The sequence below is a fragment of the Flavonifractor porci genome (assembly GCF_037572415.1).
Taxonomy (GTDB): Bacteria; Bacillota; Clostridia; order Oscillospirales; family Oscillospiraceae; genus Flavonifractor; species Flavonifractor porci.
This window is the reverse complement of sequence record NZ_JBBHLB010000007.1, coordinates 57,672-115,342: the sequence shown is the minus strand read 5'-3', so window position 1 is coordinate 115,342 and position 57,671 is coordinate 57,672. Positions and strand designations below refer to the sequence as shown.

The window sequence follows — 57,671 nt, the reverse complement described above, 5'->3', positions numbered from 1 at the left end:
TTGTGAGATAGAGAGAGCCATCCGCCCGCTGATAGACCAGGCAGGCAGTCCAGATGCAGTCCTGATCGCTTATGGAGGAAGAGGAGGCGGGACCGAAATACAGCGTGCCTGAGAGGCTTTCGGTGGTTTCGCTGTCCGTAATGTGGGAGCGGATATCGGTGTTTGCCGCGTCGGATTGATGGGCAATGATGACAGAGGAGGGGTCCTCCGGATCAGTGGAGGGGAGAAAGTCAAAGAAGAGTGCCTGCCCATCCAGATCGGTGAAGGCATACCTGCCATCGTTCTGGCGTTGGGCGTTCAGTATTTTGGTGTCCCCATAAGTTTCCCAGTCCCGGTCAAAGTCGTGATCATCAATAGGCCGATAGACCATGTAGTAGCCCACCCAGCGGTCCTGAACAGGACTCTGGGCCTCCGGCTGGGCCAGGCTGACCGGCCGGAGCAGTACCAGCAGCAGAACAAGGGCGATCCCTACAGCCGGAATCAGGAACCGGCGGTCAAGGCGTTTCTTCGCTGTCATTATCCTCATCCTCCAATCGTCCGTCGAAGCGCAGGATATCCCCTACGTCGCAGTTGAGGTAGTAACAAATTTTGTTGATGGTGTGAAAGCGTACGCCGTTCGCCTTGCCGGATCGCAGGATAGACAGATTGGCCTCGGTGATGCCAACCTTGGTACACAGCTCCTTGGCAGTCATATGGCGGTCTTTCAGAATTTCACTCAGATGTACGGTAATGGCCATGGAAGTACCTCAGATAATGGACTGGTTGTCCTCCTGGAGCTCCTTGCCCTGCTGGAGGCAGCGGCACAGCAGGTAGAGGGCGGCGGCCAGCACCAGGGAGGACAGAGGGATATACACCTGAAAATGGGACTGGAGCGGTAACGCCAGGAAGGTAAGCTGAAACAGGTTTTTCAGAACGGTGAGCAGAGCGGACCATACCACCAGCTGCCGGCACCAGCGGGCTGTGAGGGCACACTGTTCCACGGCCTCCTGGCTGAACAAGCCCGCTTTCAGAACGGCGGTAAGGGAGGCTGCCTGAGCCAGCAAAAAGGCGGTGAACAGGTCGGCCACCAGAGGAAGGAGCGTCAAAATAAACTGGAGGATCAGTCCGCTGGTGATGGTATCGTTGATGCTGTTGGATTCAAAGAGCAGCTCATAGCCAGAAGGGTCGTTCAACGGCGCCTGGATGGCTTGGTTGGCAAAGCCGCCGATCCGGTTGTACGCCGTTCCAAAGGCCGCCAGCAGGGCGCAGGCCCACAGCAGGATACGAAGCACACCGGCCAGCCGGTCAGTCGCCTCTTCCTCCAGCCGACGCAGCACCCGCAGGACCAGCCAGGCTGCCAGCACGGAGAGATAGACGCACAGGGAGACAAAGGGCCATATCTCCGGAATCTGCATGGGGAGCAGGGTGGGGTTGACAGAGAAAAACACCATGCAGAATCCAACCCCGCAGGCGGGCAGCAACAGCCAGTCCTCCCATACCAGGGGCCCCCGGTCTTTGGGCAGCACCAGAAGCAGCAGGGGCAGCAGGGTAACAGCCAGGGTGATTGCCCAGGCTCCCAGATTGCCCCAGGGACCGGACAGGGAGAGTTCCCGCAGCCCCTGGCCTGGGGCGGAGAGCAGGCCTGGCAGCCCCTGCGGATCATAGCACGACAGAGCAAGGGCCGTCAGCCCTCCGACCAGAGCGGCGCATAGCAGGATCAGAATATGCTTGCGTGTCATGATGCTCACCTCAAATTATTGTTTTATTATAATTTCATCTTGAGCATAACAGAAGGATTATTGTTTGTCAATAATTTTTGCTTATTTTAAAATATGAGCGGAAGGTATAAAAGAAAGCGGAGCGGCAAGAAGATCTTGCCGCTCCGCTGCGCGTTGGGTACAAAGCTGTTTTCCGGCTAGAGATGGGAGAATAGCAGGACCTTACTTTTCCCAGGTTTCCCGACTGCCGGACTTGACATATTCGTGGGAGTTGGTGGCCTCAGCGATGTCGTGATAGGCCCAGTTGTCCTTGTCCACATCGCAGAACTTCCGCAGCTGGTCGGCGTGCTTATCCACATAGGACTCATCAGCGCTGCGGCCCAGCAACCGGTTGGTGATGACGGTGACCTCGGCCCGGGTGATGGTCTGATAGGGGCGGAAGGTGCCGTCGGTAAAGCCGTTGATCCAGCCGTACTGGATGGAGCCGACCACCACATCATAGAACCAGTCATCCTCATCCACATCAGAGAAGATATTTTTGCCCTCGGTGCTCAGGTCGCCGAAACGCATACCCATGGCGGTAAATTCGGCCCGGGTGATGACGCGGGTAGGCTCAAAGCGGCCGCCGCCCACGCCCTCCAGAATGCCGATGGAGGCCAGGGTGTTGACTGCGTCGGCGTACCAGGCGCCGGCGGGCACGTCGGAGAAGGAGACGGTCTGGGTCACGTCCTTGTTCAGCAGCAGGTTGTAGAACATCTGGGCCGCCTCGGCGCGGGTCATGTTCTGGCTGGGACCAAAGCAGCTATTGGGGAAGCCCTGGAGGTAGGCGAAGTGATCCTTGGTGTTGAGCCAGTCGGATACGCCGGTGTCATCGGGGGTGGGAGGCAGCTGCCGGAAGGAGACGGAGATGGTGTGAGCTTCCTTCACATTTTTGAAGGTGTAGCTGTCCACAGCACCTGCGCTCTCGCCATCCACCAGCACGTCGTCGATCTCATAGCCCTCATCGGCCTTCATGGTAAAGGTCTTGCTGCCGCCGCGGGAGACCCGCACGGAGCCGCTGGGGGAGATGGAGCCGCCTTCACCGGCGCTGGCGCTGATGGTGTAGCGGGTAACGCTGGGGATATCAGATTCCTCCCAAACCAGAGCGAACGGAGAGAAGCCGCCGGAACCGACCTTAAAGACAATGTGAGTATCTGTTTTCTCCAGGATGCTCACTTCAGATACCGTACATCCGGCAATGTCTCCGGCAACTTCATTGGAGGCCATATCGCGGTGAAGATCCTCAAAGTGAAGCAGCGTAAACTCTGTATCTTTGTTTGTGCCGGCGGGATAAGGCCAGGAAACGGTAACATCGGCAGAGGCCTTGACCCATGTGTTGCCGTTATATCTGTCCACCAGATCAAGATATTTCAGATCATAGTTGCGGACCATTCCTTCCGGAACAGGTTTGGCCAAGGCCTGATCAGCTTTATCCTCAAGCAGCTGAGTGCGATTGGACTCGCTGGAGGTGCTCTCAATGATGTCGTCAAACAGCAGGGCAATGCCGGTGGAATCAGTCACCGATACATTGCTGTCATTGATGGTAAATGTGACGCCATCAGCGGTGGTGACTCCGACTTTGCCGCTGGTGGCAGGCTGGTTCAGGTCTGCATACTCTACCTTACTGGTCGTGCCTCGGACATTCAGAATGCCGGTATTAGAGATCACGCCGTAAGTCTCCCCGGAGGTGCTGCCCTGATCAACGGCATAGATCTTGCCTTGGTCCACAGCGCCGGAATAGATGCCCATGTTGAAGTGCTTATTGACTTCAAGGCCAACTGCAAATTGGTCGCTGACAATGGCTTTTCCTGTGTCATCGGTGAATAGCAGGCGAACAGGGTCCTGTCCATCCGTGTCCGGAACGATTTTGTAAATGTCTGTGGCTGTTTCGTTATACGGGATGACCTTCCAAACCTTTCCGCTGCCTTCCTCTTTAAACCGGATATCGGTGGGAGCCAAGCCTGCCTTGGCCTCAATGCGGAAACCAAATTCCGGCAGGGAGGTGCTGCTGGTGATGGTGCCGTTGTCTTCTGTGACATGGTTGGAGCCCTGCTCGCCGCCCATATATACGGTGATGTCGGCAGGATCGATGGTGACATAGTATTTGTCCTCGGCCACAAAAGCCAGCGCATAGGAAGTGCCCGGCGTCAGACCGGTCAATGTCACATCAAGGACCTCACTGTTGACCAGAGGAAGCAGGGTCAGCGTTGCGCCGTCTGCGGGGATACCATCGTCCTTCAGCGGGATGTAGCCAATGTGCAGACCGACGCCCTTCTCAACCGAAGAAGGTCTGGACATGGAGAAGTGCAGAGTGTCTGAGTCGGCTTTAAACCAGAGGGCGCTTCCCTTAACAGCCCAGTTAGCCTGGCCCTCGCCGGCCTTGACCAGGGCGTCAACTTGGTTTTTGGAGTCACTGGAGGCGGCGCCCAGCCACAGGGAGGGGTAGGGTTCATCCAGAGTCAGTGTACCGAAAGAGGTGTTTATAGTCGTGTTGCCCTGGAGTACGCCGGATGCGATATAAATGTTTTCGTTGGCATCCTTGGCGGAGCCGCCGGTGGCGGAAATCTGATAGGTCGTTCCGTTGTCAGACAGTGTGCCGCCATTGAGCCGCACTTTGGATTCACCTGCGACCGTATATTTGATACCATAAGAATTGCCGGAGATGGTGCCGCCGTTCATCACGAATTCGACGCCTTTGAAGTTAGGTTTGCCGCTTACCTCAACGCCAGTGCCGTTTCCGGAGATAGTACCGCCGTTCATGGTAAAGAGAGAACCGTTGTTGACACGGACCGCAACGCCGGTGCCAAACAGGCCAGCGCCCTTGGTGCCGGAGATCTCTGCGCCTTCTTCCATGATGACTTCAGGACGGCCGCCGGACTGATTGGCAATATAGATCGCGGTGCCCTTATTGTTTAAAATCTTGCCGCGAATGGTGTACCTGGAGCCATTGTTGGTGTACAGCACCTGGCCGTCCGATAAACCCGCACTGGAAACGCAATTCTGTACGACGCCGGTAGGGCCGATCTCAATATGGCCGTACCAGGAACGCATGACGGGATTGTTTTCCACCTTTTCCACGGTGCCGTTGACCAGGGCGGTATGCTGATAATCTTTTCCCATATCGTCCATGTAAAGGGCGGAGATTCCAGTGATATTGGTCATTTTTGCGCCCTGTTTCATATCCAGGTCGCTGGCATACATACCGATCACGGAACCCTGACTGGCATTGGCATTAAAATCCCGGATTTCACAAGAAGCGGCCAGGGTGATACCCGAATCTCCACGCCCATGAACTGCCACGCCTGTGGTTCCCTGCCACATATCATTGTCTGCTTTGATATTGACAATTTCACCGCCGATGGTGGCAGAACCGCCGTCCACACAGACGGCGCGGCCCACAACATCCCGGATGACGGCGCCATCGTCAATGGTAATGTTGGTGCCCTGCGCCCATACGGCACCCACGGGGCCAATACTTCCGGAGGCACCCTTGATTCGGTCATTTGCGGTGTCGTCGCAGATGATGCTGCCCGTTTCCATGGTCAGGGAGGCACCGGCGATGACCCGGACTGCGGACATGCCGCCGAAGTTCTTCAGGGTTGCGCCGCTGCCCAGAATGATCTCAGCCTGAGCGGCATCTGTGCCATAGGCTGCGATCATGGCATCCTGCACGCAGAGACTGTTTTTACTGGTGTCACCGCCACTGCTGGCCTGGGTAAAAATGGTTCCTTCATGCCGGCCGGCATCATCCAGAGTGACATTTTTCAGTGTGACCGAGGCTCCTTTTCCTGCGGGAACTGTGACCTCGATCATAGCGGGGTTATAGGTAGAGCGGGCGGTATCTTGTATCTGTTTAAAATCCTCCGCGCGGGTAATGGTGTAAATCTCCTGTATTTGCCCCTCTTCCGCGGGCAGGCTGGAAATGATTACATAGTGGTCTGTGATGCGGGCACAGGCGGCTGCCTCTACGTCCGACATCAGATAGACGGTATAATATTGGTTGTCTGCATCCTGATTGATGGCGTCTACAGCAGCCTTTAAAGAGGTATACGGATTTTCCTTTGAGCCCAACTCGCCTTCTCCGCCTGTTGCTGCAACATAGATCGTCTTACCTGTCGGTGTAGCATTCTCTTCCGGCTCTTCAGCCAAAGCTACAGCTGGTAGAAGACTCAGCAGCATGGCGCAGGTAAGCAGCAGGCTTAAGATATGCTGTGTGATTCGTTTCATCTGCGTTCCCTCCTGTATAAAATGTGTGCGTCTCCACGCACCTGAAATAGGGATGGTGTTGCTTGGCGGCGGTGCTGTTTGCATATGCTGCCCGCGCACACTGGGTAGCCGCACCCCTGAGAATATAAACCTGGGACAGGACAATTCTTATGGTTGGGCAGGAGTAGAAATTTACAAGAAATCCAGACCTATTCACCGTGTAGTATTTTGTCGAAATGGTACTTGTGCATTTTCGATAGTCTCAGCGGAGCGGCAAGAAGATCTTGCCGCTCCGCTGCGCGTTGGGTACAAAGCTGTTTTCCGGCTAGAGATGGGAGAATAGCAGGACCTTATTTTTCCCAGGTTTCCCGACTGCCGGACTTGACATATTCGTGGGAGTTGGTGGCCTCAGCGATGTCGTAATAGGCCCAGTTGTCCTTGTCCACATCGCAGAACTTCCGCAGCTGGTCGGCGTGCTTATCCACATAGGACTCATCAGCGCTGCGGCCCAGCAACCGGTTGGTGATGACGGTGACCTCGGCCCGGGTGATGGTCTGATAGGGGCGGAAGGTGCCGTCGGTAAAGCCGTTGATCCAGCCGTACTGGATGGAGCCGACCACCACATCATAGAACCAGTCATCCTCATCCACATCAGAGAAGATATTTTTGCCCTCGGTGCTCAGGTCGCCGAAACGCATACCCATGGCGGTAAATTCGGCCCGGGTGATGACGCGGGTAGGCTCAAAGCGGCCGCCGCCTACGCCCTCCAGAATGCCGATGGAGGCCAGGGTGTTGACTGCGTCGGCGTACCAGGCGCCGGCGGGCACGTCGGAGAAGGAGACGGTCTGGGTCACGTCCTTGTTCAGCAGCAGGTTGTAGAACATCTGGGCCGCCTCGGCGCGGGTCATGTTCTGGCTGGGACCAAAGCAGCTATTGGGGAAGCCCTGGAGGTAGGCGAAGTGATCCTTGGTGTTGAGCCAGTCGGATACGCCGGTGTCATCGGGGGCGGGAGGCAGCTGCCGGAAGGAGACGGAGATGGTGTGAGCTTCCTTCACATTTTTGAAGGTGTAGCTGTCCACAGCACCTGCGCTCTCGCCATCCACCAGCACGTCGTCGATCTCATAGCCCTCATCGGCCTTCATGGTAAAGGTCTTGCTGCCGCCGCGGGAGACCCGCACGGAGCCGCTGGGGGAGATGGAGCCGCCTTCACCGGCGCTGGCGCTGATGGTGTAGCGGGTGGTAGTACCGTTTTCTGCGAAGGAAGCTTCAATGGTGTGATCAGTGGTCACACTTTCAAATTTGTAGGAGGTTGTCACCGCCACGCTCTGGCCATCCACCTTTATGTCGGAGATGTGGTAGCCGTCGTTTGCGGTGATGGTAAAGGTTGCGCTGCCGCCATAGTCCACCTCGGCGCTGTCAGGGGTAATGGTGCCGTTGGGACCGGCAATAGCGGTGATAAGAGCCTTGCTCTTCAGCAGGGTGACCGCGGGGTCAGAAGGAACAAATATCTTGCTCTGGTCCTTGGCGATTTGTGCATTGAAGTCGCCGGAGACAGCCAGGGTGGTACCTTCAGAAAACTTTGCACCGGGCAGGGCGGCGGAGAACTCAGCTATGGCATTCCAATTGGCGGCGTTCTCCCAGCCATCCTTCATGGTGCAGGGGATGGTGAGAAGCCCGTTTTCGTAGGTAATTGTTCCAGGCGCAAAGATATCGCTGGTAAATGTAATCTTGCCGGGGTCCACAGTCAGATCCTCATTTAGATGGATCTGGATGGAAATGTCCCGCAATGCCTCACCTGCCTTCAGACGGTTTTTCAGGTTATCGCTGACAGTATAGGTGAAGCAGTAGGGGATCTGATAGGTCTTATCCACGTCAGTCTTGCCAACCAGGGTGGCGGGAGCGCTGGCCGTCATGAAGCCGTAGTCTGCGGTGGGCTGCACCAGGGCAAGAGCGGAGCCGTTGATGGAGTTGGGGAAACGGATGGTCAGCTTGCCGTTCTGCTCCGCAACGGGATAGAAACAGACAGGAGCGCCGGCAACGGGTTCGCCATTCTCACCCACCGCTACAACGCCAGCATAGATGGGCAAGGCTGCCGCACCGGCAGGCTTACTGATCTCCAGTGCAGTGACAGGCTCGCTGCCGACAGCCCACAGAGCGGCCAGAACTGTGTCGCTCCACCCTGTTTGAACAGCGGCAGAGGTAACCGAGGTGATGCCCGCATCGGACGCATTGCCAAACTTCACGCCAGAGCCGGGAGGTGTAAGGGTGACGTTATACTTTTCAAGATAGACAGTTGGATTTCCCAGGTCCATCGTGCCAGAGATCGTCATGTAGCGGCTGATATGGCCAAATTGGGAAGTAGAAACAGAAATATCATTAGAGACGCCATCGGTGAAGTCATACTTTCCGGTTTCCCCGTTCAGTGTTGCGGTGACATTCATGATATTGTCGGAAATGGTGCCGCCATTCAGAATGACGCACTCATTGCCCCAGGAGTCATCATTGTATTGTACGCCGCCGCCATAACCGGTGGTGATGTTGCTGGTGATCTCACCGGCATTCATTGTAAAGGACCCGCTGCGGCGGACAGAGACGCCGCCAGCCAGAGAAGGATTTCCTACCGAGCAGTTATTCGAGATACTGCCGCCATCCATGATAAAGCTTCCGCGGGACACAATGACTGCGGCGCCGTCATTAACAGAGGTATTGCCCGTGATTTTGGCACCGTCATACATTGTCAGCCTGGCGCCGGTAAAGTTGTTTGCCAGCCAGATACCGGCAGAATACTGGGTGCTGGTGTTATCTCGGATGGTGCCATAAAGGTCGATCACAATACCAGGGCCCTGAGCGTAGAGTGTAGCCGCCCAGACAGTGTTATGATGAATGTCTGCATTAGGACCGATCTTACAGTACAGACCGCCAGACTCATTCAGATTAATGGCATTTCCACCGTTTATGATTCCACAGATCTCACCATCGATCATGATGTTGATGGAATCCGCAGGCTGGGTGGTGGAGCCGTATCCCATTATGGCGGTACCAGCAAGGTTACAGATTTTCGCGCCGTCCGCCATTTCAAAGCTGCCCTGGTTCACATATACTGCGCTGTCGATTTTGGCGCTTACGTTGGTATTGTCAAACAGAGCGGTGCTGCCAAAGGTGACATCCGCATTGTTGCGAACATGGACGGCAACACCGCCCTTACCCTGCCACATATCAGCGTCACTGGAGATATCGGAAATGGTTCCGTTGATAACAGCGCTGCCGCCGTCAGCATACACCGCGCGGCCCGTAATATTGCGGATCTCCGAACCCTCCTCCATGACGAGGCAGCTTCCCTGAAGCCAGACCGCACCGGCAGGTCCCACCTCTTCGGGCGGGCAATTCTTGATGGTATCGCTTCTCACACGGTCGGTAACACCAATGTCCTTAATGACCGAGCCGCTCTGCATGGTGATCTGGACATTGCCGGTGGCATACACTGCCGACATACCGCCAAAATCCTGCAGCACAGCGCCTTCGCCCAGGGTAATGTTCACCCTGCGGTCACTGAGGCCGTGGGCCGTAACGACAGCGTCCTGAACAAAAGCTAGATTGCCGTTCTCAGGCTGTGCGCCGTTGATCGTGCTGTTGGTTTGGGCGAAGTAGGTGCCGTCATGCTTGCCGTCATCTGTAAGGACAATGTTTTTGAGCGTGACGGAAGCAGCGTTGTCGCTTGTGCCAGAGGCTGCGTCGCTGGTCGTGACCTCAATAAGTGCGCCGTTATACCAACTTTGATGATTGTCGGCAGCGGTTACATTTTTGCCCCGCGTCAGCGTGACCGGATTTTCCGGATCTGCTGAGGTAATGGTGAGATGCTTGTCCGTGACTCGGGCGGTCCTGGTGTCGGCAATAGTCAGATCAGTCAGGACATGGATGGTACTTCCATCTTCTGCTTTCTCTACCGCCTTGAACAAAGTAGCATAGGGGTTATCCTGTGTTCCATCGCCGGTCTCATCGCTGCCAGCCGATGATACATACACGATCTTGTCCGATTCGGGCTCCGGCTCGTTGACCGGTGCGGGCTCTGCCAGGGTATCTGCTGCCGTGTTGGGTGCGGTTTCCGGCTCTTCCGCGAAAGCTACAGCCGGGAGAAGACTCAACAGCATGGCGCAGGTAAGCAGCAGACTTAAGATATGCTGTGTGGTTCGTTTCATCTGCTTTCCCTCCTGTATAAAATTTGTGCGTCTCCACGCACCTGAGATCGGGACGGTGTTGCTTGGCGGCGCCGCTGTTTGCGTATGCTGCCCGCACACACTGGACAGCCGCACCGCTTTGGACCGGAACGGGAATAAACGACGGCTTTCCACACATGGCCCAAGGAGCACGCCCACCATACCATCCGGTGGGAGCTGGCGGTTACCATCTCAGGGGTCAGGCGGCCATTTAGGGTCGGGTGCCACTGGGATGCCAGCTCAGGCTCCACAGTGGCCAGATCATTAAAGCCGGCCAGAACCTTTTTCCCGGCACAATAGGGGCAGCCGCTGCCCCGAATGGTTCTCGCTCCAACGACAGCCTGATAGGAATGCCCCAGCTTGCATTGCCACCAGACCTTTCGGTTTGAGTAAGGAGAAACCTGGTCGGGTGTCCGTGTCCCGTTCTTTGTGGGATGCCACTGGGCCGCAATCTCCGGGAACAGACTGGCCAAATCGTTTTCGCCGGAGAGAACTTGCTTTCCGGCGCATATGGGACAGCCGTTTCCGGAAACACGAGCAGCTATCTCAGCCTGCCAGACGTGCCCTCTGGAACACAGCCACCAGACCTTGCGGCGGCTGCCTGGAAGAACCTGGGTAGGTCTCAGAGGCCCGTTTTGTGTGGGATGCCATTGCTGCGCCAGTTCAGGATAAACAGTGGCCAGGTCGTTTTCGCCCGACAGCAGTGTCCGATTGGCACAGACAGGGCAGTTGCACCCGCCGACTCTGGATTTGATCTGCGCCTGCCACTCATGTCCCTTGGGACAGAGCCACCATACTTTCCGATGGCTGCCGGGAAGTACCTCCGTTGGCAGCAGAGGCTGATTTTTTACTGGGTGCCACTGACTGGCCAAGGCGGGATACCGGGAAGCCAGGTCTGTTTGTCCGGGAATAGGGCGGGTGCCGGCACAGTATGGACAGCCAGACCCGCCGCTGGTGCGGGCGGTTGGAGCCGCAGACCAGATATGCCCGTGTTCGCAGCGCCACCAAACCTTCCGTTTGCTTCCATAGCTGATTTGTTCAGGCGTAACTGTTTTATTGAGGGCATAGTCCCACTCTTTGAGCAGGGCGTATTCCCCTGTGCGAACACAATACGCATAAAGTGATTCCTGCATATCAGCCTCCCCTCTCTGGACAGAATCTGTATTCTGTCTATTTGAAGTGCGGACTGGGTCGCTGCAGCCATTCTGAAAGAAAAAATCCATTTTGAGCCTATCTCAAAATGGGCAATGGGCTTACAACGGCACATTGGATTATCGGTAAATTGGTGTTACCGGAAGATGTATAGCTTTGAAAATTACAATTATGTTGATTTATGTAAGTCAAACTGCTACAATATAAGAGACGGTGTAGCTAAACCAATGGGTATTTTGTCTCATCCGCTTTGCCGGTGAGACAGAATACAGATTCTGTCCTATCGAATCAGTTTTAGTCGTTCCAGCATTCGAGTATGCTCCGCGCCGGTGGAAACTAAATAAATGCGGGTGGTTTCAATGGCGGAGTGTCCCAATACGTCGGCCAGCTTGGCTACATCCCGACAGGCGTTATAAAATGTCCGGGCAAACAGGTGCCGAAGATTGTGCGGAAATACCTTGGAAGACTCCACGCCAGCATCTTTACACAGCGCTTTCATTTCTGCCCATATCTGTTTCCGGGATAACGAATGACCACTTCTGGTGAGAAAAAGCTCACCGGAAGTGATTTTATTTTTTCGGGCATATTTTTGCAGCTTCCTGCACAATTTGCCGGGAATGAGAATCGTGCGGATCTTTCCCTTCAGAAAGACCTCGGCCTTGTTCTGTTGGACAGCTTCCAAAGTGATATATTTTACTTCCGACACCCGGATGCCTGTGGCACAGATGGTTTCGATGAGCAAAGCCAGCCGATCTTTTTTCTGGCGCTCGGCAGTGGAGACGAGTCGGCTGTACTCGTACTTGGTCAGTTCACGGCGGTCCTCCCGAAAAAGCTGCCGCTGCAGCTTGAGGTGTCTGACTCTGCAGTCCTGCCATCCGCAGCAGGACAGGAAACGGTCCAGTGCTGTCAGCTTGCCATTAATGGTAGAGGGATGATAGCGGCAGGAGAGCAAATACTCTTTCCATTGTGCCACGGCGGCCTTTGATACCTGGGCGCCGGAGAGCCAAGCGGCAAACTGCCTTACCTCCCGGAGATATTTTTCCAGGGTGGCGCCGCTGCGTTCCTCTTCCCGCAGGTGTTGCTCAAAGCAGCCGAGCAATTCGGCGGTGATCATTCGCTTTTTCATAAGAGCCTCCTTTGCAAAACAGTGATTTTAGTTTTCCGTGCCCTTGAACAGTTATGCCCAGCAGCCCGCAGGAAAGGAAAAAAGAGCGGATCAGATCATTGCAACCGAAAAATTTTGTCCTTTCCTAGGGGAAGTGTGTGTGGTATACTGACCTTGCGGAAGGAAGGAAAACAATTCCATTTCTTCCATAGTTGATCGATGAGGAGGAGTCCGCATGTATTGGAACCGAAAAGACCTCCGGTGTCGGCGGAGGAAATCGACTCAGATTTCAGCGGCGCTGACCGCCGGGGCGTTGCTGCTGACCTCCGCGGGTTTTCTGGCTGGATGCAGTAAGAAATTGTCTGACTCGGCAGAAGAGAAATTTCCCATCTCTGAAGAGCATACCCAGGAGGTTAGTACCGTCCAGGCCCTTCCGCGGATCCAGCTACTGAATTTCAGCGGAGCGGAGAAAGCGGAGATCACCCCATCGGTGCCGGCCTACAGAGTGTCACCGGGATTGAGCAATGTGGTCAATACAGATCAGTTTTACCTGTCTGATGATGCGGTGAATCAGCTGGAGGAGAATCTGTTTGTAGTAACCAATAGCTACGGCCACGAGTTTTTTGAGCTGTATGAGAGCAATCGGTATAATCTTGTCCCAAACTTTGTCACCGTAGACTCCATGATGCACACCTACCACCTGTATTTCAGCCTGCTGCTCAGCCGGACAGAAAAGAATTACCTGGCTGACGGGCTGCTCGATCTGAGTAAGGGAATGCTGGAGAGCAGCATGGCCCAGTACGATGCGCTCAAGGGCAGCGAGTGGGAAGAGGCTGCCCGCCGCAATGTGGCATTTTTTGCGGTGGCGGCTGTGCTGCAGGACCCGTCGGTCCAGATCCCCGACTACGCCGCCGACCTTGCGGAGATGGAGGTGGACAGGATCAACGCCGCTGCCGGTATTGATACCTGCGGAATTAGTGGGGCTTTTATGGACTATACCCAGTTCATCCCCCGGGGATACTACGAGGGCGACCAGGTGCTGGAGCAGTATTTCCGCGCCATGATGTGGTATGGACAGGTGAACTTCGGCCAGAAGAACGAGGATATGAACCGCAGCGCACTGCTCATGAATCTGTCCATGGCCGGTGATAACCTTTCGGCCTGGGAGATGATCTATACTGTTACATCCTTTTTTGCTGGGGCCAGCGATGATTTGACTTATTATGACTATGAGCCGGCAATCAGGACAGCCTACGGCGGACTGCCGGCAGTGGTCGATCTTCCCGGCAGCGACAAGGCCTTCGATGCTTTTGTGGCTGCCATTGAGGCAATGGAGCCTCCGGCCATCAACTCCGTGCCTGTGTGGGATGGCACCCAGGATATTCAGGAACTGAATAAGGGGTTCCGCTTTATGGGCCAGCGGGTTACCGTTGATGCCGCCATTATGCAGAAGTTGGTGTACAGCCAGGTGAAGGAGTCGGCCGACGGGGACAAGCGGATGCTGCCCGACGTGCTGGATGTGCCGGCGGCCATGGGTTCGGATGCGGCCCTGGCGCTGCTGGAGCAGCAGGGCGCCGCCCAATATCCGGGCTTTATGGAGAACATGGAGCGGCTGCGGAGCACCATTGCCCAGGCGCCGGTATCCGCATGGAACGCAAGTCTATACTCCAGCTGGCTGTATACGCTGATGCCCCTGCTGGAGGAAAAGGGAGAGGGCTATCCATCCTTCATGACCAGCCAGGCCTGGCGGCAAAAGAGCCTGGAGACTTTTGCGGGCAGCTTTACCGAACTCAAGCACGATACCGTGCTCTATGCCAAGCAGATCATGGCGGAGATGGGGGACGGGCCCATTGACCAGGTGGACGACCGGGGCTATGTGGAGCCGGAGCCGGAGGTGTTCCGCCGGTTCTATCTGTTGGCCCAGCAGACCGCTGAGGGGCTGGATCGGTACGGACTGATCAATGGGGAAGACAGGGAAAACCTGTCCCGCCTGGCCCAGCTGGCCGGGAAGCTCCAGACCATTTCCGAGAAGGAACTGCGCAACGAGCCCCTGACCGACGAGGAATATGAGCTGATCCGCACCTACGGCGGCAATCTGGAGCACTTCTGGATCGAAGCCGTCAAGGATAAGGCAGAGAGCGACTATCTGGAGACTCAGGAGATACCCGCCTCTCTGGTGACCGATATCGCCACCGATCCCAACGGCACTGTGCTGCAAATTGCAAACGCCATGCCCCAGGAGATGGTGGTGGTGGTGCCGGTGGACGGCACTCTGCGGCTGGCCTCCGGCGCGGTGTACGACTTCTATCAGTTCACCTGGCCCATGGAGCAGCGGTTGACCGATACTCAGTGGCGGCAGATGATCGGCGAGTGGGTGGGTCCGGACGGCAACTATAACTGGGAGGGCAGGGATAGCCTGGTCAAGCCTGCCTGGACGGAAAGCTATCGGAGCAATTCGTGGTGAGACGGGGACTCCTGGCTGCACTGGCAGTTGGCGCCTGTCTGCTAATGATCGGTCTTTGGTGGGCCGCCCGAGGGGACGGCCCACCGGAGTGGGTGGTCTGGCATACGGCTGATTTGAGTGGAGAACCTGCCTGGAACGAGCCGGAGCGTATTACCCTGGAGGACCGGCGCGCCGTCCTGTGGAGCGGAGATAAAAAGATCTGGCAGTCGGAGCCCGACGAGCCGGTCCAGGACGTGCTCTGGTGTGATATCGACCACGACGGACGACGGGAACTGATGCTCCTGTGCTGGCGGCAGGGTCGCTATGGCCAAAGCCGCCCATTCTGGGAGGAGGAGGCAGAGGAGCGTGTCTGGTCCCAGCACATCTTTATCTACGACTGGACCGGGAAGATGGTCAAACCCATCTGGATGGCCTCTGACCTGGGGGTGGAAGTGGAAGGCTGGTCCTTTACGCCGGAAAGCCGTCTGATGCTGGAGGAGCGGTCCGGCCGGGTGAGTGCCTGGGACTGGATCTCATGGGGACTCAGCACCCTGCCGGAGCGGCCGGAAACGGCGGAGCTTACCGTGGCCGCCCTGGGAGAAAACCTGATTCACCGCCCCATCTACGACTACGGTCTGCGAAAGCTGGACGGGAATTTTGACCACCTGTTTGCCGGGGTGGCAGAGGAGCTGGCCCGGTATGATATAACCTGCATCCATCAGGAGACCATCTATGTGGACCAGCGCCAGGACTACAGCGATTATCCCACCTTCGGCACACCGGTAGAGGTGGGGGAGGCGGTGATCCGTGCCGGATTTGACATCGTGAGCTGTGCAAGCAACCATGCCCTGGACAAGGGGGCCGATGCCATTGACCTGACAGCAAATCTCTATCGGCGGGCCGGGATACTCTGTCCCGGTATCCAGCCGGTGGAGGACGGCGGCTATCAGCCCTACCAACTGCTGGAGCGGCAAGGCATCACCTGTGCCGTGCTCAGCTATACCCAGATGACCAATGGCCACGCTCTGCCGGAGCAGGCACCCTATGTGCTCCATACTCTGGATGATGAGGACCTGGTGCGCCGGGATCTGGCGGCTGCTGCAGAGGCGGCGGACTTTGTACTGCTCTTCGTCCATTGGGGTACTGAATATTTGCCGGAGCCAGATGAGACCCAGCATTATTGGGCGCAGGTTTTTGCCGACTGTGGTGTGGATGTGGTGCTGGGCACCCATCCCCATGTGCTCCAGCCCTGCGAGTGGGTCACCGGAACAGACGGGCAGCGGACGCTGGTGTACTACTCATTGGGTAACTATATCTCGGCTCAGACCGATGAGCCATGCCGCCGGGGCGGCATGGCCTATTTCGCCCTGAACCGGGAAGGGGATCAGTGCAGCGTCACCAACTGGGGCATGAAAACCGTTCTGACCCGGGAAATGAATGGATGTTATACCACAGTTCTGGAAGACGCGGGAACCCGGACGGTGCCCTGACAAAAAAACATCCGGACCTGACGCTGTTGGGCGTCAGGTCCGGATGTTTTTTTGATGAAAGAGGCCCCGGACGCCAGACCGGTGGGCCGCTGGAGACTGCATATCTGGAGACGCAGCGATCCATCAGCGGCGGGAGGAACGAGGGGATGTGCCATTTGATACGGGGTGCTGTGCCACGGCTTGCCGGACCACTTTTTCATAAGGCCCGATTATGGCCTGAGTCATTTTGTTCCCAGCCTTTTTCCGGAGGGAGGGGATGGCCAGCAGCGTACCCACCAGCCGCATCTGCCAGATCCGTTTTTTCTGTTTCTGGGGGAAGTCATAAATACCGTGGGCTTTGTAGAATTTGTGGTCCGCTTTCATCAGGCCCTGCATGATATAGGTCAGATCCCGGAAGATCTTCATTCCGCCCACACCGTAGAAATTGGCTGGGCGGGTGAGCTTGTGTTCCATGGCGAAGGCCAGTTGCTCGGCCAGACTCCGGATATCCGCTGCCGTATCCCCCTCATCGGTGGCTACGCCGCACAGGTAGTTGCCGCCCACCTCGGCCCGGCTCTCCGCGATCATCCGGAGATTGGGTTCATATTGGTAATCACCGCTGATCAGATAGGCGATGGGTGTGCCATGGGTAACGGTGCGATGCCCGTTACAGAACTGCCGGTCGTCAAAGCATTTGAAGCTGGAGTGGGTGTAGTGGTCGGAAATGCTGAAAGCATAGACAAAACCGTCGGCGTTTTGAATGGTATTCCGCAGGAAATCATCAAAGCCGTCCTGATAGACGCATTTTCCAGTGATAGCGCAGCCAAAGCAACCCAGGCAGCCGCCGCCGAAGGGGAACTCCCGCAGGTTGACGACTCGGCTCTTATAGGGCAGAGCAGCCTGGAAATCGACGATCATATGGTTTAAATTTTCATCATCCGGGGCACAGTTGGTGACAATGACTACGTCTTTGGAGTTTTGCTTGGGGGAGACGGGCAGGACAGGCTGGTAGACTGCTTTGTCACGGGTGGGGGCGCTTACTGGCGGAGTGACAAATAAATGGTGCGCGCAGGAGAAGATCAGCTGGTCGAAGAAGTGTCTGGCTTCTTGACGGCCCTGGGGGCTGAGCAGGTCCTCCATGTCAGCGGACAGTCCTCGTACCACCTTCATGCCCAGATCAAAGCAGTTGTCCTCCACATATCGATGGGCAGTCACATCGTAAAAATGTTTGGAGGTGGTGATCTGGGAGGCGTATTTGCCGGACAAATCCACGCCGTCCGCCTTAATGAGCTCCATCAGCCGGTGGAGCTGATAGGGAGCAAGAAAGGTATAGACAGGGTAGCAGAACAGAATAAGGTCGGCATCTTCCAGCGCGGACCGTACCGGGGAAAAGTCCTTTTCGCAGGCTTTGATGCGCTGCCCCACCGGCAGAAAGGCAAAGGTGTGCTCTGGGTGCAGTGCCTGTAAATACAGGGCTGTATGAACGGTGGTGGAATTTTTGCCCTTGGGGCTGGCGTTGAGTACAAGAATCTTCATGGACACCCCTCCCAAATATAAAGTGAACGGCAGTGCCGGTTGGGTTTCAACTGGGGTATATTCGTAGTATAATTGTACCATATCACAGAGAAAATACCAGAAAAACTACGAAGTTCGCAAGATTTGACCTGTGCAGAGCGAAATGAGCCTTTTCAGAACGTACAGTGATATATCATTTCTGTGGGATGAAGTTTTATTGCGTACTTTTGAACTGTGATGCTTGAGATCCGAAGCAGAGCCGCTGTCATGCGGAGCTGCGGGAGTTGCCCCAAATCCCTCTTTTGGGGGAGTGACAAAGGGATGCTTTGTTCTTATAATAAAATCGCATGAAAAGCGGGGGAGCTGAGCGTATGGAGGGATTCTATTTTTCAGAGGAGATCCAACGAAAACTTGCTTACATATATCAAAGCAGCCTGACCATGATCGAGGCGCCCGCAGGCTATGGAAAAAGTACGGCAGTTCGCTGGGCCATGCGGGATGTTGCTCCGGAACAGGTGCGCTGGTTCACGGCGGTGAGCTTTTTGCAGGATACCAGTCTGGACTGGTTCATCCGGCAGATCGGCATCCTGAATAAAGATGCGGGCGCGGCCCTGCGGGGACTGGGTTTTCTGAATCGCAGCAATGTGAGCAATGCCGCGGACATCTTGTCCCGGCTTTCGGTGACTACACCGTGCTACCTCATTCTGGACAACTTTCAGCTGATAGGCGATAACTGGCCGTTGCCTCTTTTGCAGGCCATGGCGGACCGGCACCAGGACGGGCTGCACGTCGTTCTAATCTCTCAGAACTTCAAAAAGCTGCGGGCGGTCTTTGAAAGCAGCTCCGGCGTTTCCAGGCTTCACTCCAGAGATTTCCTGTTGGGGAAAAAGGACATCCTGAACTATGCACGGCAACTGGGCCTGAATCTGTCCCGTCAGCAGGCGGATGGAGTTTACCGGAATACGGAGGGGTGGGCCGCGGCGGTGGCCCTGTATTTGAAAAGCCTGCAGGATACCCCGGACAGATTGCCGGAATTTCACGATATGGACGGGCTGCTGCACGAATTTTTCTGGAGAAAGGTGTCCTGCCGGGAGCAGGAGATGCTGCTGCGTGTGGCAGTATATGACTGCATCAAAGAGGAGCAGCTGCCGGACATTGCCCCCGGGCAGGAGGCGGCTTTGCAGAACCTCCTGGTGCGTACCCCCCTTATGCACCATGATCTCCGGGCCAGAGCCAGCTATCCCCACGAATTGCTGCGGCACTTTCTGCTGGAGATGCTGGAAACCATGCCGCCGGACTTCCGTTGTCAGGTTTATGAGGCTGCCGGGGACATTTATCGTCGGGCGGGGAACAACAAAAGGGCCGTGGAGTGCTTTTTCCGGGCAGGTAACGATGAGCAGCTGCTTTCCTGTGAACTGATCGGCCTTTTGGGGGAGAACTTTGGCTCCATCAGCTATACCGGCCTGGCCCGTCAGGTACTGCGGCGGTGTCCCCGGGAGACGTTGGCTCGATACCCCCTCTCCATGCTGCGGCTGTGTCTGGCCCTCTTTGGAGGTACGGATTTCAGAGGCTTTGAAGAGGCACTGGAGCAGAGCAGAATGATTTTGGAGGAAAACGGCAGCAAACAGCTGATGGGCGAGTGGTACCTGCTCTCCGCTTTCCGGGAGTTTCCCGATATCCCACGCATGAAGGCCCGCTATCTGGAGGCCGTTCCCCTGATGCACGCCCCCTCCCAGCTTTTTGATCAAAAGGAGCCCTATATGTTCGGCACCACCTCCATGTGGTATCTCTTCTACCGTACGCCGGGAAAGATGATGGAGACGGCGGAAGAGCTGCGGGATATGCTGGAAGTCTACAATTCCCTGACCGGGTATCACGGCGCCGGAGCCTATGAACTGTACTTGGGCGAGGCCCTCAGTGTCCAGGGACGGTTTGACGAGTCGGATATCTATGCCCACAGGGCGGCAATGCTGTCTGAGCAGTGGCAGAACGCAACCATTACCTACGGTGCGGCCTTGCTGCTGGGCATCAACGCCATCTACCAGTCGGATATGATCTCCCTGCAGAAGGCCATCGAATATCTGGAGACCAAGGCGCTGGCCTATCCCTTTTTGCAGCACACCGCCATCAATACCCAGATGGCGGAGACGGTCCGTACCTATCTGCTGGGCCTCATGATGGAGCCGGACCGCTCCGCGGCCTGGGCAAGAGGCTCTGCAGATATGCTGGGGGACCTTACCTTCACCAACTTTATGGCAAAGACCAACCGGATCACCGATCTGATTCTCAAGAAAGAGTACAAACGGGCCATTGCCAGCGTAGAGGCATCCCTTCAGCTGGACCCCCGTCTTATCTCCCTGTCTACCCGCAACTTCATGTGCGTAGGTCTGTCCCTGTGCTATCTGTCCATGGGGGCCATACCCAGGGCGGCAGAGTGGCTGGAGCGGTCCCTGTCTCTGGCGGAGCAGGACAAGAACTATACCTTCCTGGCCTGTTTCCGAAAATATCTCTCCATTCTGTTTTTGCTCCCCTCCATCAAAAAGAAGCATCAGGCCGCCATCGCGGAGATCAAGGCCATGGAGATCCACTACACCAGAGCGGAGGAGAGCCGGATTTTCGCTATGCTGGAGAAGTACCCGGACCAGATGACGGAACTCAGTGACCGGGAGCGGGAGGTGGCCCAGCTGGCAGCAGAGGGCCTGAGAAACAAGGAGATTGCCCAGCGGCTCTTTATCTCTGAGGAGACGGTGAAGAGCCATATCCGCAGCATATTCAATAAAACTAACATTGACCGCCGAAGCAAACTGGTGGATCTGCTGAAATAAGCCCCTTAAAATCCCCCGTTTGGGGGATGTGTGCAGCATAGGAATTCTGTATGATTTAGACAGAGTTCCTATGCTGTTCTTTTTTGAAAGGAGGAGGTTTTATGGAAGCCGCCAGCACCACCCTACGGGTACTCCCGGATTATCAGATCAAGCTTTGCTTTCCCAACGGCAGCGAGGCGGTCATTGACATGAAGCATAGGGTCCACGCCATCCGTTTTGGAAGACTGTCTTCTCCGGGCCTGTTCCAAACAGCCCGTTTGGTGGACGGCGAGGTGGTCTGGGACAACGGGACTTATTGTGTACGGGCATCCATCAATGAACTGCTGGATTCCATGCAGATGGACGGATGATAAGGAGGAAACTTTATGAGGAAGAGAGTGTTGAGCCTGCTGTTGGCAGCCTGTATGACGTTCTCGGTGCTTCCTGCTACGGCCTATGCCGCCGTGGGCGAGCTGCTGGGGAACAGCCCGGCTCAAAACCAGATGCTGCTGGAGCAGCTCTCCGCCCTTACCGGCGGAGATGCCCAGGCGGTCTATGACGTACTGGAGCAGTATGGCCTGCTGGACGAAAACGGCCAGCTGAAAACAGACCAGACCGTGGATCTGAACGGAAAGACCTACACGCTGGAAGAGATGGAGACCCTGTTGGGCGACCCGGGCACCGACCTCGGCCAGATCGGCTATGTGGACGGAGTGCCCATCGCGCTTGGGGATCTTAAAACCATCATTGCCATCGAGCGGGAGATGGCCCGCATCCAGGAGACCTATTTCTCCGGGAAGGCCTTTGAGGGGGAGAGCCTCACGAACCTCAGCAGCCTCATGGCCCATCTCCAGAGCGAGGGCATCACCCTGAATGCCGGGGCCGTGAACACCACCGCTGTGGTGGATGTGAGCAATTTTACCTCCGTCAAAGTGTCGGAGATAAAAGTAAACGATTCTACCTTTTGGTTGCCGGAGGATGCCGTCCTCTCGGTGGACGTCCGCCTGGACCCCGGGCTTGTGGGATTGAGTACCGTCTCGGTGTGGATAGGAACGGAAATGATCGAGTTAACCCCTAATCAACCATCCGCTACTCTGGTATATCATGCCACAGAAGCTGGCAGTGTGGGAATAGGGATCTATGCTGACGCCGATACTGCCCCCGAGTACGCCTACGGCCAGCTGGCCGGGGCGGTGCAGTTCAGCAACGCCAAGGGATTCGTGTTCCAGAACGGGAATGATTACTCCGATTCCCACACGGTGCGGGTGACCAAGGACGTGGAAGTGCCCGACCTGTCCACTTGGTGGGAGGATGACAACTGGGACACAGGCTATAACGCAGAGGGAGGATTAAACAGCCCTATCGTTTCGGAGTTTAACTTTCCTATTCTCAACTCCTCTGACAGAGGTTCCAGCGGTTCTGACAAAGCGGCCGGAATCACTGCACAAGATGTCAATGCGTTCATCGCTTTGCTTCAAGGGGCCAAAGGATTGACGGAAGCAGACCAGGTATCAGAAGGTGATTTCGTCTACTTTACGGTTTCCGGAACTTTAGTCCATATTACCGGAGAGAACCCGAATGCATATGTCGTACCACCCGATGTGTGGGGAAGCTATACGAGAAATGCGTACTTTCTCCCAAGCACTGACTATGATTCATCCCAGACGGCGGACAGAGTGGAGCTTAACGGTAACTATGGTTTTAGGTATGCAAACTGGAAATCAGGAGGCGAAAACTCCTTTGAATTAGAAGCCTATACCAAGTTGGGAACAAACGCTGTCCCGGATAAACTTGTCATTGTCCACCCGTTCAAGCAGGCCGCTTCGGGATTCTTGGAAAAAAACAGTTGGCAGCAGATTAAATCCTGCCGTGTGGAACTGACCAATGACAAGACCGCTCCCAAATTAACTGCTGCCACCGCCCCCAGCGCCACCTACCGGCCCGGCCAGCTGGTGCCGGTGACCCTCGCCTTCGATGAACTGGTGTATGTGAACGACAACGCCAGCATCGTTTTCAACGGCGGTGAGGCCAACGGAGGCGTAACCCTCAACGCCGACCAGCTGCACATGAGCAAGGCGGGCAACCAGATCCTCCTGTGGTACCCGGTGCAGAAGGTGGACGGCGCTCAGGTGACCATCACCTCCTGCTCCGGCATCACCGATATCTTTGGCAACGAGGCGGTCATCAACGGCGAGACCGCTACGGGGGCCACGCTGGAGAGCGCCCTGTACCGGGACGCCGCTACCGGGGTCAGTGCCGAATATGATGCGGTCAGCGGCATGGCCACTACTGTCATCACACTGGACGGCAACACCGCCTACAAGACCAAATACAACAACTATCACCAGCCCACCGATGGCTCTCCCAAGGAGCTGCCCTTCCGGGCGGTGGTCACCGGCTCCAACGGCGTGATCGCCACGGAGCAGGTCTATGTGAACGAGGACGGCGAAACATTCTCCACCCAGCCTTTCGCCGTCACCCCTCAGACGACGGAGCAGACCTACACCGTCACCCTCCAGGTCAACGAGGGCACACGGGAGGATTCGAACTGGCAGGACCTGTCCTACCGCACCGACCTGAAAGACACCTTTACCGTGGCGGCTCTGATCCCGGCGGACAAGGTAGAGGTCACGCCGGAATCGGATGAGAAAAACTACACCCTCTCTCTGGCGGATACCGTCCGCCCCACCCTCACCGCCAAGGTTTACGGCCCGGACGGCACGACCCTGGCCACCCACCAGAGCGGCAAGTGGTCCAGCAGCGATCCGGACATCGCCACCATCAGCACGGAGAGCGATTACTCCGGCAAGGTGGCCCTCACCGGACAGAAGATCGGTACAGTGACCTTCACCTTCACCGCCGACAACGGCACACCGGATGACCCCAGCGACAAGACCGGCACCTCTGAGACCTACACCGTGACGGCGGGCGACTCCCTGGCCCTGGTCATTCCAGAGGGGGCTTCCACCATCGTAGCCCGACAGAACACAGCCGCTACCATACTGTGGAGTTCCAATGCGGCTCTGTTTGCACCTGACAAGGACTTTTCCTACACCATCGAGCTCTTTGAAGGCAATTTTGCAACCGAGACGGAGCTGACCGCCGAGCCGGTGTGGAAAACGACTGCCACCAAGGACCAGAACAGCGTCCAGATTTCGGAGGATGTGCTGAACGAGCTGTCCAGCGGCAATACCCCCGCCTATACCGTGCGGGTCTCCATGCCACACCCCAACGGGTCCGGAGACGACGTCCGGCTGTCCGCCCTGGCCTGGATCGTAGTGAGGCCTGAACCTGCCCAGGCCCAGCTTATCCGTCCGGAGAGCATCTATTGGAAGGACAGTGACGGCTCCGTCTCCATCGGATGGACAGCGGAGAACCTGACCGAGGGCGGCGGGCAGACCGTTACCCTTACCATCCTGCGTGTCACAGAGGACAATACCTCTACCGAAATCTGCAACGAGATCCGTTCCGGTCCCTCCGGTACTTATCCGCTGCAGTTGGCCAAGGTGGCGGACGGCTATCTGAAGGACACCTATCAGGTGATGCTGCGGGTGGACAATCCAGGCGAGGCCCCCAGCACCGACTCCTTCCCTCTGTATGTCTACAACGGCGACGCTCTGAAGATCGTGGACAGCGGGGGGAATCAGATCAGCACCCTTACCCTGGACAACGCCGGAAAGGTCAGCGGTAATCTGCCCACCAGCACGGCTGAGATCCTGGCCATGCGGCAGGAGTTGGGCCTGCTGGACTTCATCGGCATCAACTACGGCGATTACAGCTGGAATTCCTTTAAGGACGGTATCGCCTGGGCTACCGACAACGACGCCATCGCGGTGAACTATAAGCAGGGCGGGCTGTATGAGAACATCAAGAACTTCTCCTTCAGCACCTATCTGCCGGAAGTACAGATGGGTATCTCCTCGGTGGAGGGCGGCACCGCTAAAGTGACGGCCACCCATGCCGCCACCGGCATGACGGCTGAGGTAACGGTCACCGCCAATACCCTGCGGGACAAATTCTATCTGTTCCAGGTGACCCCGGCGGCTGAGACCACCCTGCGCTATCAGGATGGCACCGGCGCTGAGCGGACGGTAAAGACCAACTCTGAGGGCGTGCTGGCCCTCTACGAGCCCAACGGCATCGCCAGCGACGTGTGGCTCAGCTCCGAAACCGGAGACACCGAATACATGGGTACCATCTATCGGCAGGACCTCCAGTCCGGCGAGCGGGACGCTACCAAGCTCCAGCTCTATCCTCTGAACACCTTCCGGCTGCGGGAGGCAGCCAAGGCAGAGCTGACCTTCGCGCTCCCCGGCGGTGCGCCGCTGGCCAACACCGATGTCACGGTGCGGGGCGGTGTGTTTAAAAACGGTTCTTTCTGCGAGACCGCCGGTCTGGGCACCAGCCGCGGCAGTATCGGCGCAGCGGGGGAGAACCAGCAGGACACCACCTTTACCACCGACGAAAACGGCAAGATCATAGTCTACTTTGACGCCACTCAGTTCTGGTCCCAGGCGGCAGGGGAGAGCGCTGGTACAGTGGTGTCTCCCGTGGACAAGATCCAGTATGTGCTGGAGATCCGGGATATCGTCAATAACACCTATTATCCCGTATTCCAGGTGGTGAACGGCAGCGTCAGCGTCCAGCAGGAGATGCGGACCGCCGCCGGAGTGGTCGTGCTGGAGGAGGTGTCGGCCGACGAGGCGAATAAACCTTTCGTGGCCCGGCAGACCATCGATTACGATCTGCCCAGTGGAGAACTGGTGGATGTACGCCACTCTACCGGCTTTGTAGGCCCCAACAACACCTTTAAGCAGGCTACCCTTACCACCACCATGCTCCTTTGGGGCCAGACCGGTGAGGCCAAAGACTATTCCCTGGCCGTGGTGGACGAGTTCGGTTATACCCCCAAGGAGCAGAGCAGGGATTCCAGCCGGTATCCTTTTGCCTCCATGATAGTGGTGGAAAACACCATGACCCTCAACGAGGAGACCATGACCACATCCGGTTGGATTCCCGACGGAAAGGACGTGGGTCTCAAGACCAGGCTGACCAAAGACAATGCCCTGGTGCAGGAGCGGACCATGCCCTTCCGGACCATCGACCTGACCCGGGTCATTCCGGTCAACGAGGATGAGAACGTCACCCAGATGCTGGTGACTATGCAGGGTTCCAGCATTCTAAAGGGCGTGGATTTCGGCAATGTGGGCGGCAGCAATATCCTGAAGACCCTCACCGGCCGGTTGGACGATCTCTCCGGTCCCGTGAATGGCAGCGTATTCAAGATGCTTATTGCACCCAGCGAGGACCCCACCGTCTTTAACGCCATCATCTGGACGGGCTATAATACCCTGGGCTTGGAGGATGTGGAGTACTCCGGAGACGGCGTGGCCATCAGCGGGAACTTCCTGTCCCAGAACCTGGAGGCCAACGTGCCCGGCGTAGGCGACATCAGCGAGATGGCTCAGGGTACCTATAATCCCTCCGCCTCCATCCGGGAGAATAAGAACAAGACTACCATCACCAACACCGAAGTGGGCCTCCAGTTGGAGGGCTACTATGAGGCGGAGATACGCTACAACCGGGATACCCAGAAGTGGGAAGTCTTTACCAAGGGCGGCGGCTTTACCGCCGGCGCGGGCGTAGGGTTCGGATTTGACGTCAACGCCATGGCAGGCCCCGTGCCCGTCACCGGCAGCTTTGAGGCTGGCGGCGCTGTGCAGCTGGACTTTAAGGCCGCCGTGCGCTACAGCCAGCAGGGCGCCGGTCTGGAGTGGAGCGATCCCTCCGCTACCGCCGTCACCGACTATCTCACCAATCTGCGGCTCAACGCCTATGTGAAGGCGTTCGGCGGCGTGGGCTTTGACTACTCAATTATTGCACTGAAGATCGGCCTGTTCGGCGAGCTGGATGTGGACAGTCAGAACCGTTTCCTCTCCCGGACTTATCTGAGCGACTCGTCCAAGCAGCAGCTCAACGGCCAGGCGCTGTCCATCCAGAGTGAAGTGGGCATCAAGTTTGTGGCGGAGTTCCTGGCAATCTCCTATGAGGCGGTGCTGGCCTCCGGTCAGTTTGGCGCCACCAAGTCCTTCAACGACTGGAAGACCATCGACGACTACTGGAACAGTGCCAATACCGGCCTGTCCACGCAGAGCCTCCAGGCTATGGCAACCCAGAGCGGCCTGCGGGTGGCAGCTTCCAGTGCGACCCTTCAGGACCGGGATTACCTGGAAACCTATGCCCGAACCTGGGGGAATCCGCTTCGGTCCTTCGCGCTCTTCAGCCTGGATGAGCCCAGCGGCGTGGAGTACCTGCAGAACAATGCCAACCCCGCCTCCTATCCGGAACTGAGCGACGACGGACAGCTGCTGGTGTATATCAGCGACAGCGACAGCCAGAGCATTTATGACAGCCGCGCCCATTTCAGCACCCTGAGCGGCAGCAGCTATGCACCGTCCACAGAGATCTCCCATCCCGCCGATTTTGAGGGCTACGGAGACAGCAATGTGGACGTGGCTGGTACCCAGTCCTTCGCGGCAGCGGCCTGGGTCCGTTTGAACACAGATCTTCCCGGCAAGGATGCCGATGATCCGGTGACAGCAGTAGATCAGAATCTGTTGATGAACGGTACGGAGATCGTGGCCTCCATTTACAACGGCAGCGGTTGGACCTCCGCCCGGCTGACGGAGAATGCTACTCCGGATCTGGCTCCCGCCGTGGCCTCTGACGGTGCCGGCAGGGCAGTGGTGTTCTGGCGCAGTGTTTACAGTGCCGGTCCCGAGGAGGACCTGATGGGCTTTGCCGCCCGGGATCAGATCATGTACAGTGTTTATAACGGCGCTGCATGGAGCGAGGCCAAGATACTCTATAACGGGTCCAGTGGCAGCGTCAAGGCCCTTCAGGCCGCCATGCTGCCCGATGGTACTGCTATGGCAGTGTATACTCTGGATCGCAGCCAGACCGGAAACATCAGTGACTATGAGATCGGCTATACCATCGTAGACGATACTGGTATACCCGGTGCCTCTATGATCGCTACCAGTGACACCTGGCTGGATGAGAATCCCCAGGTGATCGCAGCTGATTTTGGCGGCGGCGATCACCGGTTCGTGATTGGCTGGCACAGCCTCCGCAGTGAGACCGGCGACATCCAGCTGCTGGCTGTGGATGAGGCCGGCGCCATGTCCAATACCTTCCCCGCGTCTCTGTCTGCCATCACCAGCACCGGGGATGCCAGCGTCAGCGGCGATTTCCGCTTTGCCACCCTCAGCGGCGGCTATGGTGTGGACGACCTGACGATCATCTGGAGCGAGCAGGTCAGCGATAGGACCAATGAAGAAGGCCTTACCGCCGCCGCTCACAGCGTCCTGAAGGCAGCCAGACTGCTGCGGGACAACAGCGGCTACCGCCTGTCCGCGCCCCTGGAGCTGGCAGAGCTGCCGGCCAACAATCTGGTGAACCACTTCAGTGCCTACATCAGTGGGGAGGACCAGGTCAAGGCGGTCATCCAGGCCACCTACTACGATAACGAAAACACGGAAACCATCAACGGCGTTGTTGTACCCGGCGAGAAGGCCATGCTCTACACTGCTACCTCTGATTTCGATCAGTATGGGGTGGAGGTAGAGAACATTGGAGTGGACTATGAGAATCTGATGACCAACAGCCTGACTCCCATCCAGTTTACGATCCGCAACACTGGCATCAAGGATCTGTCCGGCTTGACTGTTACCATGGCAGACGGAGAGACCGCTGGACTGGAAACGGTGCTGAAGCCCAACGAGAGCGCGGTCCTGACGGTGTACCACAAGGTGGGCGACACAGTGGCGGATCAGAGTTATACCATCTCTGGGAATCAGCTCTCCAGCGTGACCGGCACGGTCTATCTGGATTACCCCGATATCGGTATCGCCCGGATGGAAGTGCTCAAGGAGGAGGCCGGAAAGCGTACCGTTTCCATGACTCTGTATAACGCCTCCGGCGCGACTCTCGCCGGGAACAAAGAACGGGAGGTCAAACTGGCCCTCTATACCGATAACCTGTTCACGCAGCCGGCGAATGTAACCTGTGCCGGCGACGGCGTTGCCGCAGACAAGAATATCCTCACCATTTCCGGCGGGGATGCCCTGAAGCGCATTGATGAGGGCTCCTTTACCCTGGAGCTGACTTACGATGTGGGCGGCTATGTGACAACGGTGCTTGGGCAGAAGGAGATCCCCAGCAGCGGTGTGTATCTGTATGCCGATGCATGGGCAGAGGGTAAGGTAGGCGAGCAGAGCACTGCCCAGCGCCTGCCTGAGTACCGCGGCGGCAATAATCAGGCGGCGGTGTCCCTGACCGGCGCATATGCCCGCACCGGGGATAAAACCACGCTGGATGTGGTACAGACCAATGCGGATGTGACCACAGCCACGATCACCCTGAGAAACAACTGCCTTCAGGCGTTGGACACCGGGACCCTGGAGGCCACCCTTCTGGATGCTTCCGGCCAGCCGCTGGAGACCAAGACCACCAGCATTTCCGGCAATTTGCCCGGTGAGACCGCGCAGATCAGCCCCATTACATTTAGCCAGCTGGGCAGCCGGGTGGTGGTACACACGATGACCGGCGAGGACAGCCTGTGCTTTGACGGCCTGCCCGTATCTATGGATGATTTTGTCCTGGGTGAGGACGGCACGCTGACATACGCCCTGTCCGAAGTTTCGGCGGATGGCACTTTTGTGACCGCCGTCTCCGGCAGCGGAGAGAAGGTTGCCATCAACGGCAAGGAATTTACCGGCAGCGGAAATCTCTATGTACCCATTGGTGCGGGGGAGACGGTCATCATCGTGACCATCGGAACCAAGATTTACTCTCTGCATATCATGAGTACGCACGCCGGAGCATCCCGCTATAAGATTACCGTGGAAGCCAGCAGCGGCGGCAAGGTGGAGACCGGACAGAGCACGGCCCACGCAGGCATGACTGTTACACTTACCACCAAGCCAGATGAGGGCTACCGGCTTGCAACGCTCACCGTCACGGATAAAAACGGGAAAACCATCACACTGAATGATAAGGGAGATGGTAAGTATACCTTTACTATGCCGTCCAGCAACGTCACGGTGAAGGCGTCCTTTGCCGAGATCACTGCTGGAGACCTGCCCTTCGTGGATGTCCCGTCTGGAATCTGGTATGAGGACGGAGTGCGTTACGTCTATAAGCATGGCCTGATGAAGGGGACCAGCGCCACTACCTTTGCACCCGACATGACCACTACCCGCAGCATGATCGCCACCATCCTGTGGCGGATGGAGGGCAGCCCGGTGGTGGACGATGCAGTGGCGTTTGATGATGTGAACCTGGATTCCTGGTATGGCGAGGCGGTCCGATGGGCCGCCAAAGAGGGCATCGTTACCGGATATGGCAACAACAAATTCGGTCCCGATGACCCTATTACCCGGGAACAGATGGCTACCATGCTTCACCGCTACGCAAGCTATAAGGGACATGATGTCAGCGCGGGAGAGAATGTCAACCTCCTCTCCTATACCGATCTCGCGGAACTTGGCGAGTATGCCGTTTCCGCCATGCAGTGGGCTGTTGCAGATGGGATCATAAACGGCACCAGTTCCAGTACCCTCAGCCCCAGTGGCAACGCAACCCGCTCTCAGATCGCTGTGATTTTGATGCGGTATTGTGAGAAGACGGCAGAGTAACAAAATACGGAGTATTTGGAGAAGGGCATATTGCCCTCTGAATCACCGGCGGTGAGAATACCGCAAAACACGAACAAGGCGCAGGCAGCCTTTGGCTGCCTGCGCCTTGTTTTCCTTCGGCTTCTGGTATGCCAACAAAAGTTCCAGCTTTTTCCGCTGTACTGATTCTGAAGGGAATGTGGTTTATGTAGGGTCCTGATTTGGATATAGACGTTCCTGTTCCCGCAAGCTGGCCAGGAGCAGTTCGCAAAGGAAGTGCCCCAGCTTCTCCATCAGTCCCGTACCATGGATCAAGGGAAAATCACAGTGGTAGTGCTGCTGAACTTGACGCAAAAGATGATTTGCCCAGTCCACAGACTCCATTTCCGTCAGCATTCCGGCGCGGCATTGGTCCTCCAGATGCACATAGAGCGTGACAGCGCCGACCAGAAAGGCATCCCGATCCAGCTTTTCCAAGGTCCTGGAAAATGCGGTGTGTCGATCCGGTGACCGGTCCAGGCACTGCGCGGACAGAGCGGCCGCGGTGATCCCAAAACGCCGCAGCCTTCGAAGTACAGAATGCTGTGCCTGAGCACAAAAACCGGTCTGGCGGAAGAGCGCTTCCATGAGGGCCTCCCGGACGGCCAGCGCAGTCAGCTCGCCAAACTTAAAATGCTTGCCTGCGTTCAATAGCGTACCGGCGTTTCCCACGGGACAGATAATGACCATACCGTCCGTGCCGGTGCCGGTGGCAAGGTTCCTGGATATGCTGCTGCCCTGCATCAAATCCCGGAGTACAGCGACTTTTGCCTCTGCGGCAGTCATGATCAGTTCCGCCATGGCGCCGGGGGAGAGGGGGCGGTCTGTAACCAGGAAGATGTTGATGGTCCCGGGCGGTACGGGACAGGGTACGCCGTCAGTCTCCGTCAAAGCTGCCGGGTCGCCGGCGCACAGAGCGTTGACATCGGCACCGGCGGATACTGCGGCGGTGATCTGGAAATCCTCACAACGTTTCGTAACTACCACCATGTTGTCCAGGTTGGCCGCCGTATCCAGACCGGTGGTATGCTCTGGGTCCAGGCCAAGACGCCTGGCGATCGCCCGCTGATGGTCTTGCAGATTGTTCCCCTCCATGGGCTGACATACACTGGCTGTTTGGCAGTCGCAGTAGTTGAAAGCAGCAGTCAGATCCGTCCGCATCCCGCCGCCGTTGGCCCCTGTGGACAGGACTGTGCGGGGGCCGGAAAACCGAAAGATGGCAGCCTGTTCTGTACAAGTCAGGTGATCGCCGTTACACAGCACAAAAACGCGTTCCATACATCTTTATCCTCCGGGCTTTTGAGATGTTCTGAATGGATTATAGCAGATCGCTGCAAGCGGGAACAGACCTATTGACGTTTTCTCTGTCCGGTGCTACGATACAAACAGAAGTTCATAGGATGCTTTGTGGTTTCCGCCGCCTACCGCTCCAGACGCGCGGCGCGGAAACTGGACAAGGGAACCGGGTGAAAGTCCCGGACGGTAACCGCCGCTGTAAGCGCTGAGTTCAGATCCGTTGGCGAAAGCCAGTCATTGGGGAGACCTGAGAAGGCAGGGTGTGGACGTGGAGGGTTCCTCCGTAAGCGCAAGTCAGAAGACCTACAAAGGAAAGCATCTGCTGCCCGTACAGAGGCGGCGGATGTGGTTTTGGTACGCAGGAAAACGGCTGCGGCAGTCAAAGGATTGCCGCAGCCGTTTTGCGCGCTTAAAACCGGTGAGTGCCGGCGGAGGTGGGGAAGCAAATGCAGTTTTGCGGCAAAGTGAGGGAGCAGCGGTGACAAATGGGGCAGAATGCCCAAGAAATAGCGCTGACTGCCGATACATTCTTGACAGACCTGTAAAAATCGGTTACAATGCACATTGCGAGCGGGTCATATGCTTGACATATGCCAACTGACAAGCCGGTGCGAGTCCGGCGCAGTCTTACCTCTACTGTATTTGGCTTCGGCCATAAGCCAGGTTCGTCAGCCTGCTCCATGGTAATTGATCAAGGTGGTATCCATTGCCGATTTTTGCAGCTGTGCCCATATCTAGGCACGGCCTGGGTTTTTGCACATTTTTGATGTGCAAAAACCCAATTTGCAGGGATCGGCAATGGATATCTGCTTTTTGCCGGCAGACACGCCATTGTCTGCCGGCTTTTTATATTAAGGCGATGGATCCCAAAGATTGAGGGGGTGAAGACCGTCAGTAAACGAAGACAGGCGCGTCCGGCCAAACTAACGCCGCAAGAGGCGGAGCGGTATCGGGATATGATACAGAAGCTGGCGCAGCGGGACGCGGCGGAGCACGCAGATTACGGCACGCAAGGAGAGAAGCGAGGGGTTCCTCATCCGTCCCTTTCGTTATCCAGCGGCCTCGGCAGGGCGGTCTATGCCAGCTATTCTGATGAGGCGTTGCTGGATGTTTTGCGCGCTTCCGCCGCTCGTATCGGGCGTGCTCCCACGCAAAGTGAGGTCTTTTCCCTGTACCGCATCTATCTGAAGGCCCGGTTCGGTACCTGGCCGGCAGCTCTGCGGGCAGCCGGCATGAGACGGCTGCCCACCCCCGACCTGACCATGCCGGATTGGGAGCGGATGCTGCGGGAGGAACCGGGAATCTGCGGCGCTTTGAGGGACGTGACCGTCCGCAGAGAACGCCTTGGATACCCGCCGCGCAAGCGGGATGTATCGCAAGCCAAAGTCCTTTGTGAGCGATTTTGCTCTTGGGAGAATGTAATTGCTGCTGCGGAGTCTTTTCAAACGTGGCAGAAGGAAAGGGGGATAGTCTGCAACAAGTAAATAGGAGCATTTGTTGTGGCCCTGTCTCGGCGGAAGCAGAGGGAGGGATGAACAAGGGAATCGGGTGCAAGTCCCGAACGGGTACCGCCGCTGTAAGCGCTGAGGTGCCGGATCGTTGGCGAAAGTCAGTCACTGGGGAGACCCGGGAAGGCAGATCCGGCGTTGTGGAGCATTTCTCCGGAAGCGTAAGTCAGAAGACCTACAAGAGATGCAAAGGGCTGTGAGGACACGGCTCGACCATGGGAACACGGCTGTGGCGATCAATGGGATCTGCCGCGGCATTTTTTATGCTCCGGCAGAGCAGCAGTCGAAAGGAGAGATGGGATAACCATGAAAAAACGAGTGTTGAGTTTGCTGTTGGTCCTGGTGCTGGCGCTGGGTCTGCTGCCACTGGAAACGCTGGCAGCAGGAGGTGAGCTGCCTCAGGCGGTAACAGAGCCGCCCGAAGGTCAGGAGTGGCAGATGATTTCCACGGCGGAAGAACTGGCGGCACTGTCGGAGCAAGGTGGCAGCGGCTACTACAGGCTGGCAAATGATATTGAGGACTATGTGGGCTGCTATTCCATGTTTGCCAAGACCTTTGACGGCGTGTTGGACGGCAACGGTTATACGGTGACCTTTGCCGCTGCCGACCAATATCCGAATCCGTTGATTGATACATTGGGACCCAATGGTGTCGTTCAGAATCTGGGTGTGAAGGGTACGATCGCCAACGTCCCGCTGGTCAGTAAGCTATCAGGAAAACTGATCAACTGCTATTCCTGGGCGGAGAGCAGCTACGGCGGTTTGGTGTATGAGATGCTGCCGGATTCCGCTATTGTAAACTGCTATGTCTCCAGGACACCTGGTGGGTATTCCTGGGGCGGCTTGGTGAATACAGGCAGGGGAGGACAGATCTTCAACAGCTATTGGCCCGATGGCGAAGCTGTGGCGGATAATGACGGGACCGCGGTGACAGACAGCAGGACGGTTTCTGATCAGAAATCCGAGGCGTTTCGAGAACTGCTCAATGAGCATCGTTCCGGCGGCATGGAGTGGCACCAGAGTGCGGTGGGGCTTCCCTGGCTGGGAGAGCAACAGGACTATGTAGAGTCCACATTTTATCCTGTTGTGATGACGGACCTCATCACAGAAGAAACAACAACCATTAACAGTGCAGACCAAATGTTGACCATTGGCGTGTTTGGCCTGCCGGACGGCGATGTGGCCACGCTGGAGCTCCAGGGGTATGAGGGCGACGTGGAGTGGGATGTTGCCTCCGATCAGGATAACGCCCCCATTATTGTTTATGGCCAGGGCCGGGTATGGGCCCGCAAATCCGGCACAGTCACAGTTACAGCCACCTGCGGTGAGAATACGCAGTCCTTCCGGCTCAAAGCCGTGGTCCCGGAATTTCAGCTGAAGCTGAAGATCGACGGACAAGACTATACCGGGAAGAACTATAAAACGCCCGGCAGCGGTACGTTCAGCATGGTACCATATGTGGTGGTGAGCGGCGAAGAGCGGGAAGCCAATAACGCCCTTTTTGCCTGGGAAAGCAGTGCGCCCCATGTGATCAATGTGGATTCCCAAGGATGGGTCAATATCAAGCAGGAGGGAACGGCCAACCTGACGGCGGAACTTAACGGCGTTTCAGCGTCTGTTACTGTGGAAGCCGGTTATACAGCTATCGATGGTATTGAGTGCACGTTTGAAGGTGAGTACACCATCCATCGCCGCAATCCCAATTCCATCGGCCAGAACGGCACCCCGGGCGAGGCCAGCTTCAATCCCCTGCGGCACCTGAAGGATGGCGAGGAGTGGGTAGGCAGTGAGCATCACATTGCGGATATCACGCCGGAGGACGCTACCTACGCCGGCAGCTATGTGACAGTTTCTGATAACAATTCTGTCATAGAATTTCAGGGTTCGCTGGTACAGAGTCTTATTCCCATGAAGGCGGGCAGTGCAAATATCACTGTAACAACGGCTGACCCCAAACTGGAACAACAGTTTTCCAATACGAAGAAAGTGACGTTGAGTTACCTCAATCCACTGAAAGAGGTAACCGCAGCCAAGACGGAACTAACAGTTAAGGTTGGCCAGAGTATTGATGCCGGACTGATTTTTACTGGAAAAAACGACAACGCATGGCCGGAGCGATATCCCGGCGGCCTTCACGTCAGTGAAAGCTATATAAATTGGGAGAAGATCAGCGGCGATGGTGAAGCATTGGCCTATCGCAGTTATCCGGTCTTGATGCCTACCGATGAGGAGTATTCCCTGGAAGAAGGCACTGTGTCCAACGATCAGTGGCTCATCAAGGGAATTTCCCAGGGAACCGTGGTACTCAAAGGCACTGCCAAGGATACAACAAATGGCGAACAGACCATTACTCTTACCATTACAGTGGAGGCCGGCGATCAGGGACCTGCTTTGCCTGTGGAGGAACAGGTGTCTGCCGCCTTGAAAAAAACAGCTGCCTATGAGCTGAACGGCCTGACGGAGAAAACACCTGCTTTCCTGGATGAGTGGGGGATTCTGGGCCTGGCCCGGGCCGGTATAGAGGTTCCCGTTGATTTTTATGAAACCTACTATGCCTCTGCCTATCAGGCGGTTCAGAAGCAAAAGGATACCGCCTCCCGTCCCTGGGATAACAAGGTGACCGAGACCCAGCGGCTGGCCCTTGCTTTGACGGCCATCGGGAAAGATCCCACTGATGTGGACGGCGTGAATCTTCTGGATTACAGCTGGAATAAGGGAAAGTATTGGAATGGCGCGGCGTTGGGTGATATGCAGGGCTGCAATGAGCTGATCTATGCGCTGCTGGCCACCAACGCCCACGACAGCTTCCAGCAGCCGGAATCTGTTTCCATGACCCGTCAGCAGATGATTGAAAAACTGCTTGGGAACTATCAGGCGCCGGAAGGCGGCTTTGGATTGAGCGGTCCCGCCTTTGATGTGGATATTACCGGCATGGCGCTGCAGGCCCTTGCTCCTTATTACAGCAACGATGCGGTCAAAACTGCCGTAGACAAGGCGGTAACGCATCTGTCCCAGGCCCAGGGGACCGACGGCTCTTACGGGAACCCGGAATCCACCAGTCAGGTGATTGTGGCGCTGGCCGCGTTGGGGATCGACCCGGATACAGATCCCAGATTTGTGAAGACGGGCTCCAGTCTGGTGGACGGCCTGTTGATGTATGGGCTGGAGGATGGTTCTTTTCGCCACTCCATGAACGGCGGCTCTGACGGCATGGCCACAGAGCAGGCACTGTATACTCTGGCGGCGCTGAACCGATTTTATGCAGAGCCGAGGGCAAACAGCCTCTATAACATGAATGACGTATCCCTCGGCGGCGATACGGGTGCGGCGGTCACCGGTGTGACCTTGACGCCTGCCAGCGCGGAACTAAAGGCCGGCAAAACGGTACAGCTGTATGCAATGGTCATTCCCACCTCAGCGGAAAATAAAGCTGTGACCTTTTCCAGTGACCATCCACAGGTGGCGTCTGTCAGCGAAACCGGCCTGGTTACAGCGGTCAGTGAGGGTAAAGCCAAGATCACCGTTACCACAAAAGACGGCGGAAAAACGGCCTCTGCTGAAATCACTGTTACCAAAGCCGGGGAAGGCAAGCCCGAGGATAAAGCCACCGTCACCCTGTCCATCGACAAGCTGACCATTAACAAGGGGTATGTTCTCAATCCAACCAAAGTGGAGATCAACAAGGGCGAGACGGTGTGGGATGTGCTCAAACGGGAGCTGGATCATCGGGGGATTGACTGTGACTACAGCATCTACGAGCAATACAACAGTGTCTATGTGGAATCGATTGATGGGGACGGCGAGTTTGATCATGGGCCTGGAAGCGGCTGGAAATACAGCGTGGATGGAGTTTATCCTGACTATGGCTGCAGTCTCTACAAGCTGTCCGGCGGCGAGGTCATCAAGTGGCTCTACACCACCAATCTGGGTGCTGATCTGGGTGATGATCCCGGCGCCGGTATGACCGGTAAACCGGAGCAGGGCGGCTCCGCCACCTTGCGGCCGGTAGTCAAGCCGGATAAGAACGGCCATGCTCAGATCACGATGGATACAGACCAGATGAAGGCCGCTATTGCACAGGTCAAAGTCGGGGGAGAGCGCGTGGTCGCCATTGCACCCAAGATCACCGGTACGGCCACCAAGATCACTGTAGAGGTGCCTGTCCAGTCCCTGAAGGATATGGTTAAGAACACAGACGCCGCTCTGGTGGTGCAGAGCGATATAGGAAGCCTTTCCGTTCCCAACGGTGCTCTGGGTGCCGTGGTCCGGCAGGCTGGCGGGAACACCGCCACGTTCTCGTTGGAAAGCAAAAATACCGCGGACATCAGAAAACAGATGGATGTTTCTCAAATGGAGGACGCGGAGGCAGTAGAGGTGACCATTGCTTCCAATCAAAAAGAACTCACCGCCTTTGACGGAAAGTCCCTGACCATCACCATTCCGGTGAGTGGCTCCACTTTTGTGGCCAGTGAGGCTTACAAGGTCATCGTGCTCGGCCACGGCGGTACCAGGGAAAATGTTTCCGGCATCTGCGTCAAGCAAAATGACAAGTTGAGCGTGCAGATAGAAATGAGCCTTCTGGGTACGTTTGTCGTGACCGCCCAAAAGACCATGCCGTTCACCGATGTGCCCGGCCACTGGGCAGCCGAAGGCATTGCATGGGCCTATGGAAATGATTTGATGAACGGTACCGGCGAAACTACCTTCGCACCCAACGACAGGTTGAATCGCGCCATGCTGACTGCCATCCTGTATCGTCTGGCTGGCAAGCCTGCTGTAACAGGTGAAAGCAAAGCATTTATGGATGTGGTACCGGATACATGGTATACCTCTTCTGTGGCTTGGGCCAGTGCAAATGGTGTTGTCAATGGAATGGGAGATGGGACCTTTGCGCCAATGGATGCCATCACCCGTGAGCAGCTTGCAGTTATGCTCTACCGCTATGCCCAGTACATCAGGCTGGATACCAGCGCCAAGGGCGACCTGAGCAAGTTCACCGACGGCAGCCAGGTTTCTTCCTGGGCTTCTGAGGCTATGGCATGGGCTGTGGGGACCGGGATGATTTCCGGCAAGACCGCCAATATCATCGATCCTTCCGGTACGGCTACCCGGGCAGAGACAGCGACCATCCTCATGCGCTTTGCAGCGCTTCTGAAATAACAAACGGCGTTCCGGGGCGCTCTGCGCCCCGGAACGGGAAGGAGTTGTCATGAGAACCATTTTGAAACGCGGAACAGGTTTTTTCCTGGCTTTCGTTTTACTGCTCAGTTTGAGCATACCTCCCGCATTTGCGGCGGAGACGGATTTAGCTGCGGCAGTTCAGGAAAGCGCCAAGTATATGCTCAACACTGTTCAGGAGCCGCAGGTGGGGTCTGTAGGAGGCGAATGGGCGGTCATTGGCGTGGCCCGCTCGGGCTATGATGTTCCCCAGCAATACTGGGACAATTATTACGCTACAGTGGAGGCGTACGTTTCGGAGCACAAAGGCGTTTTACATGAAAAGAAATATACGGAATATTCCAGACTGATCGTTGCGCTCACCGCCATCGGCGCAGATCCGGCCAATGTAGGAGGATATAATCTCCTTACCCCCCTGGGAGACTTTGAAAAAACCATCTGGCAGGGCATCAACGGCCCCATCTGGGCGTTGATTGCGCTTGATGCGGGGAATTATGATATGCCCCGCAATCCGGCGGCCAAGGTCCAGGCGACCCGGCAGATGTATGTGGACGAGATCCTCTCCCGGCAGCTGAATGACGGCGGCTGGAACCTCACCGACAAGGGTGGGGCCGGTCAGAGCGACCCTGATATCACCGGAATGGCGCTGCAGGCGCTGGCTGGCTATCGGGATCAGGCCAAGGTGCGTGACGGGATCGAGCGTGCGCTGGCTTATCTGAGCGGAGCCCAGGAGAGCAGCGGCGGATATGCCAGTCATAATACCAGCAGTTCCGAAAGCGTCGTGCAGGTCATCGTTGGCCTGTGCGCCCTGGGGATTGATTTGAGTGACGCCCGTTTTGTAAAAAACGGTCATACCCTGCTGGAGAATTTGCTCAGTTACCGGCAGAAAAACGGCAGTTTTCTTCATACATCCGCCGGAAATGGGGACAGCCAGATGGCCAGCGAGCAGGGCCTTTATGGCCTGGTGGCCGCTCAGCGTGCCGCCACCGGAAAGAACAGCCTCTATCACATGGATGATGTAACCATCCGTGTGGCTGGTGTGGCGGCGGAGACCATTGGTCTGCACGGAAAGCACACCGATGTAAAGCAGGTGCCTGTCACAATGCCTGATGCAGCTTTTCCTGATGTCAAAGGACATAAAAATCAGAGCGCGATCGAGGCGCTGGCCTCTCGCGGCATCATCAACGGCAGGGGAAACGGACTGTTTGATCCCAATGCCACCATGACCCGCTCGGAATTTGCCGCCATCGTGGTGCGTGCACTGGGGCTGCCCCCCAAGGCCGCCGGAAGCTTTACTGATGTAACTGCCGACGCCTGGTATGCCGGTTATGTGGAGACGGCCTATTCCTACGGTATCATCAACGGCGTGGGGGACGGCCGCTTCCTTCCCAACGGTACCATCAGCCGTCAGGAGGCTGCCGTCATGGTGGCCCGTGCCGCAAAGCTTTGCGGTATGGATACCCGGCTGGAAAGCAATGAAATTCTCAATGTCCTGGCCCAGTTTGCCGATTATATCACCATTGCACCGTGGGCCCGGGAGGGCGTTGCCTTCTGTTATGACGAGGGGATCCTCGATCAGAGCGAACTGAATGTGGAGCCTGCCCGTGCCATTCTTCGGTGTGAGGTCGCCCAGATGCTGTATCAGGTGCTGGACAGCGCCAAACTGCTGTAAGGAGAATGCGCCATGTGGTGGAAACAGCATAAGTGGAAAGTGATCCTCCCCGTCCTCATCCTGGCGGTGCTGGCCGGAGCCTTTTGGTACGGCGGCAACGCCCCCGGAGCCCGGGGGTGGACTGTCCAGATCCATGAGACATCCCAACCGGCGTTGGGTAAAGATCCGCAGGATGCAGCGGAGCCAGTACAGACACAGGAACCTTCAGCAGATCCGAAGCCCGAAGAGACGGCTGAGGAACATACGCCGAAACCCGATGCAAAGGAAGAGCCGACAGAAGGCGCGCCGAAACAGACTGCTGTGCCTTCCGCCTCCAAGCAGCCGGAACAGCCTCAGTCAACAGACCAGCCGGAGATGGTCATTGGTCCGGAGACGGGGAAGGACCAGTATCTGACCGACCCCGTGCCGGAAGGCAAACCGCTGCCGGTAGAGCCCCAGGAGGTGACCATCGGAACAACGGCTTACAGCTGTACGATTTCCATCTCCTGTGCGACCATTCTGGATAACCTGGATCTCTGTGACCCGGAAAAGAAAGAACTGGTACCGGAGGACGGCTGGATCCTGGAGCCTGTGACCGTCACCTTTTATGAGGGGGAAAGCGTATTCAATGTGCTCCAACGGACCTGCAAACAGAAAAAGATCCATATGGAGTTTGAGGATACGCCCATGTATAACTCCGCCTACATTGAAGGAATCCACAACCTCTATGAATTTGATGTTGGCGAGCTGTCCGGCTGGATGTACAGTGTCAACGGCTGGTTCCCCAATTATGGATGCAGCCGCTATCAGCTGCGGGACGGCGATGTGGTGGAGTGGGTCTACACCTGTGATCTGGGTGCGGATGTTGGACGCGGCCTTACGGAGAGCAGAGGGGCGAATTGACTATGCGGAACCGGGATGCGTTTTCCAGCTGCCATCCAGTGATCAATTTTCTGTATTTCTTGTTGGTCCTGTTGGTGACCATGTTCTGCCTGCACCCTGCCATTCTGGCGGTTTCGCTTGCCGGCGGTGTGGTTTACGCGGTGTGGCTCAACGGACGGCGGGCGGTGCGGTTCTCGCTGGCGGTTCTCCTCCCCATGATGCTGCTGACCCTGGTGGTCAATCCGGCGTTCAACCACCAGGGCGCCACCATTCTGACCTATCTGCCCACGGGAAATCCGCTGACACTGGAGAGTATCCTCTATGGAATTTCCGCCGCCGCCATGTTGGCTGCCGTGATCTCCTGGTTTTCGTGTTATACCGCTGTGATGACCTCTGACAAGTTCGTGTATCTGTTCGGCAGAGTGATCCCGGCCCTTTCTCTGGTACTGTCTATGACGCTGCGCTTTGTGCCCAAGTTCAAAGCGCAGCTTCATGTAGTCAGCCAGGCCAGGCAATGCGTGGGGAGGGATGCTTCCAACGGCGGCCTTCTGCGGCGGGTCCGCAACGCCGTAACTATTTTCTCCATTATGGTGACCTGGGCGCTGGAAAATGCCATTGAGACGGCGGACAGTATGAAAAGCCGGGGCTACGGACTGCCGGGCAGAACGGCGTTCTCCATTTATCGCTTTGATAAGCGGGACAAGATGATCTTGCTTTGGCTCTGCTTCTGCGGGCTTGTTCTTGGCTGGGGCGTGTTAACGGGCGGCCTGTTCTGGCGGTACTATCCCACGCTCAAAGGCGGACCACTGACGGTTCTGACCGCCTGTATGATGCTCTGCTGGGCTGGACTATGCCTGACACCGGTGGTTATCGACGTCCATGCGGACCGTGTATGGAAAAAGCTGCATTGCGAGGAGACAGTAGAATGATTCAAAGTATAAGTCTGCCGCTCCATTCCGGTACGCTGCGGGAGTATCAGGATTGGAGCGATCTGAGGCGGGAGGTATACACCCTGGGGTGCGGCGGCATCGAGGCCATATGGGGGGGAGAGCCGATTCCGGAGGATCTGCCGCTGGACTTGGTACAGGGGTATCACCTGATTTTCTTTCATGACTGGGTCGATCTCTGGAACGGGAACTGGCTGGCACTGAAAGAGAAGTATGGATCCCTGGAGCGGGCGGCAGCTGTGTACGGCGGCCTGGACAGAGAGACGCTGCTGGAGCAGTATCGTGAGGATCTGGAACGGGCACGGCGTTTGAAGGTTGGATATGTGGTGTTCCATGTGTCGGATGTCTCCATGGAGGAGTGCTTTACATATCGGTTTTCCCATACCGGAGATCAGGTCATTACCGCCGCCATGGAGCTGATCAACGAACTGCTGTCGGGAAATGCGTGGCCCTTTGAGTTCCTGGTGGAAAATCAGTGGTGGCCGGGCTTTACGTTCACAGAACCCAGACAGACGGAACGACTGCTGGACGGCATCCGGTTTGACAGAAAGGGCATCCTGCTGGATACAGGCCATTTGATGAACTGCTGTACCGATCTGCGCAGCCAAGCTGAGGGCGCTGCCTACATTGCCGCCATGCTGGATCGGCACGGCAGCCTCTGCTCCGCGATCCGGGGCGTCCATTTTCATCAGTCCCTCAGCGGGCGCTATGTTCAGCGGAATGTGGGGCAGCTGCCGGAAGCATGGCCGGAGGCATTTGAGCGACGTTTTTCCATCAACTATGCCCATGTGCTCCGGATCGATCAGCACCGCCCCTGGACGGATCCGTCCATATTACCTGTTCTGGAGCGTATCGATCCGGTCTGGCTGACCCATGAATTGACGTCCCGCACCAGGGCGGAGCGGGTAAGGACGGTAGAGTGCCAGCAGACGCTGCTGCGAAAGAGGGTGAGCAGTCCATGACAGACACCTTTGTTATTCAAAATCTTTGTTTTGCTTACCCGGAGCAGTCGGGAGCTATCCTGAGGGAGCTGAACCTTACCATTCGGCGGGGAGAGTTTTTGGTGCTTTGCGGACCTTCCGGCTGTGGAAAGTCCACGCTGCTGCGGCAGCTCAAAACAGTTCTTGCACCTCACGGGCGCCGGAGCGGCACGATTCTTTTTGAAGGACGGCCCCTGGACGCCCTGGATCAGCGGCAGCAGACGGAACGCATCGGCTTTGTCCAGCAGAGTCCGGATAATCAGATCGTCACCGATAAGGTCTGGCATGAACTGGCGTTTGGGCTGGAGAGCCTGGGATATGAGACGCCGGTAATCCGGCAGCGGGTGGCGGAGATGGCGGCCTTTTTCGGAATTGAGAGCTGGTTCTATAAAAATGTAACCGAACTGTCCGGCGGACAGAAGCAGCTGCTCAATTTGGCTTCTGTTATGGCCATGCAGCCTTCGGTGCTGATTCTCGACGAGCCCACTTCCCAGCTGGACCCCATTGCGGCAGCGGATTTTCTGGCTACCCTTGGGCGGATCAACCGGGAACTGGGTACGACGATCCTTCTGACCGAGCATCGGCTGGAAGACGCGTTTCCTTTGGCCACCAGAGTGGCGGTAATGGAGGAAGGACGGCTGCTGTGCAGCGGCACGCCCGCGGAGGTGGGCGATGCTCTGCGGGCGTGTGGCCATACCATGTTCCTGGCCATGCCTGCCGCCATGCGGGTGTGGGCGGCGGTGGAAGATGGGGGGGCGTGTCCGGTTACTGTCCGGGAGGGACGGAACTGGCTGACGGACTATGGAGCGAAGCATCCGCTGTGTCCGCTGCCGCCGGAACCGGCCCGGATCTATCCGGAAGAACCGGTACTGAAAGCGGAGGAGCTTTGGTTTAAGTATGAAAAAGATGGTCCCGATGTGGTCCGGGGATTGAGTCTTGCGTTGAAGAAGGGGGAATTTTATGCGCTCCTCGGTGGAAACGGCGCGGGCAAATCCACGTCCCTGAAGCTGCTGGGCGGGCTTTTGAAGCCCTATCGGGGCACTGTCAGCGTCCGGGGGACCGTGGGTGTTTTACCGCAGAATCCCCAGACGCTCTTTGTGAAAAAGACGGTTCGGGAGGATCTGGCGGAAATCCTAGAAGGAAACAACGCCAAACAGGAGGAGCGGATTGCCCATGTGGCAGCCCTGTGCCGGCTCAAAGGCTTGCTGGATCATCATCCATATGACCTGTCCGGAGGGGAGCAGCAGCGGGCGGCTTTGGCCAAGATCCTGTTGCTGGACCCCGATATTCTGCTGATGGATGAGCCTACCAAGGGGCTGGACGCGGAGTTCAAGCAGGTCTTTGCGGAGATCCTTCAGGTACTTTTGCGGCGGGGCGTCACGGTCTTGATGGTCAGCCATGACATTGGATTCTGTGCCCGGTATGCTCACCGCTGTGCCCTGTTTTTTGACGGTGGTACTGTGTCGGAGGGTACGCCCCGGGCCTTTTTTTCAGGAAATAGCTTTTATACCACCTCTTCCAACCGCATGGCCCGGGAACTGGAGCCTGGGGCCATCACGCCGGAGGATGTGATCATCCTGTGCGGCGGTCATCTGCCGCCCGTACCGGAGTTGCCGGATGACATCCCGATCCTGCCGGAGCCGGAGAAAGGGAGTGCGGCGGAAAAGCCTGAAAAGCTGCCCTGGTGGAGGAAAATCCTGGCGACATTGTCAGCCGGGATCGCTTTGATCCTGTTCTTTTCTTTTATGGGCGTAGCGGATTTGACCACTCTGGTTACTGCTGAGGGATTGACTTCTCTGGCGGGAGAGCAGCTGCTGTTATACTTCATTTTTTGTTCTGCATTGCTCATATTTGCGCTCTGCGTTACACGCCGCAGCCACCTGCCGGACTATTTGAGACAGACGCCGAAGGAGCAGCGGAAACTAACCAGACGCACACTGGCGGCAATGATTCTGATTGTGCTGTTGATTCCGGTAACCCTGTTTGTTGGCATCACCTATCTGGGTGGTAAAAAGTATTATTTTATCTCGCTGCTGATTCTGTTGGAGACCATGCTCCCCTTTTTTCTGATCTTTGAAGGCAGAAAACCCCAAGCCAGGGAGCTGGTCACCATCGCGGTGCTGTGTGCTGTCGGCGTGGCAGGCCGGGCATTCTTCTTTATGCTGCCTCAGTTCAAGCCGGTGATGGCGGTGACTATCATTGCGGGCATCGCCTTTGGCGGTGAAGCCGGTTTTCTGGTGGGCTCTATGACCATGCTGGCCTCCAATGTCATGTTCGGACAGAGTCCGCTGACGCCATGGCAGATGTTTGCCATGGGCATCATTGGCTTTCTGGCCGGAATCCTGTTTCGCAAAGGGCTGCTGATGCGGACACGAGAGGCTCTGTGTATTTTTGGTGCGCTTTGTGCCATTTTGGTTTACGGCGGCATTATGAATGGAGCGTCCGCCCTGACGGCCAACCGGGAATTGACCGGAGGCATTCTGCTGAGCAGCTATGTCGTGGGAATGCCTTTCGATTGTATCCATGCCATGGCTACATGGCTGTTTCTGTGGTTCGGCGCAGAGCCAATGCTGGAGAAATTGGACCGCATCAAAGTCAAGTATGGTTTAGTATCATAATACCAAGGATACGGTTATAGACTGGTTATTTAGCGTTTCACCCAATACGGTGTTAGACGTCAATGCGCAGGCAGCCCATCGGTTGCCTGCGCATTGATGTTCTCTGTGGGCCCCTACCTGGCAGCGGGCGAGCGGGGCCGAGAGGCACATGACCAGGCTGCGATTGATATCGCAGGCCAAAGAAGCATTGCTTAAGGATTATGCCCGTGGGGCGCGCGTAAACACGGCCTTGGCCCGCGTCATATTATCCCGGACCCTTCCCCCAAAGGGGCAGTTGAGTTCACACCTGCCCGCGCATCAGACAATCGTCTGCCGTGGCAGAAAGGCACCGATAGTGCTGTGCCACAGGCACCGGCACAGAAGGGTATTGGGCAGCCGGATCCGCAAACCTGGTCGCGGCGTTCGTGTCGGTATGGCAGATCACGCCGTTTCATTGGGTTGTTTGATCAGGCAAGGTGCCGGCAAGCGTGTCTATATTGGATCCGGGTACGATGGGGCTGCCGTATATTCAAACTTGAAGCAATATGAGGTCATGCTTTATAGATTTTGAGACAAGCAGCTGCAGAAAAGGTCGGGAGCCTTCCCCGGTTTTTCCGCACATTTAGCTTTTTGCAGTTGATTCTTTGAGGCAAATAAGGTATCATATGGTTAGCGATAACTAACCATATGATACCTTATGGAGGTCGCCATGGGAATATTAAAAACTCTTTTCAACAATACCCGCAAACCTGAGGGAATGTTGGGTAAGTGGATGGTCAGAAGTATGAATCATGCCCATGCTGCCGTTGCGGATTGGGGTATAAGGCATTTGCCTGAAACAGGCCCTGATGAGATCGCTGAACTGGGCTGTGGTGGAGGACGGAATGTGAGGGAACTTCTTGGGAAATATCCAACTGCGAAGATAACTGCGCTGGATTATTCGGAAATCTCCGTGGAAAAGACAAAGCGGGTCAATCAGCAAGATATACAAAAGGGCCGCTGTCGTGTCGTGCAGGGGGATGTATCCCAGATGCCCTTTGGGGACGGGCAGTTTGATTTGGTGACCGCATTTGAGACAGTATACTTCTGGCCGGGGCCAGCCGAAAGCTTTCAAGAGGTGTATCGGATCTTGAAAACGGGTGGGACATTTCTGATCGTAAACGAGTCGGACGGAATGAATCCGCACGATGATAAGTGGCTATCTGCCATTGACGGACTGCGGGTTTTCAACGGGGCGCAGCTTTCCGCGTTTCTCAGCGAAGCTGGTTTTTCCAAAATCACAGTGGACCATGAGATGAAAACGCACAGGCTGTGTGTGATGGCTGTTAGGGAGAAATAAGTGATGTACGCCTGTTCTCAGTACCATGCCGGAAAGATGAAGGGCCGATAGGCCTGATTCAGCTGGACATCCAGCCGGTGTTTCAGACGCCGTATGGCCCTATGCTTTTAAAAAGATAGGCGCATTATGTGTGGATCAGGAGGGCGCCTGGCGCTCACCAACAAATGCCACTGCAACGCCCCGATGAGAGCGATGAATAGAAGTTTAGCACGATTGGCCAGCCGCAGCTCAGAACAATCAAACTGTATGTTAGAAGGATGCAGAAGGACTGGCCGCATAGGATTTGCAGCAGGATGGGAAGCCGCTCTCTATCCTCATATATGAGCAAATTCCAAATCAAAACCCATTAGTCCCGAAATGATGGTGGACACTCCATTTGAGAAAAAGCTTCCGATACATACATATCCGGTTTCAGAAACGGACGTATTGCCTTGCGTTTGTGCAGATATGTCCCTTTTGTATGACGCATAAATCCAACATGGCATTTTGAAAACTGCTTCCCAATTTGCTCATTATCCGTGAAGCATCTGCTTCATTAAGGGGGGAGGTAATGGCAGATACACACTGCGCTAGGATTTGTGACAGTGAAAAGTGATGCGCAAGTCAAATTGTGCATTGGAGCCCCGACTTCTTTTTTCGGTGCAGGTTTCATGGAGTTGCTGAAAAGCAATGTATACTGTCTCGGCCGGCGGCTGGACAATAGTTAGTTATACAATCCCTGTAGATGCAGAAATAAAATAATCTTGACACAAATCTTGGATGATGCTATTCTGATTTGCGAACTATTCGCAAATTGTGAGGCATTGCAATGAAAAAATACGACACCCGACAGAGGGAACTCCTGATTGCTTTTCTGGAGCGGCACCCGCATCAGTTGTTGTCGGTCCGGGAAATCGCTCAAATATTGTGTGGGAAGCAAATCAGCCTCAGTGCGGTGTACCGAAATCTTACACAGCTCGAAGCGGACGGGCTGATCCGCAAGGCCATAAAGACGGGAAGCAGGGAGGCTGTTTATCAATATGTTGGCTCATCGGTCTGCCGGTCCCATCTTCATATGTCCTGTATTCGCTGTGGAAAGACTTTTCATATGAGTGAGGAGCATACCAGTCAGCTGAGGCGTGTCGTCTCAGAGCTGGACGGATTTGATCTGGATATCCACAATACTGTCCTGCATGGTATTTGCCCGGGCTGTACGCTAACATAAGTGCAAAGGAGGGAGAAGAATATGGCAAGAAAAACGCGCCTTGCTGCTGCCTGTGGGGCGGCACTGCTGGTATTTGCTTTGCTCTTCTCCGTATTTTTTACCGTTGCGGAGGCGGAACACGACTGTGGCGGAGAACACTGCGCCATCTGCCATCAGATCCAGGCCTGCCAAGAGCTTCTTGAGCAGTTCTCCTCGGCTCATACGGCGTCTGCCGCAGCGGCGGTGCTTTGCTTTTTTATGCTGTTTCTCGTTCTGTCGACGCAAAATATTGTTGTCGCTTCTTCACTGGTTTTGTGGAAGGTGAAACTGCTGAATTAAACAGGAACTATTTGCAAGGGGACGAGTCTACCCATTTGAGGTGGCTCTCTTGGCGTATGCCAGGAGCCCTTGTATTTTTGCGCCCATTTTTCAGTGCCTGTATGAATTCGGAGGTTTTACCTATATGAAAAAAGTTATTTCTATCGTTCTTTCCCTTGTGGTGACAGCTGGGATACTCGGCGGCTGCAAACCTTCCTCCATCCCGAAAGGCGGCAGCGAAAAACTGCGAATTGTCACCACTATTTTTCCGGAATATGATTGGGTGCGGGAAATTGTGGGGGATCAGGCGGACCACATAGAGCTGACGATGCTCCTGGATGACGGCGTAGATCTCCACAGCTTCCAACCCACCGCCGACGATATGGTCGCCATCTCCAACTGCGATGTCTTTCTCTACACGGGAGGGGAATCGGACTCTTGGGTGGAGGACGCCCTGGCTAATGCATCCAATCCCCAACGCGTGGTGATGAACCTGATGGAAACGCTGGGGGATGGCGTGAAAGCGGAGGAAGTGGTTGAGGGGATGCAGGAAAGCGAGCATCATCATGGACATGAAGATGCGCACGAACACCATGGTGATGATGACAACAAAGAGGAGCATGAGCACCATGAGGAATGTGGCCACGCCCACGATGACGAGCATATCTGGCTGTCCCTGAAGCATGCCGCAGTGCTCTGCGATGCCATTGCCGGTACTTTGAGTACCGTCGACCCAGATCATCAAAAGGCTTACGCTGAAAACGCTGCTGCTTATATCAAAAAACTGAATGAACTGGACGGGCGATATCAGGCTGTCGTGGATGCCTCACCCACCCGAACCTTACTCTTTGCCGACCGATTCCCATTCCGGTACCTGGCGGACGACTACGGGCTTACTTACTATGCGGCCTTTTCCGGCTGCTCGGCTGAGACGGAGGCCAGCTTTGAGACGGTGGCCTTCCTGGCCGGTAAAGTGGACGAACTGACCTTGCCCTGTGTGCTGACCATCGAGGGGGCTGCTCATGGCATCGCCCAGACTGTGGTCAGCAATACCGACACGAAAAGTCAGGAGATCCTTGTGCTGGATTCCATGCAGTCCGTGACTGCCGGGGATGTGGCGGCAGGCGAAACTTACCTGGCTATCATGGAAAAGAACCTGGAAACGCTGAAAACCGCACTGCGTTGAGAGGAGAACCATGGCATGATCCAGATAAACTGCCAGGGTCTCGCCCTGGGATATGATACTGCCCTTATGCGGGACCTGAGCTTTGCCGTCCGTGCCGGAGATTACCTCTGTATTCTGGGGGAAAACGGCGCCGGAAAATCCACACTGATGAAGACCATTCTGGGTCTGCTGACACCCCTGGAGGGTTCGGTGACCCTGAGCGGCGGAGTACGGGCCAATGAGATCGGGTACCTGCCCCAGCAGACCCAGGCACAGCGGGATTTTCCCGCTACCGTCTGGGAGGTGGCCCTCTCCGGGTGTCAAAGCCGGTGCGGTTTGCGCCCTTTTTACACTCGGGCGGAAAAGGAGCTGGCCCGGCAGTCCCTCCGGCGCATGGATATGGAATGCCATTCCAAGCGCTGCTATCGAGAACTGTCAGGAGGCCAACAGCAGCGTGTGTTGCTGGCCCGGGCTCTGTGTTCCGCCCGGAAGATACTGCTCCTGGATGAGCCGGTGTCCGGCCTGGATCCATCGGCTGGCCGGGAATTGTATCAGGTCATCGCTCAGCTCAATAAGCAGGATGGAATGACCATTCTGATGATCTCCCATGATGTAGCCGCTGCGCTGCGCTACGCCAGCCATATCCTCTATCTGGGGAAGCAGGTGTTTTTCGGGACCCGGGATGCCTTTGTTCAATCCAATCCCGGCCACCGGTGCCTGGAGCAGAGAGGAGGTGGAGCCCATGGAACTGTTGATTGAAAAGCTGATCCAATACTGGGCCTATCCCTTTGTACAGTATGCCCTGGTGGTAGGGGTGCTGGTGGCCCTGTGTGCCTCCCTGCTGGGTGTCACTCTGGTGCTCAGGCGGTTCTCCTTTATCGGGGATGGGCTGTCGCATGTGGCCTTTGGCGCCATGTCGGTGGCCTCCGTTCTGAACCTGACCAACGATATGCCACTGGTTATGGGGATTACGGTGCTGTGTGCCATTCTGTTGCTGTGCACGGGCCGGAACGGCAAGATCAAAGGCGATGCCGCCATGGCTATGCTCTCCGTTGGGGCGCTGGCGGTGGGCTATCTGATGATGAATGTGTTTTCTGCCTCCCCCAATCTGTCGGGAGACGTTTGCACTACCCTGTTCGGCTCCACCTCCATCCTTACCCTCACAAAAACCGAGGTGTGGATGTGTATGGGACTGTCAGCGGCAGCGGTGCTCTTGTATCTCTTTTTTTACCATAAGATATTTGCCATAACCTTTGATGAGAGCTTTGCTGCCGCCACTGGAACCTGGACAAAGTTATACAATCTGATCCTAGCGGTGGTGACGGCGGTGGTCATTGTGATGGCTATGCAGTTGGTTGGCTCTCTGCTGATCTCCGCCTTGGTGATCTTTCCAGCCATGTCTGCTATGCGCCTGTTCAAAAGCTTCCGGGCGGTTACCCTCTGCGCCGCAGGCTTTTCCGTTTTTTGTGCCACCGCCGGGATTCTCACATCCGTTCTGGCAGGTACCCCGGTCGGATCCACGATCGTTGCTGTGGAAATCCTGCTGTTTGCTCTGTGTGCTCTGCTGGGACGGATGGGAAGGAGATGACCGATGAAACGCCGAATGATTCTCTTCCTGGCAGGGATTATACTTCTGGCCTGTGTTGGGTGCGCCGGAAACGGGCAGACTGTCCGGTCGGATGAGCAGGAAAACCTATCGCAGGACAGTCAAGGGATACCTTCCGACGGCCTGACCTCTGATGGGCAAGAAAAAGAGAGCCAGGCGGGCAGCCCTCAGCCGGATACGCAGGCAAGCCCTTCCGTGTCTGTGGATGTGGATCTGACTGCCCTCAGCAGTACGATGGTTTATGCAGAAGTGTATAACATGATGGTGTCTCCGAATGATTACATCGGAAAGAATATTCGAATGACAGGCATTTTTACTGTATATCAGGACCCTGAGACGGCTCGGATCTACTGTGGGGTGATCGTGGAGGATGCCACCGCCTGCTGTGCGCAGGGATTTAATCTTGTCATGCCGGAAGGGCTGGCGTATCCCCAGGATTACCCGCCCTCCAAATCGGAGGTGACCGTGGTGGGAGAGCTTCAGGCAGACCGATCGCTGGAGGAGCGCGGGATCATTTTGCTCCACCTGGAACATGTGAAATTTGAGTCAAGTGGTGGCACTCCGTAGACCAACATACCAAGCCTGGCAAATCAGGCAATGAGTCCAATAGGGGTTAGCCTTTTGACAAAAAGAGAACCTGCCAATATCAGCGCCCTACGGTAAATCTAATGCCCCGGAACACATAGGATGCCGCGGGATCCATTAAAAATCTTCCAGAAGAGAAAATAAGGATGCGGCGGAAAAACAAAGGGATCCTTTCGAACGCACAAACGCTGTTGACATACGGTGTGATAAGTGATAGAATCAAATCAGTTAGCGGCAACTAACTAATTTGCATCCTGAAAGGAGGGATCTCTTGGACTACACTGTATTGCTTGCGTTTTTTCTGACATTGCTGGCTGGGTTAAGTACCGGGATAGGCAGCTGTATCGCATTCCTTTGCAGACATACCAATCGAAAATTTCTGTCGGTTTCTCTGGGTTTTTCCGCCGGCGTCATGATCTACGTTTCGATGATTGAGATATTTTTTAAAGCTCAGGACGCCTTGATCGCTGAGATGGGAACTCGACCAGGAAGTTGGGCGACTGTCGCCGCGTTTTTTGGTGGTATGTTAGTGATAGCTGTCATAGATAAGTTGATCCCATCAGCGGAGAATCCTCATGAAGTGAAACTGATGGAGGACACGGAGAAGGATTCTCCCCCGCCTGGCCGGCTCATGCGCATGGGTGTTTTCACCGCATTAGCCATTGCTATTCACAACTTCCCTGAAGGCCTTGCTACCTTCGTCTCGGCATTGCAGGAGCCAAGTGTCGCGATTCCGATCGTAGTAGCCATTGCCATCCATAATATTCCCGAGGGTATTGCGGTATCCGTGCCCATCTATCAGGCTACCGGATCTCGCCGCAGGGCGTTTTGCTACTCTTTCTTGTCGGGCCTCGCCGAGCCCCTGGGGGCACTGCTTGGTTGGCTGGTATTGCGCCCGATTATGAGCGACACCGTGTTTGGTTTGCTGTTTGCCGGAGTGGCTGGCATCATGGTGTTTATCTCCTTTGACGAGCTTCTCCCTGCCGCGCGGGAATATGGAGAACACCATCTTTCCATCTATGGGCTTATTTCCGGCATGGTGATTATGGCAATCAGCCTGCTGCTGTTTTTATAAGCGGCAGGGAATCAACGTTTCGCTTTATGCCGTTGTCCGTAAGGTGGCATTACAGCATAGAAGAAATGCCTGTATGGGAGCACTCCGGCCAGACCAGTAAAGCCATGATGGCCGGGTAACTGCCGCTGAACCGCTCCGCGGCTCAGCGGTGCTATGATGAGATCCAGGCAGAGGCTCAAAATGAGAAATAATGTGGAAACCGAATAGAGATGACCTGTGGTTAAAAGTGCAGGCATTCGGTTGAGATTGAGAAACGTACCTTGTCATTACCACGCGTTAACAACAGCGCCCACAGCGGAATATACCGCTGTGGGCGCTGTTGTCTCAGTACGCAGTTGCAGCAGTCTTTTAAAAAATTTACCAGGTCACACATTCTTCACAACACCTCTGCGGCATTTCGCATCTGGGTGCGGGTGGCCTAGCCTTGGGGGAGTGAGGGCACTGTGCCGGTCATATCAATGGCGGCCGTGAGTCCCACCAACATATCCACGGTGTTCTTGCCATCAGTCAGCGTGTTTCCACGGTGCAGTTATTGCCGGCGGCGGCTTGATGGGCCGGCAGGGAATCCCCTGTGACAACATACGGGGCGGTCATCAGCAGAGTCTCACATCGGCTTGGCGCTGCCGGTTTTGACCACGGTACGCCTGCACCCGGACACAAGGGTCATATCCGATCCGGCCTGGTTGGTGATGCTGCAGTTGACAGGGCTCTTCATTGCGGCAGAACGGAAATCATCACGAAAGGGATGGGCTGCCCCATCTGCACTCAGACCATCTTCCAGCAGGGTGATATCTGTATCCACACTGGTCAGAACAGCCTTCCGTGCCATTGAAGGGGGTTCCGGCAAGTTTTCTCTGCTGCAACGTGTCCAGCGAGACCGTCAGCGTTTCCAATTCACACTGCATGGTGGTCGCCTTTTTTCCGCAGATCAACTGGCGGCAATGCCCATATATCCGGCAAGGATGTGGACTTTCATGGTCGAGTATCAAAATACCGCCCGTAGCGGGGCGGTATTTTGATGCACAACATTATAAGTTTTCCTGATCAGCAGGAGAGTTTTGGTGGTGTACTTTTAGGTTGGAGCTGAAAGTGCCGGCCACAATAGGATTTGCTTTATTTTTGCCATGCTTGCATTTGCCCTGAATCTCAGGTACAGGCGCTTCTGTGTTGCGGGTGTGCGTGTTGGTTCGGTCGGGACGTGCCATACCTTGCTTGGACATATGATCACCTCAGTAATTGTGTTTAAAACAGCTGCTTTACCTCATTGGCCATACGTTTAAGATCTTCCAGGGTGGCTGGCTGCTGCTTGCGGGAGCGGATCTGGGCCTGGATATATCCAGGCAGCTGAGTGAAATAGGCCTCCATGGCGGGGTCTTCCAGCAAGTTGGCGTATCTGTCGCTGTAAGTGGATTCCATGAGAATCACCTCCCGCAATAGCTTGCCCACGGATAGCGCGCTTATTTAAAACCAGAGGGATTGGATGTCAGACAAAAAGAGACAATCACTATGCTGTGCTTTTGTTTGTTTGGGCAGAGAATACTTGCAGAAGATGTCCGAAGAGCGGGGCACGGGATTGAAGGTCACCAGGGTGTTGTTAGAAGCAGCATCCAAGCGGGTTAGAGTGAAGATCGAGGTTCTGCCGAAGCTTATGGCAGAACAATAGGTGGAAAAGGGATCATTTTTTTGCTTCGGTGTATGAAAACATACACCATCTGGCTGTGAGCGGCTATAGGTGGGAGGTAATTGCTATGATCAAGTTTGACAACTGGCGTATTTTCAACGAAGGAGCGGGAGTGGCCCGACAGTACGACAACCTGACCCGGGAACTACGGGTGGAAGGGATCATTCCAGAAGGGTGGACATGGGAGTTGTTGGTGCAGACCGGCCAGTATCTGGATGTCATCTCCCTGGATCAGGCAGAAGGCAGCCTGTCTGTGACCCTGACGGCTGAGATGTTGGCGTTGTCCGGGTACTATGGACTTCAGTTGCGGGCCACACAGGGAGAAAAGGTCCGGCACACCAATGTGCTTCGGGTATATGTACCGGAGAGCCTGTCCGGCGATGCCCGGTGGCCGGAACTGCCAACTGAGTTTTCCCAGGCTGAGGCAATCATCCGGGAACTGAACGCACACCCGCCCATTCCTGGCAAAAACGGGTTTTGGATTGTATGGAATGTTGATGAGGACAAATATAAGGAATCGTCTTTGCCGCTGCCTAATGTTTCCGTGGGCCCTCCAGGCCCAAAGGGAGATCCCGGACCTGTTGGACCCGCTGGTCCTGCTGGCCCGGAAGGCCCTGCTGGCCCTCGGGGAGAAACGGGCCCTAAAGGCCCGGAAGGGCCACAGGGACAGAAAGGCGATGTTGGCCCGATGGGACCGGAAGGCCAACAGGGTGTGAAAGGAGACACCGGCCCACAGGGTTCCAAAGGCGACCCTGGCCCAAAAGGAGACAAGGGAGATACTGGTCCGGAAGGCCCTAAAGGTGAGCAGGGCGAACAAGGGCCACAAGGGCCAAAAGGCGATAAGGGCGACCCTGGCCCGAGAGGCCCGCAGGGTGATCCGGGAATCCAGGGACCGCAAGGCGAAAAGGGTGACACCGGCGCAAAAGGCGACCCTGGCCCGCAGGGGCCGAAAGGAGACCCTGGTAAAGACGGTACATCGTTCCGTGTTAAGGACCTGTATCCTACCGTTGAAGCGTTGAGGCAGGGGATCCCCGGCGGAGATGAATTTGCATACGCTGTCGGAACGGCTGAGAAAAACGAAGTGTATATCTGGAGCGGGACGGCCTCCGATTGGGTTTCCCTCGGTGCCCTGCAAGGCCCTGCTGGTCCTCAGGGTCCGAAAGGTGATCAGGGTGTTCCCGGCCAAGATGGCGCAACCGGCCCTAAAGGTGATCCCGGTGAAAAGGGCGAACCCGGCCCCCAGGGTATCCAGGGCGAAAAGGGTGACAAGGGTGATACTGGTCCGCGCGGATTGACCGGAGACGAAGGTCCGCAAGGCCCTCAGGGCGAACAAGGCCCACAGGGCATTCCCGGCGCAAAGGGCGACACTGGGCCCAAAGGAGATACAGGCCCCAAAGGTGATGCGTTTATCTATTCCGACTTTACGCCAGAACAGCTTGCGGCACTGAAAGGGCCGAAAGGCGATCAGGGTCCGCAGGGTCCTCAGGGTGAAAAGGGAGATACAGGTCCTGAAGGCCCACAGGGTTTGAAGGGTGATGCTGGCGAAAAGGGTGAGAAAGGAGATTCCGGCCCCCAGGGAGAACCCGGCCCGAAAGGCGATCAGGGACCCCCGGGAACCAACGGTAAAGACGGCGGATACTATAAGCCCACTGTTGATGCATCCGGAAGCCTTACCTGGACTGCTGTTGGTGATGGCTTGCCGTCCATTGACCCGTCAAACATCAAAGGCCCGAAAGGCGATACCGGTGCAAAGGGTGAACAGGGATTGCAGGGGCCTCAGGGTGATGTTGGCGAAAAGGGAGAAAAGGGTGATCAAGGTGCCCCCGGCCCACAGGGCCCCTCTGGACAGAACGGCGGATATTACACGCCAAGCGTTGATTCGGAAGGAAACCTTACATGGGCAGGAAGTGCGGAAGAAATGCCGCCTGTTTCCGGCACAAATATCAAAGGTCCCAAAGGTGATCCAGGTGCAACTGGTCCGGCTGGCGCAGATGGTGCAGTTGGTCCGCAAGGTCCTGCCGGTCCCCAGGGAGAGAAGGGAGAGCCTGGGGCAGTCGGCCCTCAAGGCCCCCAGGGAAACCCAGGGCAGGATGGAGCCACCGGCCCAAAGGGTGACCCTGGAGCAGCCGGTCCGCAGGGACCGCAAGGAGAAGCTGGCCCACAAGGACCCGCTGGGGCTGCCGGTAAGAGCGCCTATCAGGCGGCCAAGGAAAACGGCTACACCGGTACTGAGGTTGATTTTAACAAGGCGCTTGCAAACCTTGGTGACCTAAACAGCATCCTAGACACCATCAATGGGGAGGTGGTTTAAATGGCAAATACGACAGCTGACAAGCTGGCAAAGCTGAATGCCACCAAAGCTGATCTGAAAGCCGCACTGGCTGAGAAAGGACAGACCGTTGGGGATGTGTTCAGTACATACCCGGCGGCAGTGAGGGCGATTAAAACAGGTACAACGATAGATAAAGTTAAGGTAACAAATAATTCATCAAGAACTAAAATTTTATCTGTCGCTTATGTTGATTCTAACATTCGTCCTATTGAAATAGACGCAGGAAGTTCTTATAACAACTGTGTAAAAGGATCTATAGCATTTTGGTGTAATTCGGTTTATGGCGCTTCTATTTCCGGGGAATATGAAGATGCTGGATTTATAGCCATTAATAGCAAAGATACAAATTATTATCAAGCATTTAAGTTAATCGGAAGTTGCGTTTTTTCTGATAGGGGCGGAGGATAACATGAAACACATGATCGACATTCCTTTCTCCTCCATTGACTCCATAGAACTTTTTGTCAACAGATTCCGGTATTCCATTGCCCAGGTGGCCGCCCAGGCACAGGCCAAGCGGCCGGACTGCAAAATCTATGTTGTCACCGGCGGGATGTGGAACCGGGACGGCTCTGCCTGTCCGCTGCTGAAGGCGGAAGGCGTGTGGGTATCCACAAAACCGTGGAGTTCCTATGGCTACGCCTGGGACAGCGGCCCCGATATCATGCTGACCCTGGACCGGGACGCCAGGGACAATTTCTGGTCCACCACCTGCCTCATCGGACCCAACGGCCCTGTGGAAAAGCCCAGCTACGACCAAGCAGGTCAGGGCGGCAAACGGGGAAGGGCAGGCATTGGCACAAAGCCCGGCTATCTGCGGCTGTACGCCTCCCAGGACGGCACGGCGGACGCCCGTACCCCGGAGGCACTGCGGGACGACATGGCTGCCGACGGCTGCACCTCCTTCGTCATGGGGGACGGCGGCGGGTCTGCCCAGTGCTGGTTTGACGGCCAGACCGTCAAAGGCGACGGCCGGAAGTGCCACAAC

35 protein-coding genes and 2 riboswitches (2 of these 37 cut by a window edge) are annotated in these 57,671 nt (G+C 56.1%); of the genes, 23 read left to right on the top strand and 12 right to left on the bottom strand.

Features of this window, described 5'->3' with window-relative positions; genetic code table 11:
• From WHJ28_RS08195 to WHJ28_RS08165, 7 genes are all read right to left on the bottom strand, one after another.
• Positions 1-517, bottom strand: partial view of a hypothetical protein gene (locus tag WHJ28_RS08195; RefSeq protein WP_340041470.1) — the 5' portion only. The gene continues 404 nt to the left of window position 1, outside the view; the window shows 517 of its 921 coding nt (coding positions 1-517); its start codon is at positions 515-517; the stop codon falls past the left edge of the window.
• Positions 495-737: a helix-turn-helix domain-containing protein gene (locus WHJ28_RS08190; RefSeq protein ID WP_340041469.1), complete on the bottom strand. Its 243-nt coding sequence runs from the start codon at positions 735-737 to the stop codon at positions 495-497. The genes WHJ28_RS08195 and WHJ28_RS08190 overlap by 23 nt, the downstream gene beginning before the upstream one ends.
• A gap of 9 nt (positions 738-746) precedes the next feature.
• Positions 747-1,718: a hypothetical protein gene (locus WHJ28_RS08185; RefSeq protein WP_340041468.1), complete on the bottom strand. Its 972-nt coding sequence runs from the start codon at positions 1,716-1,718 to the stop codon at positions 747-749.
• Between the two features lie 201 nt (positions 1,719-1,919).
• Positions 1,920-5,963 carry an S-layer homology domain-containing protein gene (locus tag WHJ28_RS08180; protein WP_340041466.1) on the bottom strand — a complete coding sequence of 1,348 codons (4,044 nt, stop codon included), beginning with the start codon at positions 5,961-5,963 and terminating at the stop codon, positions 1,920-1,922.
• 329 nt (positions 5,964-6,292) lie between these two features.
• Positions 6,293-10,138 (bottom strand): S-layer homology domain-containing protein, encoded by a 3,846-nt coding sequence (locus WHJ28_RS08175; protein WP_340041464.1) that lies wholly within the window; start codon positions 10,136-10,138, stop codon positions 6,293-6,295.
• Positions 10,135-11,289: a zinc-ribbon domain-containing protein gene (locus WHJ28_RS08170; RefSeq protein ID WP_340041462.1), complete on the bottom strand. Its 1,155-nt coding sequence runs from the start codon at positions 11,287-11,289 to the stop codon at positions 10,135-10,137. Before WHJ28_RS08170 ends, WHJ28_RS08175 begins: the two co-directional genes overlap by 4 nt.
• 299 nt (positions 11,290-11,588) lie before the next feature.
• Positions 11,589-12,434: a tyrosine-type recombinase/integrase gene (locus tag WHJ28_RS08165; RefSeq protein ID WP_340041460.1), complete on the bottom strand. Its 846-nt coding sequence runs from the start codon at positions 12,432-12,434 to the stop codon at positions 11,589-11,591.
• A 214-nt stretch (positions 12,435-12,648) separates the two neighbouring features.
• Here WHJ28_RS08165 and WHJ28_RS08160 point away from each other — a divergent pair, with 214 nt between their 5' ends.
• Both WHJ28_RS08160 and WHJ28_RS08155 read left to right on the top strand, forming a co-directional pair.
• Positions 12,649-14,877: a DUF3160 domain-containing protein gene (locus tag WHJ28_RS08160; protein WP_340041458.1), complete on the top strand. Its 2,229-nt coding sequence runs from the start codon at positions 12,649-12,651 to the stop codon at positions 14,875-14,877.
• Positions 14,874-16,346, top strand: a complete 1,473-nt coding sequence (locus WHJ28_RS08155; protein WP_340041456.1) for a CapA family protein — start codon at positions 14,874-14,876, stop codon at positions 16,344-16,346. Before WHJ28_RS08160 ends, WHJ28_RS08155 begins: the two co-directional genes overlap by 4 nt.
• Before the next feature lie 123 nt (positions 16,347-16,469).
• Here WHJ28_RS08155 and WHJ28_RS08150 read toward each other — a convergent pair whose 3' ends face one another.
• Positions 16,470-17,861 (bottom strand): NAD(P)H-dependent oxidoreductase, encoded by a 1,392-nt coding sequence (locus WHJ28_RS08150; protein WP_340041454.1) that lies wholly within the window; start codon positions 17,859-17,861, stop codon positions 16,470-16,472.
• 350 nt (positions 17,862-18,211) lie between these two features.
• Between WHJ28_RS08150 and WHJ28_RS08145 the strand changes: the two genes are divergently transcribed.
• From WHJ28_RS08145 to WHJ28_RS08135, 3 genes are all read left to right on the top strand, one after another.
• Positions 18,212-20,665: a LuxR C-terminal-related transcriptional regulator gene (locus tag WHJ28_RS08145; protein WP_340041452.1), complete on the top strand. Its 2,454-nt coding sequence runs from the start codon at positions 18,212-18,214 to the stop codon at positions 20,663-20,665.
• A 101-nt stretch (positions 20,666-20,766) separates the two neighbouring features.
• Entirely contained in the window at positions 20,767-21,015 is a 249-nt protein-coding gene (locus tag WHJ28_RS08140) for a hypothetical protein (protein WP_340041450.1), read from the top strand.
• Positions 21,016-21,030: 15 nt separating this feature from the next.
• A complete protein-coding gene (locus WHJ28_RS08135; protein ID WP_340041448.1) occupies positions 21,031-30,342 on the top strand; it encodes an S-layer homology domain-containing protein in 9,312 nt (3,103 codons plus the stop codon).
• A gap of 183 nt (positions 30,343-30,525) precedes the next feature.
• Here WHJ28_RS08135 and WHJ28_RS08130 read toward each other — a convergent pair whose 3' ends face one another.
• Entirely contained in the window at positions 30,526-31,638 is a 1,113-nt protein-coding gene (locus WHJ28_RS08130) for an adenosylcobinamide amidohydrolase (protein WP_340041446.1), read from the bottom strand.
• Positions 31,639-31,748: 110 nt separating this feature from the next.
• Positions 31,749-31,981: riboswitch (cobalamin riboswitch) on the top strand.
• A 631-nt stretch (positions 31,982-32,612) separates the two neighbouring features.
• On the opposite strand from WHJ28_RS08130, the gene WHJ28_RS08125 reads away from it, so the two are divergent.
• The 15 genes from WHJ28_RS08125 to zupT all read left to right on the top strand — a co-directional run bounded on the left by WHJ28_RS08125 (position 32,613) and on the right by zupT (position 52,670).
• The gene (locus WHJ28_RS08125; protein WP_340041444.1) at positions 32,613-33,140 is read left to right on the top strand and encodes a homing endonuclease associated repeat-containing protein; all 528 of its coding nucleotides are present in this window, start codon (positions 32,613-32,615) and stop codon (positions 33,138-33,140) included.
• A riboswitch (cobalamin riboswitch) is annotated at positions 33,137-33,361 on the top strand. (Overlaps the previous gene by 4 nt.)
• 109 nt (positions 33,362-33,470) lie before the next feature.
• Positions 33,471-38,324, top strand: coding sequence for an S-layer homology domain-containing protein (locus tag WHJ28_RS08120; RefSeq protein ID WP_340041442.1), 4,854 nt, complete (start codon positions 33,471-33,473; stop codon positions 38,322-38,324).
• A 178-nt stretch (positions 38,325-38,502) separates the two neighbouring features.
• Positions 38,503-40,014 carry an S-layer homology domain-containing protein gene (locus WHJ28_RS08115; protein WP_340041440.1) on the top strand — a complete coding sequence of 504 codons (1,512 nt, stop codon included), beginning with the start codon at positions 38,503-38,505 and terminating at the stop codon, positions 40,012-40,014.
• 12 nt (positions 40,015-40,026) lie between these two features.
• The gene (locus tag WHJ28_RS08110; protein WP_340041438.1) at positions 40,027-40,896 is read left to right on the top strand and encodes a DUF4430 domain-containing protein; all 870 of its coding nucleotides are present in this window, start codon (positions 40,027-40,029) and stop codon (positions 40,894-40,896) included.
• A 2-nt stretch (positions 40,897-40,898) separates the two neighbouring features.
• Positions 40,899-41,804, top strand: a complete 906-nt coding sequence (locus WHJ28_RS08105) for an energy-coupling factor transporter transmembrane component T (RefSeq protein ID WP_340041436.1) — start codon at positions 40,899-40,901, stop codon at positions 41,802-41,804.
• Entirely contained in the window at positions 41,801-42,784 is a 984-nt protein-coding gene (locus WHJ28_RS08100) for an AP endonuclease (protein WP_340041434.1), read from the top strand. Before WHJ28_RS08105 ends, WHJ28_RS08100 begins: the two co-directional genes overlap by 4 nt.
• On the top strand, positions 42,781-45,420 hold the full coding sequence (locus WHJ28_RS08095) for an ATP-binding cassette domain-containing protein (RefSeq protein ID WP_340041432.1): 2,640 nt from the start codon (positions 42,781-42,783) through the stop codon (positions 45,418-45,420). The genes WHJ28_RS08100 and WHJ28_RS08095 overlap by 4 nt, the downstream gene beginning before the upstream one ends.
• 688 nt (positions 45,421-46,108) lie before the next feature.
• Positions 46,109-46,738 carry a class I SAM-dependent methyltransferase gene (locus WHJ28_RS08090; protein WP_340041430.1) on the top strand — a complete coding sequence of 210 codons (630 nt, stop codon included), beginning with the start codon at positions 46,109-46,111 and terminating at the stop codon, positions 46,736-46,738.
• A gap of 808 nt (positions 46,739-47,546) precedes the next feature.
• Positions 47,547-47,942, top strand: coding sequence for a Fur family transcriptional regulator (locus WHJ28_RS08085; protein ID WP_340041428.1), 396 nt, complete (start codon positions 47,547-47,549; stop codon positions 47,940-47,942).
• 21 nt (positions 47,943-47,963) lie between these two features.
• The gene (locus WHJ28_RS08080) at positions 47,964-48,260 is read left to right on the top strand and encodes a hypothetical protein (protein ID WP_340041426.1); all 297 of its coding nucleotides are present in this window, start codon (positions 47,964-47,966) and stop codon (positions 48,258-48,260) included.
• Positions 48,261-48,384: 124 nt separating this feature from the next.
• Positions 48,385-49,425, top strand: a complete 1,041-nt coding sequence (locus WHJ28_RS08075; protein ID WP_340041424.1) for a metal ABC transporter substrate-binding protein — start codon at positions 48,385-48,387, stop codon at positions 49,423-49,425.
• 15 nt (positions 49,426-49,440) lie between these two features.
• Positions 49,441-50,163, top strand: coding sequence for a metal ABC transporter ATP-binding protein (locus tag WHJ28_RS08070; protein ID WP_340041422.1), 723 nt, complete (start codon positions 49,441-49,443; stop codon positions 50,161-50,163).
• A complete protein-coding gene (locus tag WHJ28_RS08065) occupies positions 50,147-50,992 on the top strand; it encodes a metal ABC transporter permease (RefSeq protein WP_340041420.1) in 846 nt (281 codons plus the stop codon). Before WHJ28_RS08070 ends, WHJ28_RS08065 begins: the two co-directional genes overlap by 17 nt.
• A 3-nt stretch (positions 50,993-50,995) precedes the next feature.
• Positions 50,996-51,577, top strand: coding sequence for a hypothetical protein (locus WHJ28_RS08060; protein ID WP_340041418.1), 582 nt, complete (start codon positions 50,996-50,998; stop codon positions 51,575-51,577).
• A gap of 289 nt (positions 51,578-51,866) precedes the next feature.
• Positions 51,867-52,670, top strand: a complete 804-nt coding sequence (gene zupT, locus WHJ28_RS08055) for a zinc transporter ZupT (protein WP_340041416.1) — start codon at positions 51,867-51,869, stop codon at positions 52,668-52,670.
• Positions 52,671-53,274: 604 nt separating this feature from the next.
• On the opposite strand, the gene WHJ28_RS08050 is transcribed toward zupT, so the two are convergent.
• The 3 genes from WHJ28_RS08050 to WHJ28_RS08040 form a co-directional block, all read right to left on the bottom strand.
• Positions 53,275-53,499, bottom strand: a complete 225-nt coding sequence (locus tag WHJ28_RS08050; protein WP_340041413.1) for a hypothetical protein — start codon at positions 53,497-53,499, stop codon at positions 53,275-53,277.
• A 199-nt stretch (positions 53,500-53,698) separates the two neighbouring features.
• The gene (locus tag WHJ28_RS08045; protein WP_340041411.1) at positions 53,699-53,890 is read right to left on the bottom strand and encodes a hypothetical protein; all 192 of its coding nucleotides are present in this window, start codon (positions 53,888-53,890) and stop codon (positions 53,699-53,701) included.
• A 22-nt stretch (positions 53,891-53,912) separates the two neighbouring features.
• The gene (locus WHJ28_RS08040) at positions 53,913-54,086 is read right to left on the bottom strand and encodes a hypothetical protein (RefSeq protein WP_340041409.1); all 174 of its coding nucleotides are present in this window, start codon (positions 54,084-54,086) and stop codon (positions 53,913-53,915) included.
• A gap of 332 nt (positions 54,087-54,418) precedes the next feature.
• On the opposite strand from WHJ28_RS08040, the gene WHJ28_RS08035 reads away from it, so the two are divergent.
• The 3 genes in view from WHJ28_RS08035 to WHJ28_RS08025 are tightly spaced (at most 1 nt apart) and all read left to right on the top strand, a layout consistent with a single transcriptional unit that may run on beyond the window.
• Positions 54,419-56,662, top strand: a complete 2,244-nt coding sequence (locus WHJ28_RS08035; RefSeq protein WP_340041407.1) for a collagen-like domain-containing protein — start codon at positions 54,419-54,421, stop codon at positions 56,660-56,662.
• Positions 56,663-57,091, top strand: a complete 429-nt coding sequence (locus tag WHJ28_RS08030; protein WP_340041405.1) for a hypothetical protein — start codon at positions 56,663-56,665, stop codon at positions 57,089-57,091. It abuts the gene before it with no gap.
• Between the two features lies 1 nt (position 57,092).
• Positions 57,093-57,671 carry the beginning of an N-acetylmuramoyl-L-alanine amidase family protein gene (locus WHJ28_RS08025; RefSeq protein ID WP_340041403.1) on the top strand. 798 nt of this gene lie beyond the right edge of the window, so only the first 579 of its 1,377 coding nucleotides appear in the window; the start codon lies at positions 57,093-57,095; its stop codon lies off the right edge, out of view.

What these genes read in the sequence shown, in the direction of transcription:
- WHJ28_RS08190 (WP_340041469.1), bottom strand. Translation starts at nt 737, where the DNA reads ATGGCCATTACCGTACATCTGAGTGAAATTCTGAAAGACCGCCATATG.
- WHJ28_RS08185 (WP_340041468.1), bottom strand. Translation starts at nt 1,718, where the DNA reads ATGACACGCAAGCATATTCTGATCCTGCTATGCGCCGCTCTGGTCGGA.
- WHJ28_RS08180 (WP_340041466.1), bottom strand. Translation starts at nt 5,963, where the DNA reads ATGAAACGAATCACACAGCATATCTTAAGCCTGCTGCTTACCTGCGCC.
- WHJ28_RS08175 (WP_340041464.1), bottom strand. Translation starts at nt 10,138, where the DNA reads ATGAAACGAACCACACAGCATATCTTAAGTCTGCTGCTTACCTGCGCC.
- WHJ28_RS08170 (WP_340041462.1), bottom strand. Translation starts at nt 11,289, where the DNA reads ATGCAGGAATCACTTTATGCGTATTGTGTTCGCACAGGGGAATACGCC.
- WHJ28_RS08165 (WP_340041460.1), bottom strand. Translation starts at nt 12,434, where the DNA reads ATGAAAAAGCGAATGATCACCGCCGAATTGCTCGGCTGCTTTGAGCAA.
- WHJ28_RS08160 (WP_340041458.1), top strand. Translation starts at nt 12,649, where the DNA reads ATGTATTGGAACCGAAAAGACCTCCGGTGTCGGCGGAGGAAATCGACT.
- WHJ28_RS08150 (WP_340041454.1), bottom strand. Translation starts at nt 17,861, where the DNA reads ATGAAGATTCTTGTACTCAACGCCAGCCCCAAGGGCAAAAATTCCACC.
- WHJ28_RS08145 (WP_340041452.1), top strand. Translation starts at nt 18,212, where the DNA reads ATGGAGGGATTCTATTTTTCAGAGGAGATCCAACGAAAACTTGCTTAC.
- WHJ28_RS08140 (WP_340041450.1), top strand. Translation starts at nt 20,767, where the DNA reads ATGGAAGCCGCCAGCACCACCCTACGGGTACTCCCGGATTATCAGATC.
- WHJ28_RS08135 (WP_340041448.1), top strand. Translation starts at nt 21,031, where the DNA reads ATGAGGAAGAGAGTGTTGAGCCTGCTGTTGGCAGCCTGTATGACGTTC.
- WHJ28_RS08130 (WP_340041446.1), bottom strand. Translation starts at nt 31,638, where the DNA reads ATGGAACGCGTTTTTGTGCTGTGTAACGGCGATCACCTGACTTGTACA.
- WHJ28_RS08125 (WP_340041444.1), top strand. Translation starts at nt 32,613, where the DNA reads ATGATACAGAAGCTGGCGCAGCGGGACGCGGCGGAGCACGCAGATTAC.
- WHJ28_RS08120 (WP_340041442.1), top strand. Translation starts at nt 33,471, where the DNA reads ATGAAAAAACGAGTGTTGAGTTTGCTGTTGGTCCTGGTGCTGGCGCTG.
- WHJ28_RS08115 (WP_340041440.1), top strand. Translation starts at nt 38,503, where the DNA reads ATGCTCAACACTGTTCAGGAGCCGCAGGTGGGGTCTGTAGGAGGCGAA.
- WHJ28_RS08110 (WP_340041438.1), top strand. Translation starts at nt 40,027, where the DNA reads ATGTGGTGGAAACAGCATAAGTGGAAAGTGATCCTCCCCGTCCTCATC.
- WHJ28_RS08105 (WP_340041436.1), top strand. Translation starts at nt 40,899, where the DNA reads ATGCGGAACCGGGATGCGTTTTCCAGCTGCCATCCAGTGATCAATTTT.
- WHJ28_RS08100 (WP_340041434.1), top strand. Translation starts at nt 41,801, where the DNA reads ATGATTCAAAGTATAAGTCTGCCGCTCCATTCCGGTACGCTGCGGGAG.
- WHJ28_RS08095 (WP_340041432.1), top strand. Translation starts at nt 42,781, where the DNA reads ATGACAGACACCTTTGTTATTCAAAATCTTTGTTTTGCTTACCCGGAG.
- WHJ28_RS08090 (WP_340041430.1), top strand. Translation starts at nt 46,109, where the DNA reads ATGGGAATATTAAAAACTCTTTTCAACAATACCCGCAAACCTGAGGGA.
- WHJ28_RS08085 (WP_340041428.1), top strand. Translation starts at nt 47,547, where the DNA reads ATGAAAAAATACGACACCCGACAGAGGGAACTCCTGATTGCTTTTCTG.
- WHJ28_RS08080 (WP_340041426.1), top strand. Translation starts at nt 47,964, where the DNA reads ATGGCAAGAAAAACGCGCCTTGCTGCTGCCTGTGGGGCGGCACTGCTG.
- WHJ28_RS08075 (WP_340041424.1), top strand. Translation starts at nt 48,385, where the DNA reads ATGAAAAAAGTTATTTCTATCGTTCTTTCCCTTGTGGTGACAGCTGGG.
- WHJ28_RS08070 (WP_340041422.1), top strand. Translation starts at nt 49,441, where the DNA reads ATGATCCAGATAAACTGCCAGGGTCTCGCCCTGGGATATGATACTGCC.
- WHJ28_RS08065 (WP_340041420.1), top strand. Translation starts at nt 50,147, where the DNA reads ATGGAACTGTTGATTGAAAAGCTGATCCAATACTGGGCCTATCCCTTT.
- WHJ28_RS08060 (WP_340041418.1), top strand. Translation starts at nt 50,996, where the DNA reads ATGAAACGCCGAATGATTCTCTTCCTGGCAGGGATTATACTTCTGGCC.
- WHJ28_RS08050 (WP_340041413.1), bottom strand. Translation starts at nt 53,499, where the DNA reads ATGGCACGGAAGGCTGTTCTGACCAGTGTGGATACAGATATCACCCTG.
- WHJ28_RS08045 (WP_340041411.1), bottom strand. Translation starts at nt 53,890, where the DNA reads ATGTCCAAGCAAGGTATGGCACGTCCCGACCGAACCAACACGCACACC.
- WHJ28_RS08040 (WP_340041409.1), bottom strand. Translation starts at nt 54,086, where the DNA reads ATGGAATCCACTTACAGCGACAGATACGCCAACTTGCTGGAAGACCCC.
- WHJ28_RS08035 (WP_340041407.1), top strand. Translation starts at nt 54,419, where the DNA reads ATGATCAAGTTTGACAACTGGCGTATTTTCAACGAAGGAGCGGGAGTG.
- WHJ28_RS08030 (WP_340041405.1), top strand. Translation starts at nt 56,663, where the DNA reads ATGGCAAATACGACAGCTGACAAGCTGGCAAAGCTGAATGCCACCAAA.